Source organism: Bacillus sp. SD127 (assembly GCF_058566445.1).
Window position 1 is genome coordinate 1210751 of record NZ_CP191226.1, and the last position, 57311, is coordinate 1268061.

The 57311-nt window shown below is 44.3% G+C and carries 60 protein-coding genes and 1 other annotated feature (1 of these 61 cut by a window edge); of the genes, 50 read left to right on the forward strand and 10 right to left on the reverse strand.

Annotated elements, in window-relative coordinates; all coding sequences use genetic code 11:
- Positions 1-30 precede the first annotated feature (30 nt).
- Entirely contained in the window at positions 31-1104 is a 1074-nt protein-coding gene (locus tag ACQVGS_RS06225) for a M42 family metallopeptidase (RefSeq protein ID WP_151174446.1), read from the forward strand.
- A gap of 57 nt (positions 1105-1161) precedes the next feature.
- Here the strand turns inward: ACQVGS_RS06225 and ACQVGS_RS06230 are convergent, their stop codons facing one another.
- Positions 1162-1608: a YtoQ family protein gene (locus ACQVGS_RS06230; RefSeq protein WP_024122523.1), complete on the reverse strand. Its 447-nt coding sequence runs from the start codon at positions 1606-1608 to the stop codon at positions 1162-1164.
- 77 nt (positions 1609-1685) lie between these two features.
- On the opposite strand from ACQVGS_RS06230, the gene ACQVGS_RS06235 reads away from it, so the two are divergent.
- From ACQVGS_RS06235 to motS, 13 genes are all read left to right on the forward strand, one after another.
- Positions 1686-1802, forward strand: a complete 117-nt coding sequence (locus ACQVGS_RS06235) for a hypothetical protein (protein ID WP_125825412.1) — start codon at positions 1686-1688, stop codon at positions 1800-1802.
- Between the two features lie 39 nt (positions 1803-1841).
- The gene (locus ACQVGS_RS06240; protein WP_010331513.1) at positions 1842-2165 is read left to right on the forward strand and encodes a thioredoxin family protein; all 324 of its coding nucleotides are present in this window, start codon (positions 1842-1844) and stop codon (positions 2163-2165) included.
- A 15-nt stretch (positions 2166-2180) separates the two neighbouring features.
- The gene (locus ACQVGS_RS06245; protein WP_024122522.1) at positions 2181-2990 is read left to right on the forward strand and encodes a DUF1444 domain-containing protein; all 810 of its coding nucleotides are present in this window, start codon (positions 2181-2183) and stop codon (positions 2988-2990) included.
- A gap of 16 nt (positions 2991-3006) precedes the next feature.
- Positions 3007-3612 carry a YtpR family tRNA-binding protein gene (ytpR, locus tag ACQVGS_RS06250; RefSeq protein WP_151174445.1) on the forward strand — a complete coding sequence of 202 codons (606 nt, stop codon included), beginning with the start codon at positions 3007-3009 and terminating at the stop codon, positions 3610-3612.
- Positions 3613-3772: 160 nt separating this feature from the next.
- Positions 3773-6682, forward strand: a complete 2910-nt coding sequence (locus tag ACQVGS_RS06255) for a DNA translocase FtsK (protein WP_151174444.1) — start codon at positions 3773-3775, stop codon at positions 6680-6682.
- Positions 6683-6928: 246 nt separating this feature from the next.
- Positions 6929-8227, forward strand: coding sequence for a UDP-N-acetylmuramate--L-alanine ligase (gene murC, locus ACQVGS_RS06260; protein WP_024122519.1), 1299 nt, complete (start codon positions 6929-6931; stop codon positions 8225-8227).
- Positions 8228-8389: 162 nt separating this feature from the next.
- Positions 8390-8809 (forward strand): DUF948 domain-containing protein, encoded by a 420-nt coding sequence (locus tag ACQVGS_RS06265; protein WP_151174443.1) that lies wholly within the window; start codon positions 8390-8392, stop codon positions 8807-8809.
- Positions 8810-8839: 30 nt separating this feature from the next.
- Positions 8840-9295 (forward strand): YtxH domain-containing protein, encoded by a 456-nt coding sequence (locus ACQVGS_RS06270; RefSeq protein WP_151174442.1) that lies wholly within the window; start codon positions 8840-8842, stop codon positions 9293-9295.
- A 24-nt stretch (positions 9296-9319) separates the two neighbouring features.
- A complete protein-coding gene (gene ytxJ / locus ACQVGS_RS06275; RefSeq protein ID WP_105953383.1) occupies positions 9320-9646 on the forward strand; it encodes a bacillithiol system redox-active protein YtxJ in 327 nt (108 codons plus the stop codon).
- 234 nt (positions 9647-9880) lie between these two features.
- On the forward strand, positions 9881-10957 hold the full coding sequence (locus ACQVGS_RS06280) for a bifunctional 3-deoxy-7-phosphoheptulonate synthase/chorismate mutase (RefSeq protein ID WP_024122514.1): 1077 nt from the start codon (positions 9881-9883) through the stop codon (positions 10955-10957).
- Between the two features lie 281 nt (positions 10958-11238).
- Positions 11239-12243: a catabolite control protein A gene (gene ccpA / locus ACQVGS_RS06285; RefSeq protein WP_024122513.1), complete on the forward strand. Its 1005-nt coding sequence runs from the start codon at positions 11239-11241 to the stop codon at positions 12241-12243.
- A gap of 69 nt (positions 12244-12312) precedes the next feature.
- On the forward strand, positions 12313-13131 hold the full coding sequence (motP, locus tag ACQVGS_RS06290; protein WP_024122512.1) for a flagellar motor protein MotP: 819 nt from the start codon (positions 12313-12315) through the stop codon (positions 13129-13131).
- Positions 13121-13849, forward strand: coding sequence for a flagellar motor protein MotS (gene motS / locus ACQVGS_RS06295; RefSeq protein WP_024122511.1), 729 nt, complete (start codon positions 13121-13123; stop codon positions 13847-13849). The genes motP and motS overlap by 11 nt, the downstream gene beginning before the upstream one ends.
- Positions 13850-13860: 11 nt before the next feature.
- Here motS and ACQVGS_RS06300 read toward each other — a convergent pair whose 3' ends face one another.
- From ACQVGS_RS06300 to acuA, 3 genes are read right to left on the reverse strand one after another with little or no spacing between them, the layout of a single operon-like run.
- The gene (locus ACQVGS_RS06300) at positions 13861-15027 is read right to left on the reverse strand and encodes an acetoin utilization protein AcuC (RefSeq protein ID WP_059335601.1); all 1167 of its coding nucleotides are present in this window, start codon (positions 15025-15027) and stop codon (positions 13861-13863) included.
- Positions 15024-15668: an acetoin utilization AcuB family protein gene (locus ACQVGS_RS06305; RefSeq protein ID WP_024122509.1), complete on the reverse strand. Its 645-nt coding sequence runs from the start codon at positions 15666-15668 to the stop codon at positions 15024-15026. The genes ACQVGS_RS06300 and ACQVGS_RS06305 overlap by 4 nt, the downstream gene beginning before the upstream one ends.
- 26 nt (positions 15669-15694) lie before the next feature.
- A complete protein-coding gene (gene acuA, locus ACQVGS_RS06310) occupies positions 15695-16327 on the reverse strand; it encodes an acetoin utilization protein acetyltransferase AcuA (RefSeq protein WP_069487059.1) in 633 nt (210 codons plus the stop codon).
- A gap of 160 nt (positions 16328-16487) precedes the next feature.
- On the opposite strand from acuA, the gene acsA reads away from it, so the two are divergent.
- The 3 genes from acsA to sr7p all read left to right on the forward strand — a co-directional run bounded on the left by acsA (position 16488) and on the right by sr7p (position 20082).
- A complete protein-coding gene (gene acsA / locus ACQVGS_RS06315) occupies positions 16488-18209 on the forward strand; it encodes an acetate--CoA ligase (RefSeq protein ID WP_024122507.1) in 1722 nt (573 codons plus the stop codon).
- A 54-nt stretch (positions 18210-18263) separates the two neighbouring features.
- Positions 18264-18505, forward strand: a binding site (T-box leader).
- A gap of 48 nt (positions 18506-18553) precedes the next feature.
- Positions 18554-19822 (forward strand): tyrosine--tRNA ligase, encoded by a 1269-nt coding sequence (tyrS, locus tag ACQVGS_RS06320; protein WP_095714526.1) that lies wholly within the window; start codon positions 18554-18556, stop codon positions 19820-19822.
- A gap of 131 nt (positions 19823-19953) precedes the next feature.
- The gene (gene sr7p / locus ACQVGS_RS06325; protein ID WP_024122505.1) at positions 19954-20082 is read left to right on the forward strand and encodes a small protein SR7P; all 129 of its coding nucleotides are present in this window, start codon (positions 19954-19956) and stop codon (positions 20080-20082) included.
- A gap of 22 nt (positions 20083-20104) precedes the next feature.
- Here sr7p and rpsD read toward each other — a convergent pair whose 3' ends face one another.
- Positions 20105-20707 (reverse strand): 30S ribosomal protein S4, encoded by a 603-nt coding sequence (gene rpsD / locus ACQVGS_RS06330; RefSeq protein ID WP_024122504.1) that lies wholly within the window; start codon positions 20705-20707, stop codon positions 20105-20107.
- Between the two features lie 294 nt (positions 20708-21001).
- Here rpsD and ACQVGS_RS06335 point away from each other — a divergent pair, with 294 nt between their 5' ends.
- Positions 21002-22744 carry a diguanylate cyclase domain-containing protein gene (locus ACQVGS_RS06335; protein ID WP_024122503.1) on the forward strand — a complete coding sequence of 581 codons (1743 nt, stop codon included), beginning with the start codon at positions 21002-21004 and terminating at the stop codon, positions 22742-22744.
- 44 nt (positions 22745-22788) lie between these two features.
- Here the strand turns inward: ACQVGS_RS06335 and ACQVGS_RS06340 are convergent, their stop codons facing one another.
- A complete protein-coding gene (locus ACQVGS_RS06340; RefSeq protein WP_101860116.1) occupies positions 22789-23277 on the reverse strand; it encodes a GAF domain-containing protein in 489 nt (162 codons plus the stop codon).
- A 129-nt stretch (positions 23278-23406) separates the two neighbouring features.
- Between ACQVGS_RS06340 and refZ the strand changes: the two genes are divergently transcribed.
- A complete protein-coding gene (refZ, locus tag ACQVGS_RS06345) occupies positions 23407-24042 on the forward strand; it encodes a transcriptional regulator RefZ (RefSeq protein WP_010335311.1) in 636 nt (211 codons plus the stop codon).
- Here refZ and hisJ read toward each other — a convergent pair.
- Positions 24026-24832 carry a histidinol-phosphatase HisJ gene (gene hisJ, locus ACQVGS_RS06350; RefSeq protein ID WP_106020268.1) on the reverse strand — a complete coding sequence of 269 codons (807 nt, stop codon included), beginning with the start codon at positions 24830-24832 and terminating at the stop codon, positions 24026-24028. The genes refZ and hisJ overlap by 17 nt on opposite strands.
- Before the next feature lie 196 nt (positions 24833-25028).
- On the opposite strand from hisJ, the gene ezrA reads away from it, so the two are divergent.
- Positions 25029-26717, forward strand: coding sequence for a septation ring formation regulator EzrA (ezrA, locus tag ACQVGS_RS06355; protein ID WP_044153843.1), 1689 nt, complete (start codon positions 25029-25031; stop codon positions 26715-26717).
- 89 nt (positions 26718-26806) lie between these two features.
- Here the strand turns inward: ezrA and brnQ are convergent, their stop codons facing one another.
- On the reverse strand, positions 26807-28147 hold the full coding sequence (gene brnQ / locus ACQVGS_RS06360; protein ID WP_095714206.1) for a branched-chain amino acid transport system II carrier protein: 1341 nt from the start codon (positions 28145-28147) through the stop codon (positions 26807-26809).
- 192 nt (positions 28148-28339) lie between these two features.
- Between brnQ and ACQVGS_RS06365 the strand changes: the two genes are divergently transcribed.
- The 5 genes from ACQVGS_RS06365 to ACQVGS_RS06385 all read left to right on the forward strand — a co-directional run bounded on the left by ACQVGS_RS06365 (position 28340) and on the right by ACQVGS_RS06385 (position 34375).
- Positions 28340-29485 (forward strand): cysteine desulfurase family protein, encoded by a 1146-nt coding sequence (locus tag ACQVGS_RS06365; protein ID WP_105990207.1) that lies wholly within the window; start codon positions 28340-28342, stop codon positions 29483-29485.
- 3 nt (positions 29486-29488) lie between these two features.
- The gene (thiI, locus tag ACQVGS_RS06370) at positions 29489-30694 is read left to right on the forward strand and encodes a tRNA uracil 4-sulfurtransferase ThiI (RefSeq protein ID WP_106020267.1); all 1206 of its coding nucleotides are present in this window, start codon (positions 29489-29491) and stop codon (positions 30692-30694) included.
- Between the two features lie 92 nt (positions 30695-30786).
- Positions 30787-30996: an alpha type acid-soluble spore protein SspA gene (gene sspA / locus ACQVGS_RS06375; RefSeq protein ID WP_014114778.1), complete on the forward strand. Its 210-nt coding sequence runs from the start codon at positions 30787-30789 to the stop codon at positions 30994-30996.
- Between the two features lie 177 nt (positions 30997-31173).
- Positions 31174-32763 carry an acyl-CoA synthetase MbcS gene (gene mbcS, locus ACQVGS_RS06380; RefSeq protein ID WP_106020266.1) on the forward strand — a complete coding sequence of 530 codons (1590 nt, stop codon included), beginning with the start codon at positions 31174-31176 and terminating at the stop codon, positions 32761-32763.
- Positions 32764-32782: 19 nt separating this feature from the next.
- A complete protein-coding gene (locus tag ACQVGS_RS06385; protein WP_316961092.1) occupies positions 32783-34375 on the forward strand; it encodes an amidohydrolase in 1593 nt (530 codons plus the stop codon).
- A 34-nt stretch (positions 34376-34409) separates the two neighbouring features.
- On the opposite strand, the gene ACQVGS_RS06390 is transcribed toward ACQVGS_RS06385, so the two are convergent.
- Positions 34410-35213 carry an NAD kinase gene (locus ACQVGS_RS06390; RefSeq protein ID WP_316961091.1) on the reverse strand — a complete coding sequence of 268 codons (804 nt, stop codon included), beginning with the start codon at positions 35211-35213 and terminating at the stop codon, positions 34410-34412.
- Positions 35214-35397: 184 nt separating this feature from the next.
- On the opposite strand from ACQVGS_RS06390, the gene sppA reads away from it, so the two are divergent.
- The 13 genes from sppA (at position 35398) to ACQVGS_RS06455 (ending at position 46526) form a co-directional block, all read left to right on the forward strand.
- The gene (sppA, locus tag ACQVGS_RS06395; RefSeq protein ID WP_044153849.1) at positions 35398-36405 is read left to right on the forward strand and encodes a signal peptide peptidase SppA; all 1008 of its coding nucleotides are present in this window, start codon (positions 35398-35400) and stop codon (positions 36403-36405) included.
- 12 nt (positions 36406-36417) lie between these two features.
- Positions 36418-36912: an RDD family protein gene (locus ACQVGS_RS06400; RefSeq protein WP_188323213.1), complete on the forward strand. Its 495-nt coding sequence runs from the start codon at positions 36418-36420 to the stop codon at positions 36910-36912.
- Between the two features lie 75 nt (positions 36913-36987).
- Positions 36988-37668: a DUF2953 domain-containing protein gene (locus ACQVGS_RS06405; RefSeq protein WP_106020263.1), complete on the forward strand. Its 681-nt coding sequence runs from the start codon at positions 36988-36990 to the stop codon at positions 37666-37668.
- A 13-nt stretch (positions 37669-37681) separates the two neighbouring features.
- Positions 37682-38137 (forward strand): GerW family sporulation protein, encoded by a 456-nt coding sequence (gene ytfJ, locus ACQVGS_RS06410; RefSeq protein WP_024122491.1) that lies wholly within the window; start codon positions 37682-37684, stop codon positions 38135-38137.
- Positions 38138-38246: 109 nt separating this feature from the next.
- Positions 38247-38750, forward strand: coding sequence for a thiol peroxidase (tpx, locus tag ACQVGS_RS06415; RefSeq protein WP_024122490.1), 504 nt, complete (start codon positions 38247-38249; stop codon positions 38748-38750).
- Between the two features lie 61 nt (positions 38751-38811).
- Positions 38812-39798, forward strand: coding sequence for a class I SAM-dependent methyltransferase (locus ACQVGS_RS06420; protein WP_106020262.1), 987 nt, complete (start codon positions 38812-38814; stop codon positions 39796-39798).
- A gap of 347 nt (positions 39799-40145) precedes the next feature.
- Positions 40146-41333 (forward strand): acetate kinase, encoded by a 1188-nt coding sequence (locus tag ACQVGS_RS06425; RefSeq protein ID WP_024122488.1) that lies wholly within the window; start codon positions 40146-40148, stop codon positions 41331-41333.
- Positions 41334-41412: 79 nt separating this feature from the next.
- On the forward strand, positions 41413-41925 hold the full coding sequence (locus ACQVGS_RS06430; RefSeq protein ID WP_106020261.1) for a MogA/MoaB family molybdenum cofactor biosynthesis protein: 513 nt from the start codon (positions 41413-41415) through the stop codon (positions 41923-41925).
- Positions 41926-42093: 168 nt separating this feature from the next.
- A complete protein-coding gene (locus tag ACQVGS_RS06435) occupies positions 42094-43305 on the forward strand; it encodes an argininosuccinate synthase (RefSeq protein ID WP_127696646.1) in 1212 nt (403 codons plus the stop codon).
- Positions 43302-44687 carry an argininosuccinate lyase gene (argH, locus tag ACQVGS_RS06440; RefSeq protein ID WP_106020260.1) on the forward strand — a complete coding sequence of 462 codons (1386 nt, stop codon included), beginning with the start codon at positions 43302-43304 and terminating at the stop codon, positions 44685-44687. Before ACQVGS_RS06435 ends, argH begins: the two co-directional genes overlap by 4 nt.
- A 64-nt stretch (positions 44688-44751) precedes the next feature.
- Positions 44752-44883: a hypothetical protein gene (locus ACQVGS_RS06445; protein WP_010335290.1), complete on the forward strand. Its 132-nt coding sequence runs from the start codon at positions 44752-44754 to the stop codon at positions 44881-44883.
- 128 nt (positions 44884-45011) lie between these two features.
- The gene (locus tag ACQVGS_RS06450) at positions 45012-45779 is read left to right on the forward strand and encodes an SDR family oxidoreductase (protein ID WP_059335663.1); all 768 of its coding nucleotides are present in this window, start codon (positions 45012-45014) and stop codon (positions 45777-45779) included.
- Positions 45780-45842: 63 nt separating this feature from the next.
- A complete protein-coding gene (locus ACQVGS_RS06455; protein ID WP_024122482.1) occupies positions 45843-46526 on the forward strand; it encodes a metal-dependent hydrolase in 684 nt (227 codons plus the stop codon).
- A 76-nt stretch (positions 46527-46602) separates the two neighbouring features.
- On the opposite strand, the gene ACQVGS_RS06460 is transcribed toward ACQVGS_RS06455, so the two are convergent.
- Positions 46603-47523 (reverse strand): LysR family transcriptional regulator, encoded by a 921-nt coding sequence (locus ACQVGS_RS06460; RefSeq protein WP_106022162.1) that lies wholly within the window; start codon positions 47521-47523, stop codon positions 46603-46605.
- Between the two features lie 156 nt (positions 47524-47679).
- Here ACQVGS_RS06460 and ACQVGS_RS06465 point away from each other — a divergent pair, with 156 nt between their 5' ends.
- From ACQVGS_RS06465 to ACQVGS_RS06520, 12 genes are all read left to right on the forward strand, one after another.
- Complete coding sequence (locus ACQVGS_RS06465) at positions 47680-48216, forward strand: GNAT family N-acetyltransferase (RefSeq protein ID WP_106020258.1); 537 nt, start codon at positions 47680-47682, stop codon at positions 48214-48216.
- A 13-nt stretch (positions 48217-48229) separates the two neighbouring features.
- Positions 48230-49042: an amino acid ABC transporter substrate-binding protein gene (locus tag ACQVGS_RS06470; RefSeq protein ID WP_316961089.1), complete on the forward strand. Its 813-nt coding sequence runs from the start codon at positions 48230-48232 to the stop codon at positions 49040-49042.
- Positions 49043-49063: 21 nt separating this feature from the next.
- Positions 49064-49873, forward strand: a complete 810-nt coding sequence (locus ACQVGS_RS06475; RefSeq protein WP_024122478.1) for an amino acid ABC transporter substrate-binding protein — start codon at positions 49064-49066, stop codon at positions 49871-49873.
- 21 nt (positions 49874-49894) lie between these two features.
- Entirely contained in the window at positions 49895-50614 is a 720-nt protein-coding gene (locus tag ACQVGS_RS06480; protein WP_024122477.1) for an amino acid ABC transporter permease, read from the forward strand.
- Between the two features lie 30 nt (positions 50615-50644).
- On the forward strand, positions 50645-51352 hold the full coding sequence (locus ACQVGS_RS06485) for an amino acid ABC transporter permease (RefSeq protein ID WP_101860130.1): 708 nt from the start codon (positions 50645-50647) through the stop codon (positions 51350-51352).
- The gene (locus ACQVGS_RS06490; RefSeq protein WP_095714218.1) at positions 51349-52128 is read left to right on the forward strand and encodes an amino acid ABC transporter ATP-binding protein; all 780 of its coding nucleotides are present in this window, start codon (positions 51349-51351) and stop codon (positions 52126-52128) included. Before ACQVGS_RS06485 ends, ACQVGS_RS06490 begins: the two co-directional genes overlap by 4 nt.
- Complete coding sequence (locus ACQVGS_RS06495; RefSeq protein ID WP_316961088.1) at positions 52125-53129, forward strand: LLM class flavin-dependent oxidoreductase; 1005 nt, start codon at positions 52125-52127, stop codon at positions 53127-53129. Before ACQVGS_RS06490 ends, ACQVGS_RS06495 begins: the two co-directional genes overlap by 4 nt.
- 12 nt (positions 53130-53141) lie before the next feature.
- Positions 53142-53423, forward strand: a complete 282-nt coding sequence (locus ACQVGS_RS06500; protein ID WP_106020256.1) for a glutaredoxin family protein — start codon at positions 53142-53144, stop codon at positions 53421-53423.
- Positions 53420-54748, forward strand: coding sequence for an LLM class flavin-dependent oxidoreductase (locus ACQVGS_RS06505; RefSeq protein WP_316961087.1), 1329 nt, complete (start codon positions 53420-53422; stop codon positions 54746-54748). Before ACQVGS_RS06500 ends, ACQVGS_RS06505 begins: the two co-directional genes overlap by 4 nt.
- A gap of 28 nt (positions 54749-54776) precedes the next feature.
- A complete protein-coding gene (gene ribR, locus ACQVGS_RS06510; RefSeq protein WP_101863489.1) occupies positions 54777-55478 on the forward strand; it encodes an RNA-binding riboflavin kinase RibR in 702 nt (233 codons plus the stop codon).
- A 22-nt stretch (positions 55479-55500) separates the two neighbouring features.
- Positions 55501-56718 carry an amidohydrolase gene (locus ACQVGS_RS06515; RefSeq protein ID WP_316961086.1) on the forward strand — a complete coding sequence of 406 codons (1218 nt, stop codon included), beginning with the start codon at positions 55501-55503 and terminating at the stop codon, positions 56716-56718.
- A 73-nt stretch (positions 56719-56791) separates the two neighbouring features.
- Positions 56792-57311 carry the 5' portion of a sulfite exporter TauE/SafE family protein gene (locus tag ACQVGS_RS06520; protein WP_024122469.1) on the forward strand. It continues 383 nt past the right edge of the window, so 520 of the gene's 903 nt are visible here — the first part of the coding sequence; it begins with the start codon at positions 56792-56794; the stop codon falls past the right edge of the window.

The following is a 57311-nucleotide window of genomic DNA, read 5'->3' on the forward strand; positions in this document are numbered from 1 at the left end:
AAAAGAACTACATAGAAATGAGGGGAAAACATGAATCAAGAAACGAAAGCGCTTTTCCAAACACTGACGCAGCTTCCCGGAGCGCCGGGCAATGAGCATCAGGTCCGTGCGTTTATGAAGCAGGAGCTTGCCAAATATGCCGATGATATCGTTCAGGACAGACTGGGAAGTGTTTTCGGAGTCAGAAAAGGCGGAGAGGACGCGCCGAAAATCATGGTGGCTGGACATATGGATGAAGTCGGATTTATGGTGACATCCATTACAGATAACGGATTACTGAGGTTCCAAACGCTCGGCGGCTGGTGGAGTCAGGTGCTGCTGGCACAAAGAGTGGAAATTCAAACAGATAACGGCCCGGTTCCGGGAGTTATTTCAAGCATACCGCCGCATCTGTTAACAGATGCTCAGCGAAACCGTCCGATGGATATCAAAAACATGATGATTGATATCGGAGCGGATGATAAGGAAGACGCTATCAAAATCGGTATTAAACCGGGCCAGCAAATTGTCCCTGTATGCCCGTTTACCATTATGGCGAATGAAAAGAAAATATTATCAAAAGCGTGGGATAACCGGTACGGCTGCGGATTGAGCATTGAATTGCTGAAGGAATTGCAAGGTAAAGAACTGCCGAATACGCTTTACGCTGGCGCAACCGTTCAGGAAGAAGTCGGCTTAAGAGGCGCACAGACAGCGTCTCATATGATCAAACCGGATTTGTTCTTCGCGCTTGACGCCAGTCCGGCAAACGACATGAGCGGCGATAAACAGCAGTTTGGGCAGCTTGGAAAGGGCTTTTTGCTCCGCATTCTTGACAGAACAACAGTCATGCACTGCGGAATGAGAGAATTTGTTCTGGATATGGCTGAAACGCATCAGATTCCATATCAATACTTTGTTTCGGGCGGCGGAACAGATGCAGGCAGAGTGCATATTTCAAACAGCGGCGTTCCGTCAGCAGTTATCGGGATCTGCTCCCGCTACATTCATACAAATGCGTCTATTATCCATATTGATGATTACGCTGCGGCTAAAGAAATGCTGATAAAGCTCGTAACTGCCTGTGACAAGCAGACAGTTGAAGCAATTAAAGAAAATATGTAAAATCTGGAGAAAAAGCTTGTTGAGCAAGGCTGTAAGCCATGTCGACAAGCTTTTTTCTTATTTTGTTTCAAATACATAGGAAAGTGCTTTAATGGCTTGGTTCACCGTTTCAACAGTCATATTCGCTTTGTTTGAAAGCTCTTTTAATGGGTGGTGTAGCGATTCAGGACGAATGATGATCAGGGGTTTGCCTTTTGCGATGGCATAGGAAGCATCCATTGCTGTGTTCCATTGTTTATACTTTTCGCCAAACAAGGCGATTACAAAGTCGGCTTTATTCATCAAGACGGCAGTTCTGAAGTTATTGATATCAGAAGCCTTGTCGTCCTTATAGACTGCGTTTGGCTGAGCGCCCATGATTTCTTCTCCGATATTGTCTGAACGGTCGTGATGCTCCATCGGGCCGACAAACGTAATCGGCAGCTTCAGTGACTTCGTTTTCTCCTTTATTTCCTCCCGCCAATTGCTGTGGATTTCTCCGGCTAAATAGACGATAAACTCCAAACTGGATCCCTCCTTATGTATGACCATTTGTCAATTTTACCCTCATGTAAAAGATGTTAAACGAAACGTGCTTGATAATGCAAATAAAATATGATAATGATAATGGGAAAGCTTATCTTACATATTCATTCGTTGCATATAAGTGGTTTTGCCGCAAGCAGTTTGGTATGATCCAAATGGACGAGTATCGATAAACTAACATGTAAGAACATAAACAACTGGAGGGATATTTGATGAAAAAAATCGAAACAACGCAAGAGCTGGAAAAAGCGGTAAAGGATGATTGGGCAGTATTTATGTTTTCTGCCGACTGGTGCCCGGACTGCCGTTTTGTAGAGCCTTTTCTTCCGGAATTGGAAGCAGACTTTCCTGAATTCACTTACTACTATGTAGACCGCGACAAATTTATTGATACATGCGCGGAGTGGGAGATTTACGGCATTCCAAGCTTTGTTGTGTTTAATGAAGGAAAAGAAGTGAATCGTTTTGTGAGCAAAGACCGCAAAACAAAAGAAGAAATTGAACAGTTTTTAACTGACTCTCTCGCAAAAGCGTAAAGGAGGATATCCGGTTTGAAAATGACCTCAAGGAAGCTGTCAGACATATTGAAACAGCGCCTTCAGCACGAGAATCGCTCCTTTTTATTTGACAGAGAAAAAGACACCCTCCGTGTTGAGGATGAAACAACTAAAAAAGGAATTACGCTCGACCTGCCGCCGATTATTGCAAAATGGGAACTGAAAAAAGACGAAGCCATTGACGAGATCGTTTACTATGTATCAGAAGCCATGACAGCTATGGAAGGGAAGTCGCAGGAAATAACCGGGAAGGAAAGCCGCATTTATCCGGTCATCCGCTCAACCTCTTTTCCGGACAAGTCCAGCGAAGAGATTCCGCTTATTTATGACGATCATACCGCAGAAACAAGAATTTACTACGCGCTTGATCTGGGCAAAACCTATCGTTTAATTGATCAGCGCATGCTGGAGAAAGAAAACTGGACAAGGGAGCGGATCAGAGAAACGGCTGCGTTTAACCTCCGCTCTCTGCCGACGGTTGTCAAAGAGGATACAGTTGCCGGCAATCTCTTTTACTTCTTCAGAGCAAATGACGGTTACGACGCCAGCCGGATTCTGAACGAAGCGATTTTAAATGAGTATAAACAAAATGCTAAAGGTGAGCTCGCGATCTCTGTTCCGCATCAGGACGTTCTGATACTTGCTGACATTCGGAATGAATCAGGGTATGATATTTTAGGACAAATGTCGATGAGCTTCTTTGCAGGCGGCACCGTTCCGATTACGGCGCTTTCTTTCCTGTACAATGAAGGAAAGCTGGAGCCGGTGTTTATCTTGGCAAAAAGCCGTCCGAAAAAGGATTAGAAAGGATTTTTTACTTATGAACGCTTTTTATAATAAAGAAGGTGTGGGAGATACACTTCTGATCTCTCTAAAAGACGTAACGCGCGAGCAAGTAGGCTATGAAAAACACGGCGACGTCGTCAAAATTTTCAATAGCGAAACAAATGAAACGACGGGTTTTAACATCTTTAACGCGTCTTCATACTTAACCATTGATGAAAACGGCCCTGTTGCCCTTTCAGAAACATTCGTTCAAGATGTGAATGAAATGCTAAACAGAAACGGCATTGAAGAAACATTAGTCGTTGATTTATCGCCAAAGTTTGTTGTCGGATATGTTGAATCAAAAGAAAAACATCCAAATGCGGATAAATTAAGCGTATGTAAAGTCAACGTAGGAGATGAAACGCTTCAGATCGTTTGCGGCGCGCCTAATGTTGATCAAGGTCAAAAAGTTGTCGTTGCCAAAGTCGGCGCTGTGATGCCGAGCGGACTCGTCATTAAGGATGCTGAGCTTCGGGGCGTACCGTCGAGCGGAATGATCTGCTCCGCAAAAGAGCTTGCATTGCCTGACGCTCCGGCTGAAAAAGGAATCCTTGTATTAGAAGGAGACCATGAGGCTGGAGACGCATTTCAGTTTTAGACTCCCATAAATACGCCGAAAAAATCGAATCATGTAAAAAAAGCCGCTAAGCCCTTGTTTAGCGGCTTTGTTTTGCTGAAAGCTTAATCTTTTCTGGGCCGACAAGCAGTGGTATACTAAAAATCGTCCCAGAAAACTATAAGGGAGTTAGAGATGAATTATGAGTTGGCTTCATAAATTTTTTGATTTGTTTTTAGGAGAGAGTGAAGAGGACGCTGAACGGGAGACAAAACCTGCTCAAATTCCGAAACAGCCAGAATCGCATCACTCCGAAGGACAATTAAAACGATTGGAAGATCCTAAAATATATTACGAATATCCTAAAGGCAAGTTCCGTTTTCCGGTTGTGCCTGACGGATATCAAAAAAATGATTTGAGAAGGCGCCGCCCGCCATCGGAGGAACCGCAAGCGGAGCCTCGTTCGAGCGCTGCTCAGCACAGAGACCGCACAAATAATGAAAAAGAGCATCATACATATGAAAAATCAGAGCCGGCCAAGAAACCTTTTAAACCGACAAATATACCTTCGCCTGTATATGGATTTAATCAAAAACCATCTGTGAAAAAGGACGTGCCGAAACAATCTGCGGAAAAAAAAGGTGTGCAAAAAAAGCCGGAACCTGTAGAAGAGAAGGTAACGCTGCTTTCAGAAGAAATCGAACGCGAACGCAGCTATCCAATGCCGGACCGGCCGCCGCAGCAACAGAAGAAGGAGCCTCTCTTTTCATATGACCGATTCGAAGAACAGCCTTCTGGCGTCCTAAAAAGTACGAATGAAACAATGGCAAAGCACTCAGCAGAGGAGCTGTCAGACAAAAAAGTAAACGCTGGAGACGAAATGGCACCAAAAGCTGCTGAGATGCGGTCAGAAGAAACAGAACAAATGAAGCAGCAGGAAGAATCTTTCTTGCGCGAAGAAAAATCTTGGGAAGAGACTGTGACAGGTGCCGGAATGGAAGCAGAAAAGCTGTCAGGTAACGAAGGATATGCCCGCGAAGAAGCTGTTCCGGAAACTGCTGACACCGTCTCAACTCAAGCAGAACAAACGGAAAACCAAGAGCCTGAAAAGGAAGAGCATTTCTTACCCGATGAGCGATATGGGGAAGAGGCTGTGACAGGTGCTGAAACTGAGGCAGAAGAGCCGTCAGCCAACGAAGGAAACGTTCGTGAAAAAGCTGTTCCAGAAACTGCTGACACCTCAGCCCCAGCAGAAGAAATGGAATTCCATGAGCATGAAAAGCCTTTCTTGCATAATGAACGATACGAGGAAGAGACTGTGGCAGATGCCGGGCAAGAAGCAGAGGAACTGTCAGACAGCCATACAGCTGCTCACGAAGAAATTATATCGGAAGCTGCATCAGCTCAAGTGATAGAGGAAAACAGCCAGCCTGAAGCAACCGCGGCCCAGATAAATGACTATCCAGAACCCGAACATAGCACAGAAGAGGATTCTCCATCCTATTCTGCGGCGGATGAAAGCCGGGAGGAAGAAGTTCCTGCGGGTGAAAGACGCACGGCCCCAGCAGAACAGCAGAACAGAACCGAGAAGTCGAGTAACAATCCTGAACGAAGTCCAGCACTTCAGAAGGTACCGTCTGTTCCTTTTAATGTTATGATGCTGAAAAGCGATACGCATAAACAGCAAAAAGCAGGGGAGCGCCGCGGAAGCTATGTGTTCCCAAATGTCTCACTGCTTGATGTGCCGCCAGCACAAGTTCAGGACGATACTGCGTGGATAGAAAACCAGCGTCAGCTGCTTGATTTAACTTTGAAAAACTTTAACGTTCGGGCCAATGTGGTTCATGTAACGCAAGGGCCGTCAGTCACAAGATTTGAAGTACACCCTGAACCGGGTGTAAAGGTGAATAAAATCACCAACCTGTCTGATGACATTAAACTCAGCCTGTCCGCCAGAGATATTCGAATAGAAGCGCCGATTCCGGGGAAAAACACGATCGGAATTGAAGTGCCGAACCGCACGAGCAAGGTGGTTGATTTGCGCCAAATGATTCGCAGCTCTGCTTTCAGGACGAGCACGTCACCGCTTACGGCAGCACTTGGATTGGATATTTCGGGGAATCCTGTTGTCATTGATCTGAAGAAAATGCCGCACGGTCTTATTGCCGGAGCTACAGGATCGGGAAAAAGCGTGTGCATCAATACAATTTTAGTGAGTCTGCTTTATAAAGCTGATCCGAGTGAAGTGAAGGTGCTGCTGATTGATCCGAAAATGGTAGAGCTTGCGCCTTACAACAAAATTCCTCATCTCGTCAGCCCTGTCATTACCGACGCCAAAGCGGCCACTGCTGCTTTAAAATGGGTCGTTGAGGAAATGGAGCGCCGCTATGAACTGTTTGCCCATTCCGGTGTTCGCGATATTGACCGTTTTAATCAATTAACCTCTGATCATCAAACGGGCGAAAAATTGCCGTATTTAGTTGTGGTCATTGACGAGCTTGCGGATTTGATGATGGTAGCTCCAAATGATGTAGAAGAAAGCATTGCCCGGATTGCTCAAAAAGCAAGAGCCTGCGGAATCCATTTGCTTGTCGCGACTCAGCGTCCGTCAGTCGATGTCATTACCGGTCTGATTAAAGCGAATATCCCGACGAGAATTGCGTTTTCTGTCTCCAGCCAGGTTGATTCCCGAACAATCATTGACATGGCAGGTGCGGAAAAACTTCTCGGCAAAGGAGACATGCTCTTTTTGGAGAACGGTTCTGGAAAACCGGTCCGTCTCCAAGGCAACTTTGTATCGGACCGAGAAATTGACCGTGTTGTTTCCCATGTCAGAAACCAGCTGCCGCCAGCTTATTTATTCGAACAGGAAGAATTGGTCAGACAAGGCTCTGCCTTAAAGGAAGAGGATGAGCTGTTTTATGAGGCGTGCGAATTTGTTGTTGAGCAAAACAGTGCAAGCACGTCAAGCCTGCAAAGAAGATTCAGAATCGGATATAATCGGGCTGCAAGGCTGATTGATATGATGGAAGCGGAAGGTATGATCTCTGAGGCGAAAGGAAGCAAGCCTCGAGAGGTGCTGATCACTGCAAGTGATTTAATAAACGAATAATATAGGTTCATTTTCACAGCAAACATGGTATGATAATGGATAGAGCATTTAACAGCTATGCCGCTTTACAGCAAGTGGGCATAGAAATCGTGATATTTAGGTTTAATCGGAAAGAAATAACCGGATACTGAACATAACAAAAAATATAAGGATACGCCGTCAGGCGGCTTTTCAGCCGCCGCGGTCGCAAATTGAAATGAACGTCATATACTGGGGAACAGATAGACGTTTGTTGGAGGTACAATTATGACTGTTTATCATTTTGTTGGAATAAAAGGGACGGGTATGAGTCCGCTTGCCCAAATACTTCATGATAATGGATATACTGTCCAAGGATCGGATATCGAAAAATTCATTTTTACACAAACGGCGCTTGAAAAAAGAAACATCACTGTTCTTCCTTTTAGCGCGGATAACATCAAACCCGGCATGACAGTTATCGCTGGAAACGCATTCCCAGACACGCACCCTGAGATTGAAAAAGCGATGTCTGACGGAATTCCGGTGATTCGTTATCATAAGTTTTTAGGTGACTACATGAAAAAATTCACCAGTGTCGCGGTTACTGGTGCGCACGGTAAAACGTCGACTACGGGGCTGCTGGCTCACGTTATCCAAAACGCAAAACCGACGTCTTTCTTAATCGGGGACGGAACAGGCCAAGGAAATGAAAACAGCGAATACTTCGTATTTGAAGCGTGCGAATACCGCCGCCATTTCTTAAGCTATCAGCCTGACTACGCGATTATGACGAATATTGATTTTGATCACCCTGATTACTTCTCAAATATTGACGATGTGTTTGACGCTTTTCAGGAAATGGCTCTTCAAGTTAACAAAGGCATTATTGCCTGCGGTGATGATGAGTATCTGCCGAAAATCCATGCGAATGTGCCTGTCGTTTATTACGGCACAGGAGAAGAAAATGATTTTCAAGCGAGAAACATTGTAAAAAGCACAGAAGGGACAACTTTCGATGTCTTTGTCCGCAATACATTCTATGACACATTTTATATTCCTGCGTATGGCCATCATAATGTATTGAACTCATTGGCGGTCATCGCGTTGTGCCATTATGAAGAAATTGACGCCAGCGTTATTAAACATGGCCTTAAATCATTTGGCGGCGTCAAACGCAGATTCAATGAGAAACAGCTCGGAAACCAAGTGTTAATTGATGATTACGCTCATCATCCGACAGAAATAAAAGTGACGATTGAGGCGGCAAGACAGAAATATCCTGATCGTGAAATCGTTGCGGTATTCCAGCCTCATACATTTACGCGGACACAGCAATTCCTTGATGAATTTGCTGAAAGCCTGAGCGGGGCAGACTGTGTGTATTTATGCGACATCTTCGGGTCAGCCCGGGAAAACGCAGGAAAGCTGACGATCGGCGACCTGCAGGGAAAAATTAATAATGCCAAGCTGATTGCAGAAGATGATACATCTGTTTTAAAAGCTCATGATAAAGCCGTTCTCATCTTTATGGGAGCAGGAGATATCCAAAAATATATGAGAGCCTACGAAAACGTCATGGCATAATAAAAAGCAGTGATTTCACTGCTTTTTATTTATCTGAAGAGAAGTCCTCTTAAAGGATTTTTCAAATGTAATGGAGAATAATATGTATACAGCCCAACAGATATGTTTATGATTTTACAAATCGGGTAAACAGCAGTATATCCTGCAGCAAGGAGGTTTAAGATGATTATCATTCTTTATTTAAGCGTTGCACTAATCGCAGTAGCATTTCTCGTCTTAGTGATCTATTTGTCTAAAACACTAAAGTCACTGCAGCTGACATTAAAACATGTTGCATCCACGCTCGAAGGGCTGGAGGGACAAATGAAAAGCATTACCACTGAAACTGCCGAGCTTTTACATAAGACCAACCGCTTGGCTGAAGATATTCAGGAAAAATCAGAAAAGCTGAACACGGTCGTTCATGCTGTTCAAGGGGTGGGAACCTCTGTGCAGCAGTTCAATACATCAATGAAGCAGGCGGCAGGGTCTGTATCGGCATCAGTGAGAGAAAACCAAGATAAAATCAATCAGGTTGTCACCTGGAGCCAAGCAGCAATGGAAATTTGGGAGAAGTGGAAGCGAAAGAAATCAGCTCTTTAAGAGAGAAAAACACTTTGAGGAGGAATAATGATGAGCAAAGATGGAATTAATAGTAAAGATTTTTTAATCGGTACTTTAATCGGAGGAATCATCGGAGCCACCACTGCGCTTTTCCTAGCACCTAAATCTGGGAAAGAACTACGCGACGATCTCGGAAATCAAGCTGTTGCTCTGCGGGATAAAACAGATAAAATGACGGCAGATGCAAAAGAAAAAGGCACACAATATGTCAGCATTGCAAAAGACAAAACATCTAACATCACACAGCTTGTCGCCGATCAGTCAGGACAGATCATGAACAAGGTCAAAGATTTAAGAGACCGTTCAAAATCTGCAAATACCGAGTCATCATCTGCTACGCAAGATATGAAAAATGAAGCAAAGCAGGCGGCTGACGAAGCAAAAGATCAAGTCCTCCAAACGAAAGAAGACGTAAAAGACGAGCTGAAAGATGCACAAAAACAGGCCGAGCACATCAACCGCTGAGCCCGGAAGGAGCAGACTTGACTAATGGCAAAACAGCTAATTCAATCTGAGGAAGAGTTTAAGCGTATTGCAGAAAAGGAAGACACTTTCTTGTTTTTTAAGCACAGCTTAACATGCCCGATCAGCCAAGCCGCATTTCAAGAATTTAATGCCTTTGCAAATCAGCATGAAGAAGTGCCGGCTTACTATCTGCAAGTACAAGAGGCACGGCCCCTGTCAAATTTCATCGCAGAAACATACGGAGTCAAGCACGAAAGCCCTCAAGTTTTCGTGATCCAAAACGGTGAAGTAAAGTGGCATACCTCACATTCACAAATTACAGAAGCGGCGATTGAGCAGCATCTGTCCTAGAAAAAAGCGTCCAGATATGATCTGGCGCTTTTTTTTTGAAAAAAACTATTGATCATTTTCTTCACATCATGTACGATAGCATCATACATTACTTTATCACTTAAAAGCGTTTGGGTAATAAAGTAGACTTTTTTAAAAATTTTGTATTTCAGTATTTCCATTTGGTTTTACTTATAGTAAGATGCATGTTAACTACAAAATAAAAAATGAATGTGCAGGGAAAGGATGAAAAAAATGAGCAACACAGAATTAGAGCTTCTAAGGCAGCAGGCAGACGAATTAAACTTGCAAATTTTAAAATTAATCAACCAGCGCGGAAATGTTGTGAAAGAGATCGGTAAAGCGAAAGAAGCGCAAGGTGTCAATCGCTTTGATCCTGTCAGAGAACGCACAATGTTAAATAAAATCATTGAAAACAATGACGGACCATTCGAAAATTCTACTATCCAGCACATTTTTAAAGAAATCTTTAAAGCGGGTTTAGAGCTTCAGGAGGAAGACCACAGCAAAGCGCTTCTTGTTTCCCGTAAGAAAAAACCTGAAGATACAATCGTTGATATCAAAGGTGAAAAAGTCGGAGACGGCCAGCAAAGATTTATCGTCGGACCATGTGCGGTTGAGAGCTATGAGCAGGTGGCTGAAGTGGCTGCGGCTGCTAAAAAACAAGGGATTAAAATTCTCCGCGGAGGAGCCTTTAAGCCTCGTACGAGCCCATACGATTTCCAAGGCCTCGGTGTAGAAGGACTCCAAATCTTAAAACGTGTAGCGGATGAATTTGATCTGGCTGTTATCAGCGAAATCGTAACTCCGGCTCATATTGAAGAAGCGCTTGACTACATTGATGTAATTCAGATCGGTGCGCGTAATATGCAGAACTTTGAATTGCTGAAAGCTGCAGGTTCCGTGAAAAAGCCTGTGCTTCTGAAACGCGGACTTGCTGCAACGATCTCGGAATTCATCAATGCAGCTGAATACATTATGGCACAAGGCAATGATCAAATTATCCTTTGTGAGCGCGGTATCAGAACATACGAAACAGCAACGAGAAACACGCTCGATATTTCAGCTGTGCCAATTCTGAAACAGGAAACGCATTTGCCGGTCTTTGTTGATGTGACGCATTCAACAGGCCGCCGCGACCTCCTTCTTCCGACAGCTAAAGCCGCTTTAGCGATCGGTGCTGACGGCGTAATGGCAGAGGTTCATCCTGATCCATCAGTCGCACTTTCTGACTCTGCTCAGCAAATGGCGATCCCTGAATTCGAAAAATGGCTGAATGAACTGAAACCAATGGTGAAAGTCAACGCCTAATGGAATGAGATCAATACAAAAGGCCGCATATGCGGCCTTTTTTTGCGCTTTCTCGTTTATTTAATTATAAAACTCAAGTATACGTTTTCATCATCTATAAAAACGTGTATAATTTCATGAGAAGTATTTAAATTTGATGAATAATGAAAAATAATGTAGACTACTGACTTACGCTTACAAATCATAAACGACATAAATTCGGACATTATGACATTTCTCTACATAAAGTGTTTATGCTATAGATAAGGATAAGTGTATCCAGTAAAAGGAGTGGTTTTAGGATGAGCAATATTACGATCTACGACGTAGCGAGAGAAGCTAATGTAAGCATGGCAACCGTTTCCCGTGTCGTGAATGGAAACCCGAATGTAAAACCGACAACGAGAAAAAAAGTCTTGGAAGCCATTGACCGTCTCGGCTACCGTCCAAACGCGGTGGCAAGAGGGCTTGCAAGCAAAAAAACAACAACTGTAGGTGTCATCATTCCTGATATCTCAAGCATTTTCTATTCAGAGCTTGCGCGCGGAATTGAAGATATCGCGACAATGTATAAATATAACATCATTTTGAGCAACTCTGACCAAAACTTGGAGAAAGAGCTGCACTTATTAAACACAATGCTCGGCAAACAGGTCGACGGCATCGTATTTATGGGCGGAAACATTACGGACGAGCATGTAGCGGAATTTAAGCGTTCGCCAGTGCCGATCGTGCTTGCCGCTTCTGTTGAAGAGCAAGGTGAAACACCATCAGTCGCAATTGATTACGAGCAGGCGATTTATGACGCGGTGAAGCTTTTGGTTGATAAGGGGCACACTGATATCGCGTTTGTTTCCGGCCCGATGACAGAACCGATCAACCGCTCAAAGAAACTGCAAGGCTACAAACGGGCGCTTGAAGAGGCGAATCTTCCGTTTAATGAACAATTTGTCGCTGAAGGTGATTACACGTATGATTCCGGACTTGAGGCGCTTCAGCATCTCATGAGCCTGGACAAAAAACCGACAGCGATTCTTTCCGCAACTGATGAAATGGCGCTCGGCATTATTCATGCCGCTCAGGATCAAGGCCTGTCCATTCCTGAGGATCTCGACATTATCGGCTTTGATAATACGAGATTAAGCTTGATGGTTCGGCCGCAGCTTTCAACAGTAGTTCAGCCGACGTATGATATTGGCGCGGTTGCCATGAGACTGCTGACAAAGCTCATGAATAAAGAGCCGGTGGAAGAGCATATTGTCGAATTGCCGCATCGTATAGAGTTAAGACAGTCAACCAAGTCATAAGAAAAACAAGAAAGCAAGCTTCACCTCTAGGGTGGATTCTTGCTTTTTTCGTATGAGTGAGGAGAAATGATGAAACGTTTTGATTATCTTACACCTGTTGGTTTTGTGTTAGGAACAATTATTATTGTGATTGGAATTATTTCCGGATCGGGAGTAAGCGGTTTCCGCTCTTTTCTAGATCTGACTTCTTTCTTTATCGTAACAGGAGGACTTTGCGCCGCTGTTTTTATCAGTTTTCCGCCGAGAGAGCTGAAAAAAACGCCCACTGTGTTAAAGCAGGCATTTATCCGCCAGGAAGACAATGTAAAAGATCTTGTGAAAACCTTCGTTTCCCTTTCCGATCATGCGCGCAAACATGGGCTTTTATCACTTGATGACCAGGCCAGAGAAATCAGAGATCCATTCTTGAAAAAGGGGCTGCTTCTGGCGGTTGACGGCTGGGATGAAGAAACGATTCGGCTTGTCATGGATTCAGAAATTGCAGCAATGGAGGAACGGCACCGCAAAGGCCGGCGTGTTTTGGAGAAGGCGGGGGAATTCGCTCCGGCATGGGGCATGATCGGGACACTGGTCGGGCTGGTGCTGATGCTCAAAAACTTAAATGACCCTGATATGCTCGGCCCGAATATGGCTGTTGCACTTTTGACGACTTTATACGGATCATTGCTGGCAAACATGGTATTTAACCCGATTGCGGCTAAGCTCGAAGAAAAAACAGAAAGTGAAATCTTCATCAAACAGGTAATGGTGGAAGGTATCATCGGGATACAATCCGGAAAAAATCCGCGGAATCTGGAAAGCCAGCTCGTCGTTTTCAGTTCTCGGGAAGAATGGCGGAAGCAGCATAATCAAGTAAAGACAAAAAAGGGATCTGTACATGAAGCTTAGAAGAGAGCGCTTTGAACGAAGGAATGGAAACGGGAAAAACAATCAATCATCCTCGGGCTGGATGGTCACCTTTACAGATCTGGTTACGCTGATCCTTGTGTTCTTTATTTTACTTTTTTCGATGTCGCAGATCGATCTGCAGAAATTTAAAGCAGCGGTGAACTCGATCCAAAAGGAAGGCAGCGGACTTCAGCCAGACCAAACAGCCATCGATCAAAAAGACACGCCGTCAGCCGATGCAAAGAAGCAAGAGAATCAGCAGGATCAACTGCTGCAAAAAGTGAATACATACATTCAAGAGCACCAGCTGAAGGCGAAAATGACAGCAAAGCGGGATGAACGCGGTGTCGTGCTCGTTCTTCAGGAAGCGGTGCTGTTTGATTCAGGCGAGGCTAAAGTGTTGGAAAATGCTGAAACGCTTCTTCACCAAATTGCAGTTCTTCTTCAGACTATTCCAAATGATATTCAGGTGGAGGGCCATACAGACAGCCGAAATATTTCAACGTACAGGTATCCGTCCAACTGGGAGCTATCCGCAGCACGGGCAAGCGGAGTGATTCAATATTTCACATCAAAAGAGAAACTCCCGTCGAAGCGATTTATCGCTGTTGGCTATGCGGATACAAAGCCTGTAAAGGATAACAAAACAAATGAACACATGAAGGAAAACAGACGTGTAGAAATCGTCATCAAAAAATCAAAAACGACCTCTTCGTGAAGGTCGTTTTTTTATTTTGTTTTTTCCTGACGCTCTGATCGTATCGCGTATAACGCTTTGCTGACGGTTTGGGCATTTTTTTCTGTAATTTCTGGCTTGCGTGGAATCGGCGGATATAAATCGGCGGGATCGCTCCAACTGGACGGAAGGGTGACTGGGCATTGCTTTTGCCATTTTGCGATCCATTCAGATGGAATGTCATGTCCCGGATCGATCCCTTTCATTTCAAGCCATACTCGGGCCCAGGCACGGGGCACCACACGCCAAATATCATATCCGCCTCCTCCGACGGCGATCCATCTTCCGCCGCAATATTGATGCGCTAAAGCGTGAGCGAGCCGCGGAATCTGTTCGTAAATGGCAATCGTTGCTGACAAATGCGTCAGCGGATCGTAGTAATGGGCATCAGCTCCATTTTGGCTGATAATCACATCCGGCTGAAAATAAGCGGCGATTTCTGAAGCTGCTGTCTGGTAAGCCTCAATAAATGAATCATCCTCCGTAAAAGCATCAAGCGGGATATTAAAGGAATATCCGTAGCCTTTTCCGCTGCCTTTTTCCTGAATCTGACCGGTTCCGGGGAATAAATACCGTCCCGTTTCATGAATGGACAGGGTGCATACGTTGGGATTATCATAAAACGCAAATTGCACACCGTCTCCGTGATGGGCGTCCGTATCAATATACAGCACCTTGGCTTGATATTTTTTCTGAATATACTGAATCGCTACAGCGCTGTCGTTGTATATGCAAAATCCAGAAGCCCTTCCGCGAAACCCGTGGTGCAGGCCTCCCCCAAGGTTGGCAGCATGCAGTGCTTGTCCAGACATGACATAATCCGCAGCTGTTAAGGTTCCGCCGACTAATAGTGAGGCAGCTTCATGCATGCCTGCAAAGACGGGTGTATCTTCAGTGCCGAGCCCGTAGCTTTCCCCTTCTTCGGGTGGAAGTTTTCCGGCGCCGGCAAGCTGTACTGCCTGAATATAATCGTCCGTATGCACAAGAGCCAGCTCATCTTCCGCCGCAAGCCGGGGACTGACGATATCCCCCTCGTCAAAGGCATCCATCGATTTGAGCAAATCATATGTCAGCAGAACACGCTGCTGATTAAAGGGGTGCTCCTGATGAAACATATAAGTCTGATAAGAGGGAGAATAAATAAACACACTGTCCCTCATAGCTGATCCCTGTGCTCTGACGGCCATACGATGAGATGCCCGTTTTTTTGCAATTCCTGCAAAAACGGCAGCGGATTCATCGTCTTGACACGGAATACAAGCACTTTTGCGCCGGAATCGTCATGGGGATAGACAAGAACGCTCAGTATTTTTACCTGAAGTCTTTGGCAGAGGCTGCTGATATCGGCGAGGCTTTTTGTGATGTCATTTACTTTTATCTCAACCTGCGATCCGGGCTGGTCAGCGCCTGTCAGCTTCACAAAAGTCCGCAGCAAATCGGTTTTTGTCAGAATGCCGATTAACTTGTGATGCTGCACGACTGGAAGGCAGCCGATGCCGTGCTCGTAGAAAACTGCTGATATTTCTTCAACAAAATCAAGCGGATGGGCGCACACGACGTCTTTTTTCATAATGGATTCAACGCTTCGTGTGAGAAAACGGCTGCGTTTGCTTTCTTCAAATATGCTGGGGCTGGCCTGTTTCATATCTCTGTCTGTAATCATCCCAATCACATGGCGGTCTTCATTAATAACAGGCAAATGCCTGATATGAAATTCCTTCAGCTTGTGTATTGCCGTTTCAAGCGTATCCGTTTTCGTTAATGTGATGACATCCTTTTTCATGATTTGCTCAACAATCATTATCTTTTCCCCTTTGTCAGTGTCAGTTAATACATATAACGATGATAAAAACGGAGCCTGTCAAATCGTTCAATTGATTCCTGGCTGACGTTTTTTCCGATGCGCGCCATCAGGCAGTTCGCAGGATGGGAGCTGATCTCTGGCTCATCGGTGGCAAACCAGACCAATCCGCCTGCGTTCATCATTTTCTCCATGATCTTTCTGTACTCCCACACATCCTTTTTCATCCCTTTTAAATCCCAATGCCAGTAATATTCTGTCGTCATCACAATGTAGTTCTCCATTTGTTCGTCCATCATGCTGACGGTCAGAAGTGTTTTTCCGACAGAACATCCCCGGTATTCCGGCGCCACCTCAATGGCTCCGAGCTCAAGCAAATCCTCCATATTTCCTTCTGACCATCTTTCGAGCGGGTCAGGGTATAGATACGTTACATAGCCGACAATGGCCTGGCCGTCTCTGGCAATGATAATGCGTCCCTCAGGAAGGCCGGCAATATCGACTAATGCTTCATGCTGTTCCCGGGGCGGCCGAAATGCGGTCAAATCCTTATGAAACTCATAACCTGCCAAGTCTTCTGGAGAGACAGGCCCTTCTATCAGTAAGGAGCCGGTTGCTGTTTTGATGTTTGCAGAGTGATATGTTTTATGATGTTCCACTGATTCACCGTCCCATCAATTTCTATAAAAAATACATGCCTCCTTTAAGAATAACAAATTATAAAGCGTTTTCAACATGGTTTATATTTTAAAAATTGAGAAGAATATGAATATATACTATAATAAATGTGACAACTTCAGCAAAGGGGGATGTTTTGACATGAATTTGAAAGCGTTACCAGCTATAGAGGGGGATCATAACCTAGAAAACTACGATGAAACGTATCGGCAATTTGATTGGTCCGAAGCGGAAAAACATTTCTCTTGGCATAAGACAGGGAAATTGAACGCGGCTTATGAAACGATAGACCGCCACGCCGAATCTTTTCGGAAAAACAAAGTAGCGCTTTATTATAAGGACGCAAAACGGGATGAAAAATACACATTTAAAGAAATGAAAGAAGAAACAAACAGAGCCGGGAATGTACTGAGACGGTATGGAAATGTGGAAAAAGGGGACCGCGTTTTTATTTTTATGCCGAGATCACCCGAGCTTTATTTTATTATGCTAGGCGCTATCAAAATCGGCGCAATCGCCGGGCCGTTATTTGAAGCGTTTATGGAGGGGGCTGTTAAGGACCGGCTGCAAAACAGCGAGGCAAAGGTTGTCGTCACGACGCCTGAGCTTTTGGAAAGGATTCCGGTTGAAAAGCTGCCTGATTTACAGCATATATTCATAGTCGGCGGCCAGGCTGAAAAGAGAGGAACAAACATCATTCATTATGATGAAGTGGCTAAGCATGAGAGCACAAGACTGGACATTGAATGGATGGACAGGAAAGACGGCTATTTGCTTCACTATACATCAGGATCTACGGGTACGCCGAAGGGTGTGCTTCATGTCCATGAGGCGATGGTTCAGCAGTATCAGACAGGAAAATGGGTCCTTGATTTAAAGGAAGAGGACATTTATTGGTGCACGGCCGACCCAGGCTGGGTGACTGGAACGGTGTACGGGATTTTTGCGCCGTGGCTGAACGGAGCGACAAATGTTATTGTCGGCGGACGATTCAGCCCGGAAAGCTGGTATGGAACGATTGAGCAGCTTGGCGTAAACGTCTGGTACAGCGCGCCGACTGCCTTTCGAATGCTGATGGGAGCCGGAGATGAGATGGCTGCCAAATATGATCTGACTTCACTCCGCCATGTGCTGAGTGTCGGTGAACCTTTAAACCCGGAAGTGATCAGATGGGGGCATAAAGTTTTTAATAAACGGATTCATGATACATGGTGGATGACAGAGACGGGCGGACAGCTGATCTGCAACTATCCTTGCATGGATATTAAACCAGGCTCGATGGGAAAACCGATTCCCGGTGTAGAAGCAGCAATCGTTGACAATCAGGGGAACGAGCTTCCGCCGTATCGAATGGGGAACCTCGCCATTAAAAAGGGCTGGCCTTCTATGATGCACACGATTTGGAACAACCCTGAAAAATACGAATCTTATTTTATGCCTGGCGGATGGTATGTGTCGGGTGATTCTGCCTACATGGATGATGAAGGGTATTTTTGGTTCCAAGGCAGAGTGGACGATGTCATCATGACCTCCGGTGAGCGTGTCGGACCATTTGAAGTGGAAAGCAAGCTTGTCGAACATCCGGCAATTGCGGAGGCGGGGGTCATTGGAAAACCTGATCCCGTGCGCGGCGAAATCATCAAAGCCTTTATCGCTCTCAGAGAAGGGTTTGAGCCGTCTGATAAACTGAAGGAAGAAATCCGCCAATTTGTCAAACAAGGCCTTGCAGCCCATGCGGCTCCGCGTGAAATTGAATTTAAGGATAAGCTGCCAAAAACACGGAGCGGTAAAATCATGAGACGTGTGCTGAAGGCGTGGGAACTGAATCTTCCGGCCGGAGACCTGTCAACGATGGAGGATTAAAAGGCGCCGTTGACACGGGATTTTATTTATGTTAAAAATGATATAGCTTCATATGAAAAGGTAAAGATTGAGACAAGTAGAATATCCTTACGTTCCAGAGAGCTGATGGCCGGTGAAAATCAGCACAGACGGATATATCGAATACACTCATGAACCGCTTTTGCAAACAAAGCCGCTCAGGCTTTCAGTAGTGAAAGAACGGACCTGATCCGTTATCAGGCAAAGTGATAAGAGCGAAAAGCTGTATGTATGCTCTTATTAGTAGGGTGGTACCGCGATAATCAATCGTCCCTTCGTTTACACGAAGGGGCGTTTTTATTTTATTAAAAAAGGAGCTTTATCTCATGACAAACTTACTTGAAGACTTATCCTTCCGCGGATTGATTCAGCAAATGACGGATGAAGAAGGACTGAATAAACAGCTGAACGAAGAAAAAATCCGCCTGTACTCAGGCTTTGATCCGACAGCAGACAGCTTGCATATCGGGCACCTGCTGCCCATTTTAACACTCCGCCGTTTTCAGCTTGCGGGGCACCATCCGATTGCGCTTGTGGGCGGCGCGACGGGTTTAATCGGCGATCCGAGCGGAAAAAAAGCTGAGCGTACATTAAACACGGCTGATATTGTTGTCGAATGGTCGCAAAAAATCAAACATCAGCTTTCAAGATTTCTTGATTTTGAGTCAGCGGAAAACCCGGCTGTTATGGCAAATAACTACGACTGGATCGGAAACATGAATGTGATCGACTTCCTTCGTGACGTCGGCAAAAACTTCGGCATCAATTACATGCTGGCAAAAGATACAGTCAGCTCCAGAATCGAATCCGGCATCTCTTACACGGAATTCAGCTACATGATTCTTCAATCTTATGATTTCTTAAACCTGTACAGAGAGAAAAACTGTAAGCTGCAAATCGGCGGAAGCGATCAATGGGGCAACATTACAGCTGGCCTTGAGCTGATCAGAAAATCTGAAGAAGAAGGAGCAAAAGCATTCGGTCTTACCATTCCGCTTGTAACGAAAGCGGACGGCACAAAATTCGGAAAAACCGAAGGCGGCGCAATTTGGCTTGATAAAGAAAAAACGTCCCCATATGAGTTCTATCAATTCTGGATCAATACAGACGACCGTGATGTAGTGAAATATTTAAAATACTTCACGTTCCTTTCAAAGGAAGAAATCGAAGAATATGCTGAAAAAACTGAAACAGCACCTGAAAAGCGTGAAGCGCAAAAACGCCTGGCAGAAGAAGTGACAGCGCTCGTTCACGGACGCGAGGCACTGGAGCAAGCGATTAATATTTCCCAAGCATTGTTCAGCGGCAATATTAAAGAGCTTTCTGCCCAAGACGTAAAAATCGGTTTTAAAGATGTGCCTTCTCTAGAAAAAGACAGCGCTGAAGAACTGTCACTCGTAGATGTGCTGGTTGAATCGAAACTGTCACCGTCTAAACGCCAAGCCCGTGAAGATATTAAAAACGGAGCCGTTTACATTAACGGTGAACGCCAGACAGAAATTGACTATATCTTATCTGCTGAAGACCGCATTGAAGATCAATTTACTGTTCTGCGCCGCGGGAAGAAAAAATACTTCCTTGTCACATATAAATAAGAAAAAAACATCCTTTGCTTAATTGGCAAAGGATGTTTTTGGTTTAGCGCATAGGAATTTGAGGGAAAGAGTATATTAGATAGGGCAAACACGACCATTCACCACCTTTTCAATAGGAGGGAGAGCTCACCGTGAATCTCATGTGTACGATCGCCAAAGAAAGATTGCAGCGGGATTATTGGGAGCAGCAGACCAGAGAAAGTGTTGTCCAGCAGGAAACGGTAGAAGAATCAGACGAAAAAAAACCCCCGACCGCATAGCGGCTGGGGGTTTTTTAAACGATTAACGAGAGTAGAACTCAACGATAAGCGCTTCGTTAATTTCCGGAGCAAGTTCAGAACGCTCTGGAAGACGAGTGAATGTACCTTCAAGCTTTTCAGCGTCGAAAGTAAGGTATTCAGGAACGAAGTTGTTTACTTCAACAGATTCTTTGATGATAGAAAGGTTTCTTGATTTTTCGCGAACACCGATTGTTTGACCAGCTTTTACTTGGTAAGACGGGATGTCAACGCGGCTTCCGTCTACAGTAATGTGGCCATGGTTAACCAATTGGCGAGCTTGACGGCGAGTACGCGCTAAACCTAGCTTGTACACAACGTTATCAAGACGAGAATCTAAAAGAATCATGAAGTTTTCGCCGTGTTTACCAGTCATTTTTGCAGCTTTGTCAAACAATGTACGGAATTGACGTTCGTTTACACCGTACATGTGACGAAGCTTTTGCTTTTCTTGCAATTGCAAACCGTATTCTGATAATTTTTTACGTTGTCCTGGGCCGTGTGGACCTGGAGCGTAAGGGCGTTTTTCTAATTCTTTTCCTGTTCCGCTAAGAGAGATTCCTAGACGGCGGGACAGTTTCCAAGATGGACCTGTATAGCGAGCCATAATGTGACTCCTCCTTTGGTTTTATTTTTGTGGAAAATAAAAACCGTCTGTTCTATTCGACCATGGACATTTTGTTTTCATGTATCCTCGCTCCAGCAGCAGAGAGTTACACGATACACCTTACTGATAAGGAACAAAATGAAAACATAGAAGCTGAACAAAAAGGCTGCAATATTTCACACAAAGGTCATTATATAATTTATTTGTTTTGAAGTCAACCATTCATCCATTATCGCTTTGCTGTTTATGATATAATAAACAAAAATTAGTGGTAAACTTTTTAGGTGATAAAACATGATAGAACAAACAAAAGATCAATTACCCGCCTTTCGTTATCATATGCTCGATTTTTTATTAACCAAATCTGTAAAGGTCTCATTCACCGACTCTCTTTTATGGCTGACATCGGCTATTCAAACATATTTTCCATCACTTTGCGTATCCCTTTTACCGTCTCCATCTGATCACATGGCACAAATGGCAGAGGATGAAGTGCATTTTTCTGCATCGAAAATAAATGCCTCATTTTATGTTATCGAGGATCATGTCTCCGGCAGGAGCTTTCATTTAACATGCAGGCAGGACGGAGTGTTTCCGGAAGAGCTTCCGGATTTGATTTCTTCTTTTTTGAATCAGTCAATGAAACAGGAAAGACTTTATATCAAAACAATCTATCAAAAAAAGATATACAAGATGACAGAACTGTTCCATTCGCTGCTCGACCAGACGGAAGTGTTGAAGAAGCTTCTTGAAAGCTTACACACCACGTTTCCCCTGTTTCAATTTTCTCTGTTTATTTCTCATGATCAGGACCAATGTATAGGTGTTCCTGCAAAGGAACTGTATATGGAAGGGGAAGATGCCGATTCCTTTGCGCTTAAAGTCTATCTATCCGGGAACATTTTGCGGAAAAATGAAACGGTCGCTTACATCCCAATTAAAGGGCAGCAGGGAACGTACGGCGTTCTGATGGCAGGTGGGGCGGGAGACAGTCCTCTTACCGACGTGTACCTTGATGAAATGTCACTGATAGCAAATGCGGCGGGAAAGGCGTTTGAAAATGCCCAGCTCTATGAACAATCCAAAACAAGTATTGCAAACTTGGAATTAATTAATGAAACATCGCGCCGTCTCAACCAGCGGCTGACGCTGACGGATACGATGAACGATCTTGCTGTGAGAATGGCTGAATCATTTCATGCTGAAGAAGTGGGTTTTTTCCATATTGACCATTTTGAACATCAGACACTGCTTCCCGGGAGCACAGCATTTTTTAAAGAAACGAAGTCGTCTGATATATATAATGAAATAAAAGAAAAACTGTACGAAGGTGAGAATGGCGTTTTTATCGGAAATGGACAGTCTGTGTTTGGAAAAGCCGGATACGGTTCACTTATGGCTGTTCCGATGATGGAGAATGACCAGCTCCTGGGATTTGCCGTTTTGCTGAAAAAGGAAATGTACGCTTTTACATTTGAAATGTACAAGCTGTTCCAAGCGCTGATTCATCACGCAACGCTGGCTGTGACCAATTCGATGCTTCGCGACCGCCTTGAGCATCTGGTGAAAACGGATCAGTTGACAGAGCTGTATTCAAGAGTCTATTTAGATGAAAAAATTCAATACAGCATGAAAATTCATCAAAAAGGCGTTTTTATTCTTGTTGATATTGATAATTTTAAAAATGTAAATGATACGTACGGACATCAGACAGGGGACGAGATTTTAATACAGGTCGCTTCCGTTATCAAAAGCAATATTCGAAAGCATGATGTCGGCGCCCGCTGGGGGGGCGAGGAGCTGGCGGTTTACCTTCCGAATGTGACGGTTGCTGTCGGGAAACGGATTACCGAAAGGCTTGTTTGTGCGGTGAGAAAAAGCACGAAGCCTGAGGTGACGATTTCATGCGGAATCTCCTGCTGGGACTCAGAATCGAAAAAATCCTTGAAGGAGCTTGTTCACGAGGCCGACGAAGCGCTTTACACCGCGAAACGCAGCGGGAAAAACCGTTTGATGATTCACGAGTCGATAAAATGAAAAAAGCCCAAAACGCTACATGTTTTGGGCTTTTGTTGTATGCTCTACACTAAAGCTTTTTCAAGGATTTCTGCAAATTGTGTAAGATACTTTTCATCGATCTCATCAAATCGGTTTTTGACAGGGCTGTCAATGTCCAAAACGCCGACTAGGTTTCCGTCTACATGAATCGGAAGCACAATTTCTGATTGAGATGCTGCATCACAGGCGATATGTCCCGGAAATGCGTTTACATCCGCAACTCGCTCTACTTTTCCGTTTGCATATGCTGTTCCGCAAACGCCTTTGCCGAAAGGAATACGGACACATGCCGGCAGACCTTGAAATGGCCCTAACACAAGCTGTCCTTCCCCTTCTTTAGCAAAATAGAAACCGGCCCAGTTGACCTCAGGCAATGAATGATAAAGCAGTGCTGACGCATTTGCGTAGTTTGCAATTTGGTCTGTTTCGTCTTCTGTTATGGCTTCGAGCTGTTTGAGCAGAAGCTGGTAGTCTTTTTCTTTATCTCCAGATTGTTGTTCGACATGAAACATGGAAAACCCTCACTTTTTCTATAATATAAAACAAAATCCCGGCTTTTCTGCCGGCATTTGTCGATAAGTTCTTACAGGAACAGCCGGTCTCCGCCTTGAATTTGTAACAAGAGGAAGGAGTGAGCCGGTATGAAAGTAAGCACCAAAGACAAAATTATTGAATCTGCTGTCATGCTCTTTAACCAAAAAGGATTTTCTGGCACATCTGTCCGTGAAATTGCAAAGTCAGCTGATGTAAATGTTGCGCACATCTCCTACTATTTTAAAGGCAAAGGAGGTTTGATGGAACACTTAGTTTCAGAGTTTTACGAAGGCTACAATAAAACACTTGAAACAGCGGCAGGCAACATCTCTTTTCAAAGCACGCAGGAACAGCTTCTCCAATTGGTTTTCGATATTTTATCCTATCAGCATAACAATCGTCAATTAACTCGGTTTGTCTACCGGGAAGTCACCATTGATTCGACTTTAATAAGGGAAATAATGTCGACGTACCTGATGAAGGAAAAGTATATCTTCCAGCTGATTATTGAGGAAGGAGAAAAACAGCGAGAACATTTAACGCTGCCGCTGCCTCATTTTATTCTTCAATTAAAATCTCTCTTGATGATGCCCTATCTCCAGCCTCAATATATTTCAGAAGTGCTCTATATGCAGCCGCACGAGCCGTACTTTTATAAAATGTATTTTGAGGAAATCAAGATTTGGATCAGAAGCGTATTCCGGACAGGAGACATGCGGTCACAAATTAGCGCAGTTCAGTAAATTTCTCATACGCGTATCCGACATCACCCGCTTGATGGGCATCAGACCCGAATACAAGCGGGATGTTTTTTTGCTTCGCCGCCTCAATCATCCAATCCTCCAGATAAATATCCCCCGCGTATGTTTTTCTCAGACCTGATGTATTAAAGTCGAGCTCCATTCCGTTTTCCTTGACAGCGTTCAGGCACTCAGAAGCAAGTCTGTGAATATGATCGGACATTTTATAAGGAAACAGCCTGATGAATTTTTTAACGAGTGTGATGTGACCGACTCTTTTTGGCTTATAGGCGCCGAGAGATGCTACAATAGAAGAATAAATGCTGCGGTAATACAGTTCATATACAGCTTCGATGCTTCCGCACTCTGAGATCAGCTTTTTAAATGTATGCTCATCATAGTCGAGGCACAGATAAGACGAGCTTGTGCGCAAAAAATGAACGGATAAGATGCTGTCATCTAAAAATGGGCCGTATGTATTCAGAAACGATTTGATTTCATCTTCGTATTCAGCAATATAATCGACCTCAAGCCCGGTCCGTATGTCAAGCTGTCCGCGATATTCTTTTTTTAATCCGGAAATTTCATTAATGTAGCGTTCCAAAGAGGCTTGCGCCATCGCGCTGTCTTTTTGCGGTGTCGGATCGGTAAAAGAGGGAGGCAAAGGAGCGTGCTCTGTAAACGTAATTGATTGAAAGCCTTTTTTTATCGCTTCCTCCGCATATTGTCTGAGTGTGTCTGTTGTTCCGTGAGGGCAAAATGGTGTGTGAATATGTCCGTCTCGCTTTAGCATTGGTGTCACCCCGTGAAAAAATAGTCAAATCCTGCCGATTTTGCACAAAAAGTTTTTGATTTCTGCTCAAAAAATGTTGGTTACATGGTATCATAATAACAATGAAAACGACAGTTTTTCTCAATACATATCCTGAAATCTTTCTGAATAAATAAAACACCCTGACAGATTAAGGTTAACAGCAAGGGGGCTCATTATGGAGTTTGTCATTGGATTATTAATTGTACTGCTCGCGCTGTTTGCGGCGGGCTACTTTTTCAGGAAAAAAATCTACACGGAAATTGATCGTTTGGAATCTTGGAAGATTGAAATTCTCAATCGATCGATAGTGGAAGAAATGTCCAAAATTAAACATCTGAAAATGACGGGGCAGACAGAAGAGTTCTTTGAGAAATGGCGTGAAGAATGGGATGAGATTGTCACTGCCCATATGCCGAAAGTTGAAGAGCTCCTTTACGATGCCGAAGAATGCGCGGACAAATACCGGTTTAAAAAAGCCAATCAAGTGCTCGTTCATATCGACGATCTCCTGACAGCGGCGGAATCGAACATTGAAAAGATACTCCGGGAAATCAGCAATCTCGTCACAAGTGAAGAAAAGAGCCGCGAAGAGATTGAACAGGTAAGAGAACGCTACTCAAAGTCCCGAAAAAACCTGCTGGCATACAGCCACCTTTACGGAGAGCTTTATGACAGCCTTGAAGCAGATCTTGACGAGATTTGGAGCGGGATCAAACAGTTTGAAGAAGAGACAGAGGGCGGGAACTATATTACTGCAAGAAAAGTTCTCCTTGAGCAGGACCGCAATCTAGAACGGCTTCAGTCGTACATAGATGATGTGCCGAAACTGTTAGCCGACTGCAAGCAGACGCTGCCGGGCCAGATTGCAAAGCTCAAAGACGGATATCGCGAAATGAAAGAGAAAGGGTATAAGCTTGAGCATATCCAGATTGATAAGGAACTGGAAAACCTGTCAAATCAGCTGAAACGGGCAGAACATGTTTTGATGACTGAGCTGGATATTGATGAAGCATCTGCCATACTGCAGCTCATAGACGAAAATATTCAATCTGTTTACCAGCAGCTCGAGGGTGAAGTTGAAGCAGGCCAATCTGTGTTAAGCAAAATGCCTGAGCTGATCATTGCTTACGATAAGCTGAAAGAAGAGAAGGAGCAGACAAAGGCGGAAACTGAACTGGTGAAGGAAAGCTACAGACTGACAGCTGGTGAGCTAGGCAAACAGCAGGCCTTTGAAAAGCGCATTGATGAAGTCGGCAAGCTGCTTGCGTCAGTAAAAGATAAGCTGGATGCAGAGCATGTCGCCTACTCTCTTTTAGTTGAAGAGGTTGCATCAATTGAGAAGCAGATTGAAGAAGTGAAAAAAGACCATACGGATTACCGTGAAAAGCTGCAGGCTCTTAGAAAAGAAGAACTGCAGGCGAGAGAGACACTTGGCAATCTGAAAAAAACAATTTCTGAAACAGCAAGACTGCTGAAGACAAGCAACATCCCGGGCATCCCGAGTCATATTCAAGAGATGCTGGAAAACGCGCATCATCACATTCAAGAAACGGTCAATCAATTAAACGAAATTCCTTTAAATATGGAAGAGGCCGGAGCCCATCTGAAACAAGCGGAAGATATCGTGAACAGGGCAAGCCGGGAATCAGAGGAACTGGTAGAGCAGGTTATGCTGATTGAAAAAATCATTCAGTTCGGAAACCGATTCAGAAGCCAGAACCATATTTTATCTGAACAGCTGAAAGAAGCGGAAAGACGGTTTTACGCTTATGATTATGAAGAATCCTATGAAATTGCGGCTGCAGCTGTAGAGAAAGCTGCGCCAGGTGCTGTGAAAAAAATAAAAGCTGATTTATCCGCTTAAATTCAGATCGTAAAAAAGAGCCCGCAGTTTATGAGCGGGCTCTTTTTTATTAAAAAAACGCCTGCGCAGTAACGCAGGCGACCATAACATTAACTTATTTCTTTAAGCTGCTGTTTGGATGTACCGATGAAAAAGGTAAGAATATAGCCGATAATGGCGGCGATGATTCCAGGAATCACCCAGCCGATGCCAAGGCTGTATAGCGGCAGATTGTCATTTAAAAACGTATTTAGAGCTCCGAGCGAAAAGCCGGCTGCTTTTATTCCGTCTAAAATACTGAATAATCCTGTACCGATTAAGCATGCAATGTAAACTTCACGTCTTTCTTTAAAGAGCTTATCAATAAATGAAAGAACGATAATGACAATGGCAAGCGGATAAATAGCTGATAAAATAGGAACTGAAAAAGCGATAATTTGAGCAAGCCCGAAATTAGAAATCATCAAGCTGAATAAAGTGACGATGGTAACGACAACTTTATATGATAACGCAGGGATAAGCTTTGAAAAATATGTGCCGCAAGAAGTGACAAGCCCAACGCTTGTGGTTAAACACGCGACTGTGATAGCTGATCCAAGTACGATATTTCCTAATGAACCGAATAAATAATGGGACGATGCTGATAAAATTTTAGCTCCTTCACCAACAGGCCCGATTGCGTTTGTGCTTGTTGCACCTAGGTAGGCCAGAGAAACATAAATGAATGTCAGCCCTAATGCAGCAATTATTCCGGCTTTAATACAAGCTGCCGCAAGAGCTTTTGATTGTGTAACGCCTCTGCTTTTCACAGCATTTACAACGACAACACCAAATACGATTGAAGCAAGCGCGTCCATTGTTTTGTAGCCTTCCAAAAATCCTTTAAATACCGGTGTTCCTTTATATGCTTCCGTTACTGCACCTAAACCGCCCATTGGCGTGATAATCGCTTTGAGAACAATCACTAAAATAATTGTGAATTTAATTGGAGTGAGAATTTTTCCGATTCGATCCACGACTTTGGTTGGGTTTAGCGCTAAATAGTAAGTAATGCCGAAAAAGATGAGTGTAAAAATTAATAAAGACAGTCTTTCAGGAACGCCAGCCAGAAACGGAACTGCACCAATTTCATAAGAAACGGTTCCTGTTCTCGGGATGGCGAATAATGGTCCGATTGATAAATAAAGCACAACAGTAAATACTGTACCGAATGCAGGGTGAGCTTTATCAGCAAGTCCTTTAGCATCCTTGCCGGTTAATGCGATAGCGATAATTCCGAGAAGAGGCAGACCTACCCCGGTCAGTAAAAATCCGCCGATGGCTTTCCAGACATTGTGTCCGGCTGCTTGTCCAAGTTCCGGCGGATAAATCATATTTCCTGCTCCAAAGAATAGCGCAAATAGCATGAAACCAATAATAATGGTATCTTTGACAGGCAGTGAGTGTTTCATGAAAATCCTCCTAATAATTATGTTAAAATATTCTGTCAATTAATTGTCAGATAATATGACGAAACGAACAAATCTTATTATATGGTAAAAAATTTAGAAGTCAATACTAGCTTTTTGTAATTTTCTATTAAATTTTGTTATGGTAACATAAATATCATACCTTGTACCGCTTTCATAAAGGAGTAAAAAAAGATGATATATTTAGATAATAGTTCAACGACCAAACCTTATAATGAAGTCTTGAACGTTTATGAACAGACTAGCAGCCGATATTTTGGCAATCCTTCATCTTTGCACCGATATGGAGCCGAAACGGAACAGCTGCTTCAGGCAGCCAAAAATCAAATAAAAAGAGCCTTGGGCCTAAAGAATTATGATATTGTATTTACGTCAGGTGCTACAGAAGCTAATAATGTGGCTTTAAAAGGAGCCGCTTTGTCAAAGATAAAAACAGGCAAACATATCATTGCCACTTCTATCGAACATCCGTCCGTTACTGAATCTTTGGAGCAGCTGACAGAGCTATTCGGGTTTGAAGTAACTTATCTTTCAGTAAATGAAGATGGATTTGTGTCCATTAAGGAACTGAAAGATGCGATTCGGCCGGATACCGTGCTTGTCAGCATGATGCATGTGAACAATGAAGTTGGCTCCGTGCAGCCGATTGAAGAGGCTGGAGAAGTGCTGAAGCAGTATCCGAACATTCTGTTTCACGTCGATTATGTGCAAGGCATCTTTAAAGTTCCCTTGGCGATCGAGAATGCCGGCATTGATCTTTGTTCCATATCCGGCCATAAATTCCACGGACTGAAGGGGACAGGTGCACTTTTAGTAAAGGAAGGAACGCGTCTTATCCCGCTGATAACAGGCGGCTCCCAGCAAAAAGGCATACGTGCAGGAACCGAGCATACAGCAGGTGCGGTTTCACTGGCCAAAGCCATCAATCTTGCGGCTGATGATTATCATCATCACCTTGAAAGAATGGCGGCCGCAAAGGAATTGTTTATGAAAAGGCTGAGTGATTCAGACGGTGTTGTCTTAAATACGCCTCACTTCAATAGCGCTCCGCATATCATTAATTTCTCTGTGCCGGGCATAAAAGCGGAGGTGCTTTTGCATATGCTGGAGGAAAAGGATATATTCGTTTCAACGACATCAGCCTGCTCGGCAAAGGAACATAAACCGAGCAAAGTCCTGTTACAGATGGGCAAGGGAGAGCAGATCGCCGGAAGCAGCATCAGAATCAGCTTAAACTACAGCCAGACAAGCGATGTGACAGAGCCATTTATGAACGCGCTTGTGCCTGGCATCAAAAAACTAAAAAAAATGATGAGGTAGAACATGAATTACGATCATATATTAATTCGTTTTGGGGAGATATCAACCAAAGGAAAAAACAGAAAAAGCTTTATTGAACGTTTAAAGCAAAACGTCAGGCTTGTCCTGAAAGACTATCCAACATTAAAATACTTTTCTAATCGGGATCGTATGACGATTACATTAAATGGAGTGGACCCTGAGGCTCTTTTTCCTCACTTGAAACAGGTGTTTGGCATTCAAAGCTTCAGTCTGGCCATTAAGTGTGAGAGCCGCCTTGATGATATTAAAACAACTGCCCTGCAGGCGATCAAGGATCAATACCGGCCTGGTGATACGTTTAAAGTCGCGACAAAGAGAGCGTATAAACAGTTTGAATTAGATACGAATGAAATGAACGCTGAAATCGGCGGCCATATTTTGCGAAATACAGAAGGGCTGACAGTTGATGTCCGCAATCCAGACATTCCGCTCAGAATTGAAATCAGGGAGGAAGCAACCTTTTTGACGATTCGCAATGAAAAAGGCGCCGGCGGTCTTCCGGTCGGTTCAGCGGGGAAAGCGATGCTGATGCTTTCCGGCGGTTTTGACAGCCCGGTAGCCGGTTTTTACGCAATGAAAAGAGGACTCTCAGTAGAAGCTGTCCATTTCTTCAGCCCGCCATACACAAGCGAACGTGCGAAACAAAAAGTGATGGACTTAGCGAAGTGTCTGTCTCGCTTCGGAGGAAGCATGACGCTTCATATCGTCCCGTTTACAAAGACGCAAGAGCTGATCCAAAAACAAATTCCTGAAAACTATACGATGACGGCAACCCGCCGCTTAATGCTTCAAATTGCCGACAGAATCAGAGAAAAAAGAAACGGGCTCGCGATTATTACGGGGGAAAGCCTCGGACAGGTAGCGAGCCAGACGCTTGAAAGCATGTACGCGATTAATGCGGTTACGTCTACACCGATTCTGCGTCCGTTAATCGCTATGGATAAAACAGAAATCATCGAAATATCACGGGAAATCGGCACATACGAAACAAGCATCCAGCCATTTGAAGATTGCTGCACGATCTTTACGCCGCCAAGCCCGAAAACACGCCCGAAAAAAGAAAAAATCGAACACTTTGAGAGCTTTGTGGATTTTGAACCGCTGATTCAAGAGGCGGTTGATCACATTGAAACAATGACATTATATAGCGAACAAGAAGCAAACGACAAATTCGCAGAACTCTTTTAACTAAGAGCCGGCTCCTGTATACAATTACCAAAGATTTTCTGTATGAAGCCATGTGTTTTAACACATTCTATACTCACAAGGAGGTGAGACACATGGCTAACAATAACTCAGGTAACAGCAACAACCTTTTAGTACCAGGAGCTGCTCAAGCTATCGACCAAATGAAATTGGAAATCGCTTCTGAATTCGGTGTAAATCTTGGAGCAGAAACAACTTCTCGCGCTAACGGTTCTGTTGGAGGAGAGATCACAAAACGTCTTGTATCTTTTGCTCAACAAAACATGGGCGGAGGACAATTCTAATTTACAATTTCACATAATGGCTTAGGAGTGGGGTTTTTCCCCACTCTTTTTCGTTTTTTTATAAAAAAGGACCAGCGGCCTATAAAAACCGATGTTTATGGAGCTTGTTTTTAGGCATATCCTTACGGAAACGGCATGTATTTATGTATAATGGGTGGAGAAAGTGAGGAGTTGTTCGTGTTGAAACGAGAAGATTTAATTGCCCCAATGGAATACAATTTAGTTAATGAAATCGAAAAGTTCAGTGCAACTGGACAAAAAACCGCCCTATTATGGGAGGATGAATCGGGCAAACAAAAATCATGGTCGTATGAAAAGCTTATGGAAGAAACAAATAAAATCGGTGCGGCTCTGGCTGATCTTGGATTTAAAAAGGGAGATAAACTGATTGTAATGGTGCCGCGTGTGCTCGAAGCCTATGCCGTTTATCTGGCTATCCTGAAATCGGGAATGGTCGTTATTCCTTGTTCTGAAATGCTTCGTGCGAAAGATCTTGAATACCGGATTGAACATGCCGAAGTGAAAGGCGCCATTGTTTATTCTGCTTTTATTGGCGCTTTCCGTGATGTCAGTACTGCAGACCGCCTGATTAAACTTTCTATTGGTGAAAATGATGCCGGATGGAAAAATCTATTAACGATTGATGCGGATGGAAGCCGTTTTCAAACTGCTGATACAACAAGAGAAGACATGGCGTTCTTGTCTTATACTTCCGGAACAACGGGACAGCCGAAAGGTGTTGTACATACACATGGATGGGCATTTGCTCATTTAAAAACATCTGCCGGTGCATGGCTTGATATTTCTGAACAGGATACCGTATGGGCGACTGCTGCGCCAGGCTGGCAAAAATGGGTATGGAGTCCGCTATTGGCGGTACTCGGAAGCGGAGCAACAGGTTTTGTGTATCAAGGCAGATTCAAAGCTGAAAAATATTTAGAGCTTTTAAACCGCTACAAAATCAATGTTTTCTGCTGTACGCCGACGGAATACCGTTTAATGGCAAAGGTCGAAGGCTTAGATAGCTACGATCTTTCAGCCCTGCACAGCGCTGTTTCAGCCGGTGAGCCGCTCAACCGCGAAGTGATTGACGTGTTCCAAAAGCATTTCGGCGTCAAGGTCAGAGACGGATACGGCCAAACAGAAAGCACGCTTTTAGTCGGTGTCTTAAAGGATATGGACATTAAACCGGGAAGCATGGGAAAACCGACACCGGGAAATCAGGTGGAGATCATCAATGAAGACGGTGAAATCTGCAAAACTGGTGAGGTTGGTGATATCGCTGTTCACCTCAGCACCCCGGCGCTCTTTAAAGAATATTTTAAAGATCCGGACAGAATGAAAACACAAATTCGCGGCGATTATTTCCTAACAGGAGACAGAGCAAGAAAAGATGAGGATGGTTACTTCTGGTTTGAAAGCCGGAATGACGATATCATTATCAGCTCCGGCTACACGATCGGGCCATTCGAAGTGGAAGATGCGCTCGTGAAGCACCCTGAAGTCAAAGAATGTGCTGTCGTCGCAAGCCCTGATGAAATAAGAGGCTCCATCGTTAAAGCATACGTTGTCCTGCAAGATCACGAAAAACGCAGTGATGAGCTCGTCAAAGTTCTGCAAAATCATGTGAAGACCATTACGGCTCCATACAAATATCCAAGAGAGATTGAATTTGTCGAAAGCCTGCCGAAAACGGCTTCTGCAAAAATCAGACGAGTGGAATTAAGAAAACGTGAAGAACAGCTCAAAGCCAATAAAGAGACGTAAAGAAAGAGAGTGAACGTGAATGAAGGCGATATGGCACGGCGGTTTCATTTATACGATGCTCGAAGAAGGCCACCAAACGGAGGCTGTTTATGTTGAGGATGGTGTCATAAAAGGCACCGGCAGCTATGAGAGTCTGAAGAAGAAATACAGTTCACCGGAAACAAAAGACATCAGTTTGAACGGAGCAGTCATGTTTCCAGGATTTGTGGACAGCCATTTGCATCTGATCGGGCACGGAGAAAAACAGCTCCAGCTTGATCTGTCTTCGTTTACATCTAAAGAAGCTGTGCTGCAGGCTGCGAAGGCAAGAGAAGAGAGCCTGTCTGAAGACGATTGGCTCATTGGAGAGGGCTGGAATGAAAATCAATTCCAGAAGCCGGCTTATTTGACGAAGCATGACCTTGATCCTTTATTCCCGGACAGGCCCGTCCTGCTCAAGCGGGTATGCAGGCATGCAATAGCGGTCAATTCTGCGGCGCTGCAAGCCGCAGGAATTTCAAAAGCCACTCCTGATCCCGATGGCGGAGTCATTGGCAGAGATGCAGACGGTGAGCCGACGGGGCTTCTGTTTGATAAGGCGCAGGATCTGGTCCTGCAAGCCGTTCCGCCTGTATCTCAGCACTATGTTGATCAGGCGCTTACAGCGGGCATTCAGGATTGCTGGACAAAAGGCCTGACAGGCGGCCATTCGGAAGATTTGTCTTATTACGGCGATGTGTCCGTTCCGATGAAAGCTTATGAGACGGCTGCGGCAAGCGGAAAGTATCCGTTTCGCTGTCATTTGCTCGTTCATCATGAAGCGGTTGATCGGTGGGAGCAAATGAAGAAGCCGTCTGGCCCGTACGTTGAATTCGGTGCGATGAAACTATTTTCTGATGGAGCGCTTGGCGGGAGAACAGCTTTGTTAAAAGAACCGTATCATGACGATCCTTCCACAAACGGTGTTCAAGTCCATGATGATGAAACACTCAGCCGCCTCGTTCAAAAAGCGAGAGAGAAAGGAATGGAGGTTGCCGTCCATGCCATTGGCGACCTTGCCTTTGAAAAGGTGCTGCAGGCTGTCGAGCAGCATCCGCCAAAAAGCGGCCGGCATGATCGTCTGATCCATGCTCAGGTGCTGAATGATGAACTGATTGAAAAAGCAGCACGCATGCCGATTGCTCTTGATCTTCAGCCTCATTTTGTCGCCAGTGATTTTCCGTGGGTGATTGACCGTCTTGGAGAAGACCGTATGAAAACAGCTTTTGCTTGGAAAACACTGATCTCTAAAGGCATTTTATGTGCAGGGGGTTCTGATGCTCCGATTGAGCCTGTTGAGCCGCTTCTCGGCATTCAGTCTGCGGTGCTCCGGACAAGCAGCCGCGAACAGAACGGTCCGAGCTATAACGAAAGCGAGTGTTTAACAGTATATGAAGCTATCAGGCTTTATACAGCAGGAAGTGCTGAGATCATTTACAAAGAGCAGACACGGGGGAAAATAGCCGAAGGGTATGACGCGGATTTTACCGTTCTCAGTGAGAATCCGTTTACAATTGACCCGAAACAGCTTCATCTTTTAAAGATAGAAAAAACCGTTATCAACGGTCAGATTGTATATGAGAATCAACAGTAAAAAGGACAGGCGAATAGCCTGTCCTTTTCTTTTTCTATAAAAATGTCCGTTTTACTTTCTCCCAAAATGAATTGTCCTTTAGTTTCACGGTTTTTATTTTTTTATCAGACAGCTTGATTTCAATCGTTTTCACGTTTCTTGTGCTGAGTGCTTCATTGTCCAAACCGATAATCGGGTGTTCATTTCCGGCTTGCACCACACGAAGCGTCAGCTTTCGTTCAGAGCTGAGGACAAACGGAGAGCCTAGCGTGCGGTAGGTATTATTGTTAAGCGAAGCAAGCTCCGTCACCTGCATGCAGGGAAGCAGCGGATCAACGACAGCTCCGGCCACAGACTTATTATAAGCTGTGCTGCCTGTAGGCGTGGAAATAATCATCCCGTCTCCTCTGAACGTTTCGAAGTGCAGATCGTCAATCAGCACATCCATCACAAAGGTTTTAATTATGCTCGAACGAATGGAAACTTCGTTTAAACAATGAAAAGGACTGGTCTGATCCACTGTCACTTCAATCAGCGGATATTTTCTGACCTCAATTTGTTCAAACGTCATCGCATCCACCATTTTTTCATGCTCATCACTATTAAAATCACAGTATAAATGAGCTTTCCCCTTTTTGGTGATGCCGACGTATAAGCAGTCGTCACGGAAATTCGTCTTTCTGACCGCCTGCAAAAATGTACCGTCTCCGCCTACACTGGCAATAATATTGGCGTCAGAAGGCTGATTGACAACAGTAAATCCGTTCTCTTCAGCCAATTGTGTTAAGGAGCTGACTTGTTTGTTTGTTTTCTGGTCCTGTTTGTGAAAAAAATAAACATTACGGCGATGATCGGTCATATCCCATTTCCCCTTTGCTGTCATATTTAAGTTTTTCTGCCATCCAGTATTTGTGATAAAATACCTTTGGTCATAAGTGTACCACGTTTGCCGGCAGCCCGTTAAGCCGGAGCTTTCTCATCAATGAAACATTTTTTCATTTGAATCGTATAATGAGAGAGTTTGGGAAAAAGGAGGAGAAAAAATGAATGCAAAAAGATGGATCGCATTAGTGATCGCCCTTGGAATTTTTGGCGTGTCCATCATCGTCAGTATCTCAATGAGTTTCTTTGAAAGTGTCAAGGGTGCCCAAACAGACCTTACGTCACTGACAGATGAATCTCAGGAAGTGACGCTTGAAAACGGAAGCCTTTCCAGCAAAATCGCCGTTTTGGAGGTCAGCGGCACCATTCAGGATAATGGTGATTCAAGCAGTCTGCTCGGTTCAGACGGGTATAACCACCGAACATTCTTAAAAAATCTTGAGCAGGCAAAAGAGGATGATGCGGTAAAAGGGATCGTACTCAAGGTAAACTCTCCGGGAGGCGGAGTGTATGAAAGTGCCGAAATACATAAAAAACTGGAAGAGGTAAAAAAAGAAACAAAAAAACCAATCTATGTGTCAATGGGATCGATGGCAGCTTCCGGAGGTTATTATATCTCAACAGCTGCCGATAAAATTTTTGCGACACCGGAAACCCTGACAGGATCTCTTGGGGTTATCATGGAGAGCGTGAATTATTCAAAGCTGGCTGATAAGCTCGGCATCTCTTTTGAGACCATTAAAAGCGGAGCTCACAAGGACATTATGTCTCCTTCCCGTGAGATGACAAAAGAAGAAAAAAATATCATGCAATCTATGGTTGATAACTCCTATGAAGGCTTTGTCGATGTCATTTCGGAAGGCCGCGGCATATCGAAAGCGGAAGTAAAGAAAATCGCGGACGGACGCGTGTATGACGGGCGGCAGGCGAAAAAACTGAATCTTGTGGATGAACTCGGATTTTATGATGATACAATTGCGGCCATGAAAAAGGATCATAAAAACTTGAAAAACGCTTCTGTCGTCTCTTACGAGGAAAGCTTCGGATTAGGCTCTCTGTTTACTATGGGAGCGAACAAAATGTTTAAAAGTGAAATTGATTTTCTGAATATGAGAGAAGTTCTTTCACAATCCGGTTCGCCGAGAATGATGTATCTCTATGCGAAGTAGGAGGGATCAATAATGGATGCGACATATGAAGAGTTAGAGCGCAGCGACATCGCAGGCCCGGATCAAGCGGAACAGCTCACACACGCATATGCGGGCTTTTGGGTCCGTTTTTGGGCTTTCCTGCTTGATTGGCTCGTTGTGTGGGGGGTAAACCATTTAATCGTTTCTCCCATCTTTACTTTATTGGATCTGCCGAAAATATCCGGCATGTTCACCATCTCAGCGTACAGCATCACAACGCTTTTCGTTTATCTGGCATACTTTGCGCTGATGACCAAATACTTCAGACAAACGCTCGGAAAAATGGTGTTCGGCCTTAAAGTAATTTCTGTCAAGCAGGGCTATAAGCTGACATGGAGCACTGTGATTTTCCGTGAAGTGGTCGGGCGGTATATTGATAAAATTTGGATTTTATATATCATCGTCGCTTTTTCTCCTAAAAAACAGGGGATTCATGATTACATTGCTGATACAACTGTGGTGCACGAAAAATTATATCGTAAATAACAGCTAAACCCGGACCCCGTCCGGGTTTATTTTTTGCTGAATGGGCGATAATGCTTCCTAGAGGAAGTGAAGAATATGGTATATGTGCTGTCAGCCATTCTTATTCTTATAGGTATCGTGCTGCTTCTCAGAATGAAAATTCATGTTGGCGCGGAGTATCTTCATGCTGAGGATAATGACAAAATAACTTTGAAAATTACAACGCTGTTTGGCCTGGTTCGGATTAAAAAAACAATTCCGGCGATTAAGGTGAACAAAGATGATGGAACAGTCGATATCAGACAGAACACAAAAACGAAAGTGAAAAAAAGCAGCAGCAAGAAAAAAATTACGTTTGATGATGTGCAGCAAAGCATCAATAAAATTGAAATGCTTCTGCATCATGTCACTAAGTTAAGGAAAATCAGCGCCTCTTTTATAGCGCATTTGCATATCACAAAACTCGAATGGATCACAGTTGTCGGGGTTCATGACGCAGCAGTGACAGGTGTGTTAACGGGTGCCGTATGGGGAGTCAAAGGCGGTATCGCAGCTATGCTTCATGACCATTTAGACTTTGTGAACAAGCCTGTTTATGAAGTGATTCCATCGTTTCAAGTCCCTGTTTCCAAGACCCATTTTCAGTGTATATTCTTTTTTCGCTTTGGACATGCTATGCTTGCAGCTTTCAAATTCGTCAAATACGGACGGGAGCTTTCTGTATTAAAGAAAAATCCGTCGGCTCGAATGACTTCAAAGAATGATTCATCAGTTTAAGGAGGAAGCGTATATGGCAGACCATCCCATCCAAGGTTTAATGAAAACCGCAATGGAAAACTTGAAGGAAATGATTGATGTTAACACAATCATCGGGGATCCGGTTGAAACACCGGATGGAAGCGTGATTTTAACCGTTTCTAAAGTCGGATTCGGATTCGCCGCAGGCGGCAGCGAGTTTGGCGGCAAGCCGGCTGAGAAAAAATCGGAAGACGATGAAACAAGAGAACAAAAACTGCCCTTCGGAGGCGGAAGCGGAGGCGGTGTGTCCATTACGCCGATCGCGTTTTTAATTGTCGGTTCGACTGGCATCAGAATGCTTCATTTAGATGAAAATACACATTTGATTGAGAAAATTCTAGACGCAGCCCCTCAAACACTGGAACGCATACAGCAAATGTTTAAGAAAAATAACAAGAATCAAAACCAAGGCCAAAATCAAAACCAAATGAACAATATGAATTATTAAAGAAGGGTTAACTGCGGCGGCCGCAGTTAACTTTTTTTTGGCATAAACTTTGCAGTTTGCAAGAAACTTTACTATGATAGAGACATACATACGAAAGGGAGGAATTATAATGGCTGAAATTACATTCAAAGGCGGTCCTGTTACGCTTGTCGGACAAGAAGTGAAAGTAGGGGATCAAGCTCCTGATTTCACAGTGCTGACAAACAGCCTTGAAGAAAAATCGTTAGCTGACATGAAAGGAAAAGTAACGATTATTTCTGTTATCCCTTCAATTGACACAGGCGTTTGCGATGCACAAACCCGCCGCTTTAATGAAGAGGCTGCAAAGCTTGGAGATGTCAACATTTACACAATCAGTGCGGACCTTCCATTTGCACAGGCGCGCTGGTGCGGAGCAAACGGAATTGACAAAGTAGAAACTCTGTCAGACCACAAAGACATGTCATTTGGCGAAGCGTTCGGTGTATACATAAAAGAACTTCGTCTGCTTGCGCGTTCCGTATTTGTGCTTGATGAGAACGGAAAAGTCGTTTACGCTGAATATGTAAGCGAAGCAACGAACCACCCGAATTATGAAGAGCCGATTGAGGCTGCCAAGGCATTATTGAAGTAAGCAGGTGAAAAAAGCTCCAGGCTGCCGCCGGAGCTTTTTTCATGGCAAGGAGGAACACATTATGCAAAACGATCATGTAGGTGCGGTATACGGGCTGCTGGATGATGCCGCGATCATCATAAAAAATGAATTGCAGATTTCATATATAGAAGCGCTTGCCGAAGCGGGAGAAATGTATTTTCTTGAAAAAACAGATCAGCTGAAGCTGCCGAATGAGAAGGCTGCAAAGCTTCAAGCACTGCTTGAAAAAGCCGAATTTGACACATATGAGCACGAGTGGGTGCGCAAAGCATTCCAGCTTGCCGTCCTAAAGGGATTAAAGGATATATCCCATCCAAACAGACAAATGACACCGGACACAATCGGGCTTTTTATCAGTTATCTGGTAAATAAGTTTATGGCAGGAAAAAAGGAGTTAACGCTTCTTGATCCGGCTGTCGGAACGGGAAATCTTCTGTTCACCGTGTTAAACCAGCTGTCTGAAAATACGGTGAAAAGCTATGGCATAGAGATAGATGACGTGCTCTTGAAAATCGCCTATGACCAGGCGAACCTTCTGAAAAAAGAGCTGGAACTGTTCCACCAGGACAGCCTCGAGCCGCTGTTTATCGATCCGGTTGACACAGTGATATGCGATCTGCCGGTTGGCTATTATCCGAATGACGAAGGGGCAAATGCCTTTGAACTGAAAGCGGATGAAGGCCATTCCTTCGCCCATCATTTGTTTATTGAGCAAAGCGTCAAGCATACGAAACCGGGCGGATACCTGTTCTTTATGATCCCGAATCATTTGTTTGAAAGCTCTCAAAGCGACAAGCTGAAGCAGTTTTTCAAGGACAAGGTTCATATCAATGCACTATTGCAGCTGCCGAAATCAATTTTTAAAGACGAAGCCCATGCCAAAAGTATCCTTGTGCTTCAGAAAACAGATGAAGAGACGAAAGCGCCGAACCAAATTCTGCTTGCGAATCTGCCGTCTTTCTCCAACCAGAAGGCGATGCTCGACATGATGGCGCAAATAGATGCGTGGTTTACTAAGGAAAAATAGAAAATGAAAAAACAGTTTGAGCGTCCGTCATATGAGGAAGCTTAAGCTGTTTTTTTGTTTGAACATCAGAGGGCAGATAAACGAATTGAATAGGGTTTCAAAACACAAAATACGAAAGGAGAAACTGCATGATGTAAGCGTTAATCAATGTTAAGCGGATAGGCAATGTGTCTGAAAATAACGACTTCTTTTTGTAAGCGTTATCAATACACAAGTTGACTTGAAAAGCCGACATGACAATGTTTAAATGGAAAAGTCAGATATTTTTCGGGAGAAAATGATGATTCACCCGGGAAAAAAGTACGAAAAACGAAGATGTTGATACAGAGTAAAAAGGAGCGTCAATCATGTCCAAAATTATTGCAATTAACGCAGGAAGCTCGTCTTTGAAATTTCAGCTTTTCGAAATGCCTTCAGAAACCGTTTTAACGAAGGGCTTAGTTGAACGAATCGGTATCGCCGACAGTGTGTTCACGATTTCTGTAAACGGCGAAAAAAATACAGAAGTAACTGATATACCTGATCATGCGGTAGCGGTTAAAATGCTGCTTAATAAGCTGACAGAATTCGGCATTATCAAAGATTTAAATGAAATTGACGGAATTGGACACCGTGTGGTACACGGCGGAGAAAAATTCAGCGATTCCGTTTTATTAACGGACGAAACAATTCAGGAGATCGAAGATATTTCTGAATTGGCGCCGCTGCACAACCCGGCAAATATCGTCGGAATTAAAGCCTTCAAAGAAGTGCTTCCAAATGTTCCTGCGGTTGCTGTTTTTGATACGGCATTCCATCAGACAATGCCTGAGCAGTCTTACCTGTACAGCCTGCCATACGAATACTATGAAAAATTCGGTATCCGTAAATACGGCTTCCACGGCACTTCTCATAAATATGTGACTGAGCGTGCGGCAGAGCTTCTCGGCCGTCCGTTAAAAGATTTACGCCTGATTTCCTGCCACCTTGGCAATGGCGCAAGTATTGCAGCTGTTGAAGGCGGAAAATCAATTGATACATCTATGGGCTTCACGCCGCTTGCCGGTGTTGCAATGGGTACACGCTCTGGAAACATCGACCCTGCCCTTATCCCATACATTATGGAGAAAACAGGCCAGACAGCTGACGAAGTACTGAATACATTAAACAAAAAAAGCGGACTGCTTGGCATCTCCGGTTTCTCAAGCGATCTTCGTGACATCGTTGAAGCAACGAAACAAGGAAATGAGCGCGCGGAAACTGCGCTTGAAGTCTTCGCGAGCCGCATCCACAAATACATCGGTTCTTACGCTGCCAGAATGAGCGGTGTGGATGCGATTATCTTTACTGCCGGTATCGGTGAAAACAGCGTAGAAGTCAGAGAACGCGTTCTTCGCGGTCTGGAATTTATGGGCGTATACTGGGATCCTGCGCTTAATAACGTACGCGGTGAGGAAGCGTTCATCAGCTATCCTCATTCTCCAGTAAAAGTTATGATCATTCCGACTGATGAGGAAGTCATGATTGCACGAGACGTTGTTCGTTTAGCTAAATAATGCAAAAAGCACATTCTCTTGAATGTGCTTTTTTGTTGAAGCATGATAAAGGTAGACAAAAATACAAAGAGGTGAGCCAATGAGCGTTCAAGAGCATAAACAAGAAGCACCCGATATTGTCCGGTGCAAAGTGATTACTGTCAGTGATACGAGAACGGAAGAAACGGATAAAAGCGGCAGGCTGATGATCTCATCTTTAGAAGAAGCCGGCCATCAGATTGCTGCATATGAAATTGTGAAAGACGAAAAGGATGCCCTGCAGCGGTCTGTCTTAGCGGGATGCATGGATGATCAGACGGACGCGGTCCTCTTAAACGGCGGGACGGGTATTGCAAAGAGGGACGTCACCATTGAAGCCATTACGCCGTTGTTTTCTAAAGAGCTGCCCGGCTTTGGAGAAATATTCAGGATGCTCAGTTATACAGAAGACATCGGCTCCAGTGCGATCATGTCGAGAGCCACAGCCGGCGTTATCCAACACACAGCCATTTTTTCAACGCCAGGCTCCAGCGGTGCGGTAAAGCTGGCGATGAATAAGCTGATTATTCCGGAGATCGCCCATGTGGTCAGAGAAATCAGAAAAGACAAGTAAATGAATAAATACTACGAAACTTCACCTGGAAAAATGGGTGAAGTTTTTTTAATAAAAGGCTTGAAAAAAAGGAACTTACTTGTTAAAGTGTATACATACAAAATGTATTTTTATTAAATATAATTTATTTTTATACAAAAGAAACAGGGTTGAGAGGAGATTTTTATCATGGCAGAACAGAAAAAAGTCGTATTAGCATACTCAGGGGGTCTCGATACTTCCGTCGCGATAAAATGGCTTCAAGAGCAAGGGTATAATGTCATCGCCTGCTGTCTGGATGTCGGCGAAGGCAAGGACTTGGCGTTTGTTCAGCAAAAAGCGCTTGAAGTCGGCGCAACAAATTCTTACGTGATCGATGCAAAAGAAGAATTCGCCCAGGATTACGCGCTGTTATCTTTGCAGGCTCACACGATGTATGAAGGGAAATATCCGCTCGTGTCCGCATTGTCTCGGCCGCTTATTGCAAAAAAATTAGTCGAGATCGCAGAAAAAGAAGAGGCGCAGGCAATTGCGCACGGATGTACAGGGAAAGGAAATGACCAGGTGCGTTTTGAGGTATCAATTAAATCATTGAATCCTGACCTTGAAGTCATCGCTCCGGTTCGGGAATGGCAATGGTCTCGTGAAGAAGAAATTGAATATGCGGCAAGCCGCGGCATTCCGATTCCGATTAATCTTGACAGCCCATATTCCATTGATCAAAACCTTTGGGGACGCGCAAATGAGTGCGGCATTTTAGAAGATCCGTGGGCTGCTCCGCCAGAAGGAGCATACGACCTTACAGCGCCGCTGGAAAAAACACCGGATACACCGGAAGTGATAGAAATCGCATTTGAACAAGGCGTGCCTGTATCCATCGACGGCGTCTCTTACTCACTTTCTGAATTAATTTTAAAACTGAACGAAATTGCAGGCGCGCATGGTGTCGGACGTATCGACCACGTAGAAAACCGCCTTGTCGGCATTAAATCCCGTGAAGTATACGAATGCCCGGGTGCGATGACGCTTATCAAAGCACACAAAGAACTGGAAGATTTGACATTAGTGAAAGAGGTCGCGCACTTTAAACCGGCCATCGAACAAAAGCTGTCAGAAATCATTTACAACGGCTTATGGTTCTCACCTTTAAAAGACGCGCTGCACGCTTTCTTAAAAGAAACGCAAAAACACGTTACAGGCATCGTTCGCGTGAAGCTGTTTAAAGGCCATGCGATTGTAGAGGGGCGTAAATCAGAATACTCTCTATATGATGAAAAGCTTGCAACATATACAAAAGACGATGCGTTTGATCACCATGCGGCAATCGGATTTATCGAGCTTTGGGGACTTCCGACAAAAGTGAACAGCATCGTGAAAAAGAAGGAGCAGGTTAAAGCATGAAGAAGCTTTGGGGAGGCCGATTCCAAAAAACACCGGAAAAATGGGTCGACGAATTCGGCGCGTCCATATCATTTGACCAACATTTAGTGACCGAAGACATTACAGGGTCTCTCGCACATGCTGCCATGCTGAAAAAATGCGGTATCCTGACAGAAGAAGAAGAGCTGAAAATCCGTGAGGGACTGAATGCCCTTTTGCAAAAAGCAGAAGACGGGGCATTAGAGTTCTCAGTTGATTATGAAGATATTCATTTGAACATTGAGAAAATGCTCATTGACGAAATCGGCCCTCTCGGCGGCAAGCTGCATACCGGAAGAAGCCGGAATGACCAGGTGGCAACTGACATGCATTTGTACCTGAAAAACCATGTCACTCACATTATCGAGCTGATAGAGGCATTCCAAGGCGCGCTCATTGATAAGGCAGAAGCAAATGTTGAAACCATTCTGCCGGGCTACACTCATCTTCAGCGCGCCCAGCCGATTTCATTCGCTCACCATCTGCTTGCGTATTTCTGGATGCTGGAGCGCGACAAGGAACGTTTTCAGGATTCAATGAAGCGGATCAACAAATCTCCGCTCGGCTGCGGAGCGCTCGCGGGTACCACCTTCCCGATCGATCGTGAGTATTCAGCAGAGCTGCTCGGCTTTGATTCCATTTATGAAAACAGCCTCGACGGCGTCAGCGACAGAGATTTCATTTTGGAATTTTTAAGCAACAGCAGCATGCTGATGATGCACCTTTCCCGTTTCTCTGAAGAAATCATTCTGTGGTGCTCGCAGGAGTTTAAATTCATTGAGCTAGACGATACGTATGCAACGGGAAGCAGCATGATGCCGCAGAAGAAAAACCCGGATATGGCTGAGCTGATCCGCGGCAAAACAGGACGCGTGTACGGTGACATGATGGGGCTGTTTACGATCATGAAAGGCCTTCCGCTCGCTTATAACAAAGACCTGCAGGAAGACAAAGAAGGCATGTTTGACACGGTGAAAACGGTCGAAGGCAGCCTGCAAATCTTCACAGGCATGATTCAAACAATGACTGTGAACAAAGACATCATGAAGCAAGCGACAAAACAAGACTTTTCAAATGCGACGGAGCTGGCTGATTATTTAGCGAAAAAAGGAATGCCATTCAGAGAAGCGCACGAAGCGGTCGGAAAGCTTGTGTACACATGCATCGAAAAAGGAATCTATTTAAGCGACATGCCGTTTGACGATTTTCAGAAGGCGAGCGATCTCTTCGAAGAAGATATTTACACTGTTTTGGATCCTTATCATGCGGTCGAAAAAAGAATGAGCGCAGGAGGCACGGGCTTCAAACAGGTTGAGGAGGCGCTCGTAAAGGCGAAAGCTTGCGTGGCTGCCGGAGTTTGTTAAAATTTCCTTCATAAAATCTCGTCATTATAGCCAACCTACCCCTATAATGATGGGAGGCAGAAGGATGAAAAAAGAACCGGAACGCTATATTTATGATGAACAAGAAAGCCAGGAGACAACAAGGCTCATTTCCGAAGCATATCAAAGCGGTTATGTGGATATCCCGGATCAAGAGCCTTCATCTTCTGCGGAATAGGCTGTCTATTATAGGCAGCTTTTTTTGTATGGCAAAGTGTAAAAAGTGATATTGCCGGCCTTTTATAGTAAAGTAGAAGAAGAAACACTTTATTGAAAAGCGGCGACGTTGCTTTGGGAGGTATTCATGTGCGACATGCTTTAATTACTGCCGGTTCGAAGGGATTAGGCCGCAAAGTGACTGAAACATTGCTTGCAAAGGGGTATTCAGTAACAGTGAATTACAGGCAGGATGAAGAGGCAGTAAACCGCCTGAAGGAAGCCTGTCCTGATTACCTTGACCGGCTGCAATTTGTAAAAGGTGATGTCACCAAAAAAGAAGATTTGCTGCGCATCGCAGACGCTGCCTTGGACCGCTTCGGGAGAATCGACTTTTTGATTAACAACGCGGGGCCATACATATTTGAACGAAAAAAGTTAGCTGATTATACCGATGACGAATGGTACGGTATGCTGGAAGGGAATTTAAGCGCCGTCTTTCACTTATTCAAAGCAGTTATTCCGGTCATGAGAAAACAGCAATTCGGGCGTATCATCACGTACGGATTTCAAGGCGCGGCACACGCACCCGGCTGGCTTCACCGCTCCGCTTTCGGCGCCGCAAAAGTGGGATTGGCTTCTTTAACAAAAACAATTGCGATAGAAGAAGCTGAATCGGGCATAACCGCTAATATGGTTTGCCCGGGCGACATTGTCGGCGACATGAAGGAAGCGTCAATTGAGGAAGCCAGACAGCGTATCGGCAAAGAAAAAACGCCGATAGGAAGATCCGGCACCGGTGAAGATATCGCCAGAATCATTGCCTTTTTGTGCGAAGAGAACTCAGACCTGGTGACAGGAACTGTAATTGAAGCAACCGGGGGCCTCAATGTGATTAACAAGAATCAATCCACATAAGTTTTTCAGCATCTTAAAAAGGGAAAATGAAAACATAAAAAACAAAGTGACGAGGTGAAGGAAATGAAAGTAACGTATCACGGACATTCTGTAGTTGCAGTAGAAACGAATGACCACCATATTTTATTTGACCCGTTTTTGACAGGAAATTCGTTAACCGACTTGAAGCCGGAGGATGCAAAAGCGGACGCTATCTTATTGACTCACGGCCACAATGACCACGTGGGCGACACTGAGCAAATCGCAAAGCAAAATAACGCGCTGGTTGTGGCACCGAATGAGCTTGCTGTATATTTGGGATGGAAAGGGTTAAATGTTCACCCTATGCACATCGGCGGCTCCCATCAGTTTGATTTTGGGAAAGTGAAGCTTACACAGGCCTTTCATGGATCTGCCATCACTGACGAAGAAAATAAAACGATCACCTACACAGGCATGCCATCCGGTATTCTGCTGACTGTCGAAGGCAAAACGATCTTCCACGCCGGCGATACGGCTCTTTTCTCTGACATGAAGCTGATCGGGGAGCTGAACCATATTGATCTTGCCTTCCTGCCGATCGGCGACAACTTTACGATGGGGCCTGAAGACGCCAAACTAGCTGCAGAATGGCTGCGGGCAAAACAAGTTGTACCGGTTCATTACAATACATTCCCGGTCATCGAGCAAGACCCGGAAGCATTTGCAGACAGCCTGCCGGGCGGAGTCGGAAAAGTCATGGCCGTCGGTGAATCGATTGAGCTTTAAACGCTGAAAGCATCTCCTGAAAATCAGGAGATGCTTTTTATTTTTCGTGCGGAATGACCGTTGTCATTTTTGCCATTTATAATTCGGAACTGACCGCAGCTTTCAGCTCTTGGCTGCGCTGATGGAAGCAGTTGTTAATTCGATCAATTAAGTCCTTTGTCGCGCTGTCAAAATGTTTTTCTTTTCTGTTTGTCAAAAGCCCTATAGGCGGTGATATGTCTAGATTGATAATGGGGATGACTTTTGTGCCTTTCAGCGGTTTAGAATGTGCCGTACTGGTGAAGATTGAAATACCAATGTTTTCTCGCACGTAATATTCATGTGCCATGCTGCTTGTGAGCTCCATTTTCTTGTAATGATTACTAAATGCCTTATGCAAGTGCTGTTCAATTTGAATACGAATGGGGCAATTGGCAGGCGTAAATATAAAACATTCGCCTTCTAAATCAGATAAATGAACAGCTTTTTTCTCAGCGAGCCGATGACGATCAGATACAATTAAATTTAAAGTGTCATAAAAAAACGGTTTGTAATAATTTTCAAGAATCAGTTCCGGTTCGCCGCAGACTGCAAAATCAATAGTGCCGTCTAAAAGCTTTTGGCTGCAGGTATTGGCGTCATCTACGTTTACATTAACCGTTATCTTTGGATAATCATTTAAGAAATCCTTCAGAATATCAGGAAATATGAAGCTTGCAGTCGGCTCTGAAATGCCTACATTGATAATGCCGGCATCCCCTTCCTTTAAGTCGGAAAGAGTGTGCGTAAGCGCCTCGTATTGAGTTAAAAGATCCCCTGTTTTTTCGAAAAAGAGTCTTCCGGCTTTTGTCAGCTGCAGGTGTTTTCCCCGTTCAAACAATTGCACGCCTAAATCCTGCTCTAATTGCTTCATGCGCATCGATATTGTCGGCTGTGAATAGTTTAATATTTCCGCAGCCTTATAGAAGCTTCCGAATGTAACAATCGTATGAAACGTTTTAATTGAGCGAAACTCCAATGTGCTTCTCCCCCCTGTCTTTTCATCATTACATTTTCTGAACTCAAGGATTATTTTTTTTGATTAGTCAAACATGAAAGTATGCTTTATAGTATAAACAATAAAAGCTTAGTAAACAAATAGGAATTGTATATTTTGTGGAGGAGAGTGCTCAAAATGAGTGAGGATATTTTTCGATTGGCAACTGTTGAAGATGCACCGGAGTTTTTAAAACTGGTTAACAGCGCCTTTCAACCAATTCGGCAGCTGGATATTGATTGGCCTTCCACAAGAGCTGACATACATATGGTGTCAGAAAATATCAAAAATCATTCAGCAGTTGTGCTGGAGCGGGACGGCAAGCTCATCTCAACGATTACCATCCGGTTTCCATGGGAGAATGAATCGCCCCCTTCAAAATATCCATTTGTATGGTGGTTTGCAACGCTGCCGGAATATAAAGGGAAAGGCGTCGGCAGTAAGCTGCTGACGTATGTTGAGGAAAAAGTGCTGCGGGATATGCTGAAGGCACCGGCGCTGACGCTCGGCACCTCGGCGCGCAAGCATCCTTGGCTCGTCGATATGTACAGAAGGAGGGGGTATGAAGTGTATTTTGAGCAGGAGAAAGATGGGGATATAGGTGTCATGATGCATAAGGTTCTGATTCCGGAACGATTTGAGCCGTCGCTTTTAGGCACCCCCAGCTGGGCATAATGAGAGGCAGCCTATGAATAAGCGAATGAGAATAGCTTTTCTGCTGTCGGTGTTTGGATTACTGGCTGGATGCGGACAGGAAACAAACGGGAAAACGGATAGTCAGGCTCAAACGATTATTGTCGGCACTGGGACAGATTTTCCGAATATTGCATTTTTAAATGAAAAAGGCGATTTGACCGGGTACGACATTGAAGTGATGAAAGCCATCGATAAACAATTGCCTCAATATACCTTCGAATTTAAGACGATGGATTTCTCAAATCTTCTGACGAGTCTTGGAAATAAAAAAATTGATGTGATCGCCCACAATATGGCCAAAAACAAAGAGCGCGAAAAACGTTTTTTGTATCATAAAGTGCCGTATAACTATTCGCCGATGTATATCACCGTGAGAGAGGATAATAACAAGATTCATACATTAAAAGATTTACACGGAAAAACAGTCATGGTCGGTGCCACGTCGAATGCAGCGGATTATATCACGACGTACAACAAAGCTCACCGCAATCCGATTCATCTGAAATACGCCGGGCAGGGAAGCAATGACACGGCCAATCAAATTGAAACCGGCCGTGCCGACGCAACCATATCCACACCGTTTGCGGTCGACTTTCAAAATAAAACGCACGCTTTCCGTCAAAGGACAGTCGGTGATGTGTTATTGGATACTGAGGTATATTTCATGTTCAATAAAGGCAGTCAAACCTTAGCTGATGATACGGATCAAGCCATTAAAAAGCTGGAGAAAGACGGAACGTTAAAAAGGCTGAGTCAAAAATGGCTCGGCGCAGATTACTCAAAATCAAGTTTTAAAAATAAATGAAGCTGAAAATGAGGCGATAAGATGAGGACAAAAGCAGCTGTCATGACAATATTGTTTGCCGTTACAACAGTCCTTTCGGCTTGCGGCGGCAGCCAAACAACGGGGGCTGGAGAAAAGAAGGTGCAGACGATTACAGTCGGAACCGGGACTCAATTTCCGAATATTTGCTTTATTAATGATGATGGCGATTTGACCGGTTATGATGTCGAGCTGGTTAAAGAGATTGATAAGCGTCTGCCGAATTATAAATTCACTTTCAAAACGATGGAATTTTCCAACCTGCTTGTCAGTCTCGGCCAGCATAAAGTCGATATCGTGGCACATCAAATGGAGAAAAGCGAAGAGCGTGAAAAAAAGTTTCTCTTTAACGAGGTCGCCTACAATCATTTCCCTTTAAAAATAACCGTCCTTCAAGATAACGATACCATTCACGGGATTGAAGATTTAAAAGGGAAACGGGTCATTACAAGCGCAACCTCAAACGGCGCGCTTGTGTTGAAAAAATGGAATGAGAAACATGGCGACCCATTCGAGATTGCCTATGCGGGCCAAGGTTCAAACGATGCCGCGAACCAGCTGCAGTCAGGCCGTGCCGACGCGACAATCTCAACGCCTTTTGCAGTGGATTTTCAAAACAAAACGAGCGCGATAAAAGAAAAAACGGTCGGTGATGCGCTCTCCAATGCCAAAGTGTATTTTATGTTTAACAAAAATGAACAAACATTACGTAAAAACATTGACAAAGCATTACAGGAAATCATTGATGACGGAACACTGAAAGAGCTCAGTTTAAAATGGCTGGGCGACGATTATTCCAAGGAACAGTATTGAGTATAAAGAGAGGGAGCCGTGATGGAAAAAGCGTTTGATATCAGCATGATTGCAGATTTTGTACCGACCTTAATCGGCTATCTGCCGGTTACATTATACATTTTAACGCTGTCATTGCTATTCGGGTTTGTATTGGGGCTCTTTTTAGCGCTGCCCCGCATCTATAACTTTCCTATTGTAAATCAATTTGCAAGAGTGTATATCTCGTTTTTCAGAGGTACACCCGTTATGGTGCAGCTTTTTATCGTGTTTTATGGCATACCGGCGCTGACGGGGGTGATAGGGATTGATACATCAAAAATGGATCCGTTTTATGCCGCTGTTGCAACATACGCGTTAAGCAATGCCGCAGCAGCAGCTGAAATCATTCGAGCAGGGGCGGGCAGTGTTGATAAAGGCCAAACGGAAGCGGCGTACAGTATTGGTCTCAGCGGAAGGCAGGCTTTCAGGCGCATCGTTCTGCCCCAGGCCTTTGTGCAGGCTTTTCCGAATATGGGAAACATGGTGATCAGTTCTTTAAAAGATACGTCTCTTGCTTTTTCAATAGGTGTGATGGATATGTCGGGAAGGGGCCAAACACTGATTACCTCAAGCAATCATTCTCTTGAAGTGTACATTGCGCTATCCGTTGTTTATTATGCCGTAGCAGTTTTATTCGAAAGGTTCTTTACATTGGCCGAAAAACGAATCAAGAAGGATCAAAAACGACTTGTTACCGTTTTTGACATGAACATACATTGAAATATGTACGGGGACTAGGAGGGGAGAAGATTGCAATTTGACTTTCCATTTATTGCTTCCGCCATGAAAGAAATGATAAAAACCATTCCGCTGACATTGATGATGGCTGTTTTGCCGATCATCCTCGGATTTCTTGCGGCACTTGGAAATATAATGGTCAGAATTTTTAGAATAAAGGGATTGGCGGCTTGTTCAAGGCTTTATGTGTCATTTTTTCGGAGTACACCTGCCATTCTCCATATTATGCTGATTTATTTAGGCGTGCCGCCGATTGTGGATCGTGTCAGCAGCTTTTTTCATCTCGGCTGGTCCGCCAATGAGATTCCGGTCGCCGTGTTTGTGGTCATGGCTTTGTCTTTAACTGCTGGTGCTTATTTAACAGAAATTATCCGGTCGGGCATCTTGGCAATGGATACCGGACAGGTCGAAGCGGCCTATTCAATCGGCCTGACGCACGGTCAAACCTTTCGTCGAGTGATATTGCCGCAGGCGCTGATGGTTTCAATCCCTAACTTCACAAATTTAGGCATCGGGTTTTTGCATACGACCTCTATTGCAGCTATAGTGGCTGTTCCTGAAATAACAGGGACAGCGACTATCGTTGCTTCTGATAATTATGCATTTTTGGAAGCCTTTATCGGAGCGGCGATTATCTATTGGGTGCTGACTCTTATGATGGAAACCGTAAATGGAATATTTGAGAGGAAGGCATCCAGATTTCAAGGAGGCACTTTATGATTGAGATTAAAAATATTCATAAGCGTTTTGGCATGCACCAGGTATTAAGAGGAATAAATCTGACTGTGCACAAAGGAGAAGTTGTGACAATTATCGGTCCAAGCGGGTCAGGGAAAACCACCTTTTTACGCTGCCTTAATTTATTAGAAAGGCCGGACGAAGGGATCATCTCTTTACATGACAAAGTGATTAATTGCAGTTTTCCGACAAAAAAAGACACTCGCTGGCTCAGAAAACAGACAGCAATGGTATTTCAGCAATATCATTTGTTTACTCACAAAACGGTGATTGAAAATATCATGGAGGGTTTGACGGTAGCCCGGAAAATGAGAAAACAAGACGCGTATGCCATAGCAGAGAACGAGCTGATAAAGGTTGGGCTTCAAGACAAATTGAACGCTTATCCGAGTCAATTATCGGGAGGGCAAAAACAAAGAGTTGGAATAGCGAGGGCGCTTGCCATTAATCCTGATGTGCTGCTGTTCGATGAGCCGACAGCTGCGCTTGACCCAGAGCTGGTCGGCGAAGTTCTTGAGGTCATGCTCGATATTGTGAGGACCGGAGCCACTATGATCATTGTTACACATGAAATGGAGTTTGCGAAAAGGGTTTCAGATCAAGTTGTTTTTATGGATGAGGGCGTCATTGTTGAACAAGGAACTCCGGATGAAGTCTTCCGCCATACGAAAAAAGAAAGAACAAAGCGGTTTCTCCGCCGTGTTTCGCCGGAGTATTTATATGAAATAAAAGAACACATAAAGGAGCCGGTGATATGATCCGCTTAAGTATATTAGACCAAAGTCTGGCAGGTGAAGGAGAAACCGCAGCCGATACATTACAGCATACGGTGAAGTTGGCGCAGATGGCTGAAGAGTATGGATATTACCGTTTTTGGGTCGCTGAACATCACAACAATAGTGATATTGCCGGCTCCGCTCCTGAAGTTCTTTTAGGGTATCTTGCCGCAAGCACAAAGACCATACGTTTAGCATCCGGCGGCGTGATGCTGCAGCATTATAGCCCATACAAAGTGGCGGAGCAGTTTCATCTATTGTCTGCATTAGCTCCCGGACGCATTGACCTTGGAGTAGGCAAAGCGCCCGGCGGCTTTCAGCTGTCGACAGACGCTCTGCAATATGAATATGTAAAACCGGCGCGCAAGTTTGAAGAAAAGCTGGAGGATCTCACTCATTTCATTCGGGATGATTTTCCAGATGCCCACTGTTTTGCGCAACTGCGGCCGGCACCGCAGGCTGAACACAGGCCGGGACTTTTTCTGCTGGGGGGAAGCACAGAGAGCGCAATTTCAGCTGCAAAACTGGGAATATCTTTTGTCTTTGCTTACTTTATTAACGGTGAAGAGAAAGTGCTAAAAGAAGCCCGCCGAGCCTTTGACACGCATCTGCCAGCAGGCTCTGAAGCGGAATTTCACCTTGCTCCCGCTGTTTTTGCGGCGCGTACAAAGGAAGAGGCACAAAAACATATTGAGTCGCGTGAATCGATAAAAGTGATGTTGCAAGATGGGAGGAGAGTGAATGTCGGTAGCCGCGAACAAGCCGAAGCCTATCTTGAGAACGTCAGCCAGCCCTATGACATCATCGTCCAAAAAACCGGGGTGATTGCCGGAACGAAGGAAGAAGCGGCGGACGAATTAAAACGTTTATCAGACACATACAGAATTAACGATTTTGTCATTTTTTCACCGATCAAAAATGCAGACGAAAAACGGCTGTCTTATCAGCTGCTGAGTGATGCAGTTCTAGCCGCAAAACAATAAGGGGGATAAAACATGAGCGATTTTGTCAACGTTGTGGTTTGGAGTAAGAAAGGCTGTGCATATTGCGAAGAAGTTAAAAATTATTTACATGAAAAAGCAATAGCATTTCAAAATATCGATGTTTCGGAGAAGGAAGAGCTGAGAGACATTTTACAGGTGAAATACGGAGTACACCACGTTCCTGTGGTAGAAGTTGGCGGCGGTAATCGTTATGAAGGGATTACTGAAATTGGTATTAAAAATCTTGAGCTTGCACTTGCCAATTACGCTCAGATTAAGGAGGAAAAAAGGTGACGCGAAGAAATGATATTCAGTTTGGAGCCATTATTCATGGGGTTGGGGGAACAACTGACGGCTGGCGTCACCCTGAAGTCGATCCTTCCGCAAGTACAAACGTGGAATTTTACAAGCAAAAGGCTCAAACAGCTGAAAAAGGCTTGTTCAGTTTCATTTTCATTGCAGACGGCTTATTTATTTCTGAAAAATCAATTCCCCATTTTTTAAATCGATTTGAGCCGATCACCATATTATCGGCGCTTGCGTCCGTCACAAAAAACATTGGTTTAGTAGGTACGTTCTCTACTTCTTTTACTGAGCCATTTACGATTTCAAGGCAGTTAATGTCGCTGGACCACATCAGCGGGGGGAGGGCTGGCTGGAATCTGGTTACTTCTCCGCAGGAAGGAGCTGCACGTAATCATAGCAGAACCAGACTGCCAGAACACACCGAGCGTTACGTTATTGCACAAGAGCATTTGGATGTTGTGCGTGGTTTGTGGAATTCCTGGGAGAAGGACGCATTTATACACAATAAAGAAACAGGGCAGTTTTTTGATCCGGCAAAGCTTCATCGTCTGAATCACAAAGGAGAATATTTTCAAGTAGAGGGGCCTTTAAATATCGGGCGCTCAAATCAGGGAGAGCCTGTCGTGTTTCAAGCGGGTTCTTCAGAAACAGGCCGTCAATTTGCGGCCAAAAATGCAGATGCGATTTTTACCCATTCCAATTCATTAGGCGAGACAATCGCATTTTATGCGGATATTAAAAAGCGGGCTGCCGCTCAAGGGCGCGACCCTTCCAGCGTGCTGATTTTTCCGGGAATCAGCCCGATTGTGGCAGATACGGAAGAAGAAGCAGAGAAGAAATACCGGGAATTTGCAGAATTGGTTCCGATTGAGAATGCAGTTACTTATTTGGGGAGATTTTTTGATGATTACGATCTGAGTGTGTTCCCGCTTGATGAACCGTTTCCCGATATTGGCGAAGTTGGAAAGAATGCTTTTCAAAGCACAACAGATCGAATTAAGAGAGAAGCGAAAGCCAGAAACATGACACTACGGGAAGTGGCGCGGGAAATGGCTTTTCCAAGGACTCCATTCATCGGTACACCAGAGCAGGTCGCCTCCTTGCTTGAGACTTGGTTCAAAGCCGAAGCTGCTGACGGTTTTATCATCGGGTCGGATATCCCGGGAACACTTGATGCCTTTGTAGAAAAAGTGATTCCGATTCTTCAAGAAAGAGGGCTGTACCGCAGAGACTATAACGGCGGGACATTGCGGGGAAATCTTGGGCTTGATACTTCGGTTCATCATCCTTTTGTACATTCATCAAATCATTAATAGGAGAAGCGGGAGGAGGATGACTTTTTTGGCAATCATTGCAGGTACGGTTGTGAAAGGAAAACAGTTGGGCAGAAAATTAGGATTTCCCACAGCAAATATAGAAACCGAAATAAACGGGCTTCCTAACGGCGTTTACGGGGTTCTGGCGGCGATCAACCAGCAATTTTATTTAGGGGTTATGAATATCGGAGTGAAACCAACGATTGGTCCTAATCTGAAAAAAACCATTGAGATTTTTTTGATTCACTTTGATAGGGAGATCTACGGAGAACATATGGAATGCAGCATTCTCTTTAAAATAAGAGATGAAAGAAGGTTTTATTCTTTGGAGTCACTAAAAGAGCAAATCAAAAAGGATATTTCATACGCTTCCAAACGCTTTGAACGTATGGGAATTGCATCTCAAAATAAAGAAAGCCTGCTCTCACACCCTGAGTTAAATCTTCCGGACCTCAGCTTTTACAAGAAGTGTAACAGTTTATACGGGATCAACCGCGGTGTATACAATGTGATTGACAATTGGTTTTTTGAGTATGGTATTACACAAGTTGCATATCGGCGTATATATATTTTATCTTTTTTAAGCTTTTTGCAGGCAGAGAATGAGAACCCTCCCAGTAAGTGTGTAAAATTTGGGCCGGGCGGTCTTGCATTTAAATTGAGCCGTTTTATTACTGCTTATATTGAAGAGACTGGAGATCTTGTGATGTTAAAGGCAGATAGGTAAAGAGCTGAAAGGAGGAGAAAACATGCCTTTAGATTATTGGAGAAATATAGAAGGGGCATACCCATATCAGACAGCAAAAACAATTGAAGATGATAGCGAGCATAATCCATTGAATCTCTTATCGCTTGAAAAAGAGCTCATCGCAATACGCCGGCATCTGCACCAATACCCCGAGCTGTCAAAAGAAGAATTTGAAACAACCGATTTTATTGCAAAATGCCTTGGAGAAAAGGGCATACCAATTCGTCCTACATCATTAAAAACAGGTGTATTCGCAGATATAGCAGGGGAGTCAGAAGGTCCGGCCATTGCTTTGAGGGCTGATATTGACGCGCTGCCAATCGAAGAAAAAACAGGGTTGCCCTATGCATCTAAAAAGAAAGGAATCATGCACGCGTGCGGCCATGATTTTCACACGGCAGCGCTTCTTGGTGCGGCCTTTTTGCTAAAGGAAAATCAAGATAGCCTGAAAGGAAAGGTTCGTTTGTTATTCCAGCCGGCTGAGGAATCAGGCGCAGGCGCTGCAAAAGTGATAGCGGATGGCCAATTGGATGGCATTGAAGCAGTTATCGGTCTTCACAACAAACCCGATATACCGGTTGGCGTTGTAGGGTTAAAAACAGGTCCTCTTATGGCTGCTGTTGACCGATTTAAAGTAGCGATACAAGGAAAAGGCGCTCATGCAGCATTGCCGCATAATGGTTTTGATCCTATTGTCGGCGCCTCTCAGCTTATCGTCGCCCTGCAAACGATTGTAAGCAGAAATGTAAATCCGCTAAAAAGCGCGATTGTAACTGTAGCGAAAATCGAAGGCGGCAGCACATGGAACGTCATCCCCGATACAGCGGTGATCGAAGGCACTGTTCGAACATTTGATTCAGAGGTTCGGGAACAAGTGAAGCAGCGTTTTCTGTCTGTTGCAGAGCAGATTTCTTCTGCTTTTTCTTTGAAGGCGAATGTGAAGTGGATTTCCGGACCGCCGCCGCTTTGTAATGATACAGCAATAACTGAAATCGCAAAAGCTGCTGCTCATAAAGCACAGCTTCAGGTCATTTCACCCGACCAATCCACTGCCGGGGAGGATTTTGCTTACTATTTGGAGCATATTCCCGGATCCTTTGCTTTTTTTGGAACAGGCGGTGATCATGATTGGCATCACCCGGCATTTACAATTGATGAAACTGCCATTATAAAAGCCTCTTATTTTTTATATGAAAGCGCTAGAAGATTATTAGGATAATGAACGCAGGAATGAAGAGTCAGAGATGGTTTGCTTTGAGAAAATATTCGATTGATACAGACGAGGTGTGCTGATGAAGAAATTAATTGTTTTTGCATTTATAGGCTTGTTATCGCAGTTAATAGACGGTTCGTTAGGTATGGCTTATGGTGTTACCTCAACTTCGCTGTTATTAGCTTTCAGCATAACGCCTGCTGTTGCTTCGGCTTCTGTCCATTTAGCGGAAGTCGTCACGACTGCCGCATCAGGAGTGTCACATATTAAATTTGGAAATGTTGACAAACAAACTGTTTATCAGCTTGTCATTCCCGGTTCAATAGGGGCTTTTTTAGGCGCTGCATTTCTCAGCCATTTACCCGGAGATGTGGCGAAACCCTATATTTCTTTGTTTCTGCTCCTGCTGGGCGGATATGTATTGATAAGATTTTTATTTCAATACAAGCCTGCTCTTGAGAAAAAACATGTGCCGTTAAGCAGAAAACAATCCATTCCCTTAGGAGTGATCGCCGGTTTTGCAGATGCCACAGGAGGAGGTGGCTGGGGCCCCGTCACCACTCCGATTTTATTATCCCGAAAAGGCCTGAGTCCGAGGA

Excerpts from the sequence above, each read along its gene's own strand:
- ACQVGS_RS06420 (WP_106020262.1), top strand. The coding sequence starts at position 38,812 with ATGCAAAACGATCATGTAGGTGCGGTATACGGGCTGCTGGATGATGCC.
- ACQVGS_RS06235 (WP_125825412.1), top strand. The coding sequence starts at position 1,686 with ATGCAAATAAAATATGATAATGATAATGGGAAAGCTTATCTTACATAT.
- brnQ (WP_095714206.1), bottom strand. The coding sequence starts at position 28,147 with ATGAAACACTCACTGCCTGTCAAAGATACCATTATTATTGGTTTCATG.
- ACQVGS_RS06500 (WP_106020256.1), top strand. The coding sequence starts at position 53,142 with ATGAGCGATTTTGTCAACGTTGTGGTTTGGAGTAAGAAAGGCTGTGCA.
- ACQVGS_RS06305 (WP_024122509.1), bottom strand. The coding sequence starts at position 15,668 with ATGATTGTTGAGCAAATCATGAAAAAGGATGTCATCACATTAACGAAA.
- ACQVGS_RS06400 (WP_188323213.1), top strand. The coding sequence starts at position 36,418 with ATGGATGCGACATATGAAGAGTTAGAGCGCAGCGACATCGCAGGCCCG.
- ACQVGS_RS06265 (WP_151174443.1), top strand. The coding sequence starts at position 8,390 with ATGATTATCATTCTTTATTTAAGCGTTGCACTAATCGCAGTAGCATTT.
- tyrS (WP_095714526.1), top strand. The coding sequence starts at position 18,554 with ATGACAAACTTACTTGAAGACTTATCCTTCCGCGGATTGATTCAGCAA.
- sspA (WP_014114778.1), top strand. The coding sequence starts at position 30,787 with ATGGCTAACAATAACTCAGGTAACAGCAACAACCTTTTAGTACCAGGA.
- ccpA (WP_024122513.1), top strand. The coding sequence starts at position 11,239 with ATGAGCAATATTACGATCTACGACGTAGCGAGAGAAGCTAATGTAAGC.
- ACQVGS_RS06390 (WP_316961091.1), bottom strand. The coding sequence starts at position 35,213 with ATGACCGATCATCGCCGTAATGTTTATTTTTTTCACAAACAGGACCAG.
- ACQVGS_RS06495 (WP_316961088.1), top strand. The coding sequence starts at position 52,125 with ATGATCCGCTTAAGTATATTAGACCAAAGTCTGGCAGGTGAAGGAGAA.
- motS (WP_024122511.1), top strand. The coding sequence starts at position 13,121 with ATGAAGCTTAGAAGAGAGCGCTTTGAACGAAGGAATGGAAACGGGAAA.
- ACQVGS_RS06280 (WP_024122514.1), top strand. The coding sequence starts at position 9,881 with ATGAGCAACACAGAATTAGAGCTTCTAAGGCAGCAGGCAGACGAATTA.
- acsA (WP_024122507.1), top strand. The coding sequence starts at position 16,488 with ATGAATTTGAAAGCGTTACCAGCTATAGAGGGGGATCATAACCTAGAA.
- ACQVGS_RS06465 (WP_106020258.1), top strand. The coding sequence starts at position 47,680 with ATGAGTGAGGATATTTTTCGATTGGCAACTGTTGAAGATGCACCGGAG.
- ytpR (WP_151174445.1), top strand. The coding sequence starts at position 3,007 with ATGAACGCTTTTTATAATAAAGAAGGTGTGGGAGATACACTTCTGATC.
- hisJ (WP_106020268.1), bottom strand. The coding sequence starts at position 24,832 with ATGCTAAAGCGAGACGGACATATTCACACACCATTTTGCCCTCACGGA.
- ACQVGS_RS06385 (WP_316961092.1), top strand. The coding sequence starts at position 32,783 with ATGAAGGCGATATGGCACGGCGGTTTCATTTATACGATGCTCGAAGAA.
- ACQVGS_RS06240 (WP_010331513.1), top strand. The coding sequence starts at position 1,842 with ATGAAAAAAATCGAAACAACGCAAGAGCTGGAAAAAGCGGTAAAGGAT.
- ytxJ (WP_105953383.1), top strand. The coding sequence starts at position 9,320 with ATGGCAAAACAGCTAATTCAATCTGAGGAAGAGTTTAAGCGTATTGCA.
- ACQVGS_RS06270 (WP_151174442.1), top strand. The coding sequence starts at position 8,840 with ATGAGCAAAGATGGAATTAATAGTAAAGATTTTTTAATCGGTACTTTA.
- ACQVGS_RS06255 (WP_151174444.1), top strand. The coding sequence starts at position 3,773 with ATGAGTTGGCTTCATAAATTTTTTGATTTGTTTTTAGGAGAGAGTGAA.
- ACQVGS_RS06435 (WP_127696646.1), top strand. The coding sequence starts at position 42,094 with ATGGCAGAACAGAAAAAAGTCGTATTAGCATACTCAGGGGGTCTCGAT.
- ACQVGS_RS06480 (WP_024122477.1), top strand. The coding sequence starts at position 49,895 with ATGGAAAAAGCGTTTGATATCAGCATGATTGCAGATTTTGTACCGACC.
- ACQVGS_RS06455 (WP_024122482.1), top strand. The coding sequence starts at position 45,843 with ATGAAAGTAACGTATCACGGACATTCTGTAGTTGCAGTAGAAACGAAT.
- refZ (WP_010335311.1), top strand. The coding sequence starts at position 23,407 with ATGAAAGTAAGCACCAAAGACAAAATTATTGAATCTGCTGTCATGCTC.
- motP (WP_024122512.1), top strand. The coding sequence starts at position 12,313 with ATGAAACGTTTTGATTATCTTACACCTGTTGGTTTTGTGTTAGGAACA.
- sppA (WP_044153849.1), top strand. The coding sequence starts at position 35,398 with ATGAATGCAAAAAGATGGATCGCATTAGTGATCGCCCTTGGAATTTTT.
- ACQVGS_RS06365 (WP_105990207.1), top strand. The coding sequence starts at position 28,340 with ATGATATATTTAGATAATAGTTCAACGACCAAACCTTATAATGAAGTC.
- ACQVGS_RS06405 (WP_106020263.1), top strand. The coding sequence starts at position 36,988 with ATGGTATATGTGCTGTCAGCCATTCTTATTCTTATAGGTATCGTGCTG.
- ACQVGS_RS06300 (WP_059335601.1), bottom strand. The coding sequence starts at position 15,027 with ATGAGGGACAGTGTGTTTATTTATTCTCCCTCTTATCAGACTTATATG.
- ACQVGS_RS06445 (WP_010335290.1), top strand. The coding sequence starts at position 44,752 with ATGAAAAAAGAACCGGAACGCTATATTTATGATGAACAAGAAAGCCAG.
- rpsD (WP_024122504.1), bottom strand. The coding sequence starts at position 20,707 with ATGGCTCGCTATACAGGTCCATCTTGGAAACTGTCCCGCCGTCTAGGA.
- ACQVGS_RS06430 (WP_106020261.1), top strand. The coding sequence starts at position 41,413 with ATGAGCGTTCAAGAGCATAAACAAGAAGCACCCGATATTGTCCGGTGC.
- ytfJ (WP_024122491.1), top strand. The coding sequence starts at position 37,682 with ATGGCAGACCATCCCATCCAAGGTTTAATGAAAACCGCAATGGAAAAC.
- ezrA (WP_044153843.1), top strand. The coding sequence starts at position 25,029 with ATGGAGTTTGTCATTGGATTATTAATTGTACTGCTCGCGCTGTTTGCG.
- thiI (WP_106020267.1), top strand. The coding sequence starts at position 29,489 with ATGAATTACGATCATATATTAATTCGTTTTGGGGAGATATCAACCAAA.
- tpx (WP_024122490.1), top strand. The coding sequence starts at position 38,247 with ATGGCTGAAATTACATTCAAAGGCGGTCCTGTTACGCTTGTCGGACAA.
- ACQVGS_RS06340 (WP_101860116.1), bottom strand. The coding sequence starts at position 23,277 with ATGTTTCATGTCGAACAACAATCTGGAGATAAAGAAAAAGACTACCAG.
- ACQVGS_RS06225 (WP_151174446.1), top strand. The coding sequence starts at position 31 with ATGAATCAAGAAACGAAAGCGCTTTTCCAAACACTGACGCAGCTTCCC.
- ACQVGS_RS06335 (WP_024122503.1), top strand. The coding sequence starts at position 21,002 with ATGATAGAACAAACAAAAGATCAATTACCCGCCTTTCGTTATCATATG.
- ACQVGS_RS06490 (WP_095714218.1), top strand. The coding sequence starts at position 51,349 with ATGATTGAGATTAAAAATATTCATAAGCGTTTTGGCATGCACCAGGTA.
- murC (WP_024122519.1), top strand. The coding sequence starts at position 6,929 with ATGACTGTTTATCATTTTGTTGGAATAAAAGGGACGGGTATGAGTCCG.
- ACQVGS_RS06470 (WP_316961089.1), top strand. The coding sequence starts at position 48,230 with ATGAATAAGCGAATGAGAATAGCTTTTCTGCTGTCGGTGTTTGGATTA.
- ACQVGS_RS06475 (WP_024122478.1), top strand. The coding sequence starts at position 49,064 with ATGAGGACAAAAGCAGCTGTCATGACAATATTGTTTGCCGTTACAACA.
- ACQVGS_RS06425 (WP_024122488.1), top strand. The coding sequence starts at position 40,146 with ATGTCCAAAATTATTGCAATTAACGCAGGAAGCTCGTCTTTGAAATTT.
- ACQVGS_RS06515 (WP_316961086.1), top strand. The coding sequence starts at position 55,501 with ATGCCTTTAGATTATTGGAGAAATATAGAAGGGGCATACCCATATCAG.
- argH (WP_106020260.1), top strand. The coding sequence starts at position 43,302 with ATGAAGAAGCTTTGGGGAGGCCGATTCCAAAAAACACCGGAAAAATGG.